At 44.4% G+C, this 57266-nt stretch carries 54 protein-coding genes, 3 tRNA genes and 1 pseudogene (1 of these 58 running past the window's edge); 24 read left to right on the top strand and 34 right to left on the bottom strand.

Features of this window, described 5'->3' with window-relative positions:
- Positions 1-483 precede the first annotated feature (483 nt).
- The 6 genes from LEP1GSC047_RS15735 to LEP1GSC047_RS15760 form a co-directional block, all read right to left on the bottom strand.
- Positions 484-1236 (bottom strand): amidohydrolase family protein, encoded by a 753-nt coding sequence (locus tag LEP1GSC047_RS15735; protein ID WP_010417580.1) that lies wholly within the window; start codon positions 1234-1236, stop codon positions 484-486.
- 168 nt (positions 1237-1404) lie between these two features.
- The gene (locus LEP1GSC047_RS15740; RefSeq protein WP_010417577.1) at positions 1405-1833 is read right to left on the bottom strand and encodes a DUF3995 domain-containing protein; all 429 of its coding nucleotides are present in this window, start codon (positions 1831-1833) and stop codon (positions 1405-1407) included.
- Positions 1834-1933: 100 nt separating this feature from the next.
- Positions 1934-2647 (bottom strand): subclass B1 metallo-beta-lactamase, encoded by a 714-nt coding sequence (bla, locus tag LEP1GSC047_RS15745; protein WP_010417575.1) that lies wholly within the window; start codon positions 2645-2647, stop codon positions 1934-1936.
- A complete protein-coding gene (locus LEP1GSC047_RS15750; RefSeq protein WP_010417571.1) occupies positions 2644-3027 on the bottom strand; it encodes an MORN repeat-containing protein in 384 nt (127 codons plus the stop codon). The genes bla and LEP1GSC047_RS15750 overlap by 4 nt, the downstream gene beginning before the upstream one ends.
- Before the next feature lie 67 nt (positions 3028-3094).
- Positions 3095-3553 (bottom strand): hypothetical protein, encoded by a 459-nt coding sequence (locus LEP1GSC047_RS15755; protein WP_010417568.1) that lies wholly within the window; start codon positions 3551-3553, stop codon positions 3095-3097.
- Positions 3554-3642: 89 nt separating this feature from the next.
- Positions 3643-4827, bottom strand: a complete 1185-nt coding sequence (locus LEP1GSC047_RS15760) for an Acg family FMN-binding oxidoreductase (protein ID WP_039935364.1) — start codon at positions 4825-4827, stop codon at positions 3643-3645.
- A gap of 116 nt (positions 4828-4943) precedes the next feature.
- On the opposite strand from LEP1GSC047_RS15760, the gene sppA reads away from it, so the two are divergent.
- The 7 genes from sppA to LEP1GSC047_RS15795 all read left to right on the top strand — a co-directional run bounded on the left by sppA (position 4944) and on the right by LEP1GSC047_RS15795 (position 8302).
- The gene (sppA, locus tag LEP1GSC047_RS15765) at positions 4944-5909 is read left to right on the top strand and encodes a signal peptide peptidase SppA (protein WP_010417564.1); all 966 of its coding nucleotides are present in this window, start codon (positions 4944-4946) and stop codon (positions 5907-5909) included.
- 6 nt (positions 5910-5915) lie between these two features.
- Positions 5916-6518 (top strand): hypothetical protein, encoded by a 603-nt coding sequence (locus tag LEP1GSC047_RS15770; protein WP_010417561.1) that lies wholly within the window; start codon positions 5916-5918, stop codon positions 6516-6518.
- Between the two features lie 27 nt (positions 6519-6545).
- Positions 6546-7298, top strand: a complete 753-nt coding sequence (surE, locus tag LEP1GSC047_RS15775) for a 5'/3'-nucleotidase SurE (RefSeq protein ID WP_010417557.1) — start codon at positions 6546-6548, stop codon at positions 7296-7298.
- Positions 7299-7306: 8 nt separating this feature from the next.
- On the top strand, positions 7307-8023 hold the full coding sequence (locus LEP1GSC047_RS15780) for a tetratricopeptide repeat protein (RefSeq protein ID WP_010417556.1): 717 nt from the start codon (positions 7307-7309) through the stop codon (positions 8021-8023).
- 35 nt (positions 8024-8058) lie between these two features.
- Positions 8059-8130: transfer RNA gene (locus LEP1GSC047_RS15785), tRNA-Pro, on the top strand.
- Between the two features lie 16 nt (positions 8131-8146).
- Positions 8147-8220: transfer RNA gene (locus LEP1GSC047_RS15790), tRNA-Arg, on the top strand.
- 6 nt (positions 8221-8226) lie between these two features.
- Positions 8227-8302: transfer RNA gene (locus LEP1GSC047_RS15795), tRNA-His, on the top strand.
- Between the two features lie 189 nt (positions 8303-8491).
- Here the strand turns inward: LEP1GSC047_RS15795 and LEP1GSC047_RS15800 are convergent.
- From LEP1GSC047_RS15800 to LEP1GSC047_RS15815, 4 genes are all read right to left on the bottom strand, one after another.
- Complete coding sequence (locus LEP1GSC047_RS15800) at positions 8492-8896, bottom strand: hypothetical protein (RefSeq protein WP_039935369.1); 405 nt, start codon at positions 8894-8896, stop codon at positions 8492-8494.
- 278 nt (positions 8897-9174) lie between these two features.
- Positions 9175-9753, bottom strand: coding sequence for a dihydrofolate reductase family protein (locus tag LEP1GSC047_RS15805; protein ID WP_010417554.1), 579 nt, complete (start codon positions 9751-9753; stop codon positions 9175-9177).
- Positions 9754-10211: 458 nt separating this feature from the next.
- A complete protein-coding gene (locus tag LEP1GSC047_RS15810; RefSeq protein WP_010417553.1) occupies positions 10212-10460 on the bottom strand; it encodes a hypothetical protein in 249 nt (82 codons plus the stop codon).
- A gap of 584 nt (positions 10461-11044) precedes the next feature.
- Positions 11045-11296, bottom strand: coding sequence for a hypothetical protein (locus tag LEP1GSC047_RS15815; RefSeq protein ID WP_238325602.1), 252 nt, complete (start codon positions 11294-11296; stop codon positions 11045-11047).
- Positions 11297-11891: 595 nt separating this feature from the next.
- Here LEP1GSC047_RS15815 and LEP1GSC047_RS15820 point away from each other — a divergent pair.
- On the top strand, positions 11892-12311 hold the full coding sequence (locus tag LEP1GSC047_RS15820; protein ID WP_010417550.1) for a DUF1801 domain-containing protein: 420 nt from the start codon (positions 11892-11894) through the stop codon (positions 12309-12311).
- A 167-nt stretch (positions 12312-12478) separates the two neighbouring features.
- On the opposite strand, the gene LEP1GSC047_RS15825 is transcribed toward LEP1GSC047_RS15820, so the two are convergent.
- Both LEP1GSC047_RS15825 and LEP1GSC047_RS15830 read right to left on the bottom strand, forming a co-directional pair.
- Positions 12479-13720, bottom strand: coding sequence for an LA_0442/LA_0875 N-terminal domain-containing protein (locus tag LEP1GSC047_RS15825; protein WP_010417548.1), 1242 nt, complete (start codon positions 13718-13720; stop codon positions 12479-12481).
- A gap of 179 nt (positions 13721-13899) precedes the next feature.
- Positions 13900-14955, bottom strand: a complete 1056-nt coding sequence (locus LEP1GSC047_RS15830; protein WP_010417546.1) for a hypothetical protein — start codon at positions 14953-14955, stop codon at positions 13900-13902.
- A 522-nt stretch (positions 14956-15477) separates the two neighbouring features.
- Here LEP1GSC047_RS15830 and LEP1GSC047_RS15840 point away from each other — a divergent pair.
- Positions 15478-15738, top strand: a pseudogene (locus tag LEP1GSC047_RS15840) (ethanolamine permease); the annotation flags it as partial.
- 104 nt (positions 15739-15842) lie between these two features.
- On the opposite strand, the gene LEP1GSC047_RS15845 reads toward LEP1GSC047_RS15840, so the two are convergent.
- The gene (locus tag LEP1GSC047_RS15845) at positions 15843-17345 is read right to left on the bottom strand and encodes a transposase (protein WP_010410792.1); all 1503 of its coding nucleotides are present in this window, start codon (positions 17343-17345) and stop codon (positions 15843-15845) included.
- A gap of 70 nt (positions 17346-17415) precedes the next feature.
- On the opposite strand from LEP1GSC047_RS15845, the gene LEP1GSC047_RS15850 reads away from it, so the two are divergent.
- The 6 genes from LEP1GSC047_RS15850 to LEP1GSC047_RS15875 all read left to right on the top strand — a co-directional run bounded on the left by LEP1GSC047_RS15850 (position 17416) and on the right by LEP1GSC047_RS15875 (position 24078).
- Positions 17416-18462 (top strand): amino acid permease, encoded by a 1047-nt coding sequence (locus LEP1GSC047_RS15850; RefSeq protein WP_238325604.1) that lies wholly within the window; start codon positions 17416-17418, stop codon positions 18460-18462.
- 9 nt (positions 18463-18471) lie between these two features.
- On the top strand, positions 18472-19863 hold the full coding sequence (locus LEP1GSC047_RS15855; RefSeq protein ID WP_010417535.1) for an ethanolamine ammonia-lyase subunit EutB: 1392 nt from the start codon (positions 18472-18474) through the stop codon (positions 19861-19863).
- Positions 19864-19866: 3 nt separating this feature from the next.
- Positions 19867-20631, top strand: coding sequence for an ethanolamine ammonia-lyase subunit EutC (gene eutC / locus LEP1GSC047_RS15860; RefSeq protein ID WP_010417533.1), 765 nt, complete (start codon positions 19867-19869; stop codon positions 20629-20631).
- A 243-nt stretch (positions 20632-20874) separates the two neighbouring features.
- On the top strand, positions 20875-21105 hold the full coding sequence (locus LEP1GSC047_RS15865) for a hypothetical protein (protein ID WP_010417530.1): 231 nt from the start codon (positions 20875-20877) through the stop codon (positions 21103-21105).
- 87 nt (positions 21106-21192) lie between these two features.
- Entirely contained in the window at positions 21193-23211 is a 2019-nt protein-coding gene (locus LEP1GSC047_RS15870) for a protein-disulfide reductase DsbD family protein (RefSeq protein ID WP_010417527.1), read from the top strand.
- A gap of 192 nt (positions 23212-23403) precedes the next feature.
- A complete protein-coding gene (locus LEP1GSC047_RS15875; RefSeq protein ID WP_010417524.1) occupies positions 23404-24078 on the top strand; it encodes a hypothetical protein in 675 nt (224 codons plus the stop codon).
- Between the two features lie 112 nt (positions 24079-24190).
- On the opposite strand, the gene LEP1GSC047_RS15880 is transcribed toward LEP1GSC047_RS15875, so the two are convergent.
- The 4 genes from LEP1GSC047_RS15880 to LEP1GSC047_RS15895 all read right to left on the bottom strand — a co-directional run bounded on the left by LEP1GSC047_RS15880 (position 24191) and on the right by LEP1GSC047_RS15895 (position 29311).
- Positions 24191-25447, bottom strand: coding sequence for a hypothetical protein (locus LEP1GSC047_RS15880; protein WP_010417521.1), 1257 nt, complete (start codon positions 25445-25447; stop codon positions 24191-24193).
- 300 nt (positions 25448-25747) lie between these two features.
- Positions 25748-26152 carry a type II toxin-antitoxin system tRNA(fMet)-specific endonuclease VapC gene (gene vapC / locus LEP1GSC047_RS15885; RefSeq protein WP_010417517.1) on the bottom strand — a complete coding sequence of 135 codons (405 nt, stop codon included), beginning with the start codon at positions 26150-26152 and terminating at the stop codon, positions 25748-25750.
- Entirely contained in the window at positions 26152-26382 is a 231-nt protein-coding gene (gene vapB / locus LEP1GSC047_RS15890) for a type II toxin-antitoxin system antitoxin VapB (RefSeq protein ID WP_010417515.1), read from the bottom strand. The genes vapC and vapB overlap by 1 nt, the downstream gene beginning before the upstream one ends.
- Positions 26383-26845: 463 nt before the next feature.
- Positions 26846-29311: a S8 family serine peptidase gene (locus tag LEP1GSC047_RS15895; protein ID WP_010417512.1), complete on the bottom strand. Its 2466-nt coding sequence runs from the start codon at positions 29309-29311 to the stop codon at positions 26846-26848.
- Between the two features lie 370 nt (positions 29312-29681).
- Between LEP1GSC047_RS15895 and LEP1GSC047_RS15900 the strand changes: the two genes are divergently transcribed.
- Entirely contained in the window at positions 29682-30281 is a 600-nt protein-coding gene (locus tag LEP1GSC047_RS15900; protein WP_010417510.1) for a thioredoxin family protein, read from the top strand.
- A gap of 613 nt (positions 30282-30894) precedes the next feature.
- On the opposite strand, the gene LEP1GSC047_RS15910 is transcribed toward LEP1GSC047_RS15900, so the two are convergent.
- Entirely contained in the window at positions 30895-31833 is a 939-nt protein-coding gene (locus tag LEP1GSC047_RS15910; RefSeq protein WP_010417504.1) for a hypothetical protein, read from the bottom strand.
- Positions 31834-31855: 22 nt separating this feature from the next.
- A complete protein-coding gene (locus LEP1GSC047_RS15915; RefSeq protein WP_020988973.1) occupies positions 31856-32365 on the bottom strand; it encodes a tellurite resistance TerB family protein in 510 nt (169 codons plus the stop codon).
- Between the two features lie 115 nt (positions 32366-32480).
- Here LEP1GSC047_RS15915 and metG point away from each other — a divergent pair, with 115 nt between their 5' ends.
- The 4 genes from metG to LEP1GSC047_RS15935 all read left to right on the top strand — a co-directional run bounded on the left by metG (position 32481) and on the right by LEP1GSC047_RS15935 (position 40844).
- Positions 32481-34517, top strand: a complete 2037-nt coding sequence (metG, locus tag LEP1GSC047_RS15920; protein ID WP_010417499.1) for a methionine--tRNA ligase — start codon at positions 32481-32483, stop codon at positions 34515-34517.
- Between the two features lie 5 nt (positions 34518-34522).
- Positions 34523-37162, top strand: coding sequence for a [protein-PII] uridylyltransferase family protein (locus tag LEP1GSC047_RS15925; RefSeq protein ID WP_010417498.1), 2640 nt, complete (start codon positions 34523-34525; stop codon positions 37160-37162).
- 2 nt (positions 37163-37164) lie between these two features.
- Complete coding sequence (locus LEP1GSC047_RS15930; protein WP_010417496.1) at positions 37165-38886, top strand: glycoside hydrolase family 13 protein; 1722 nt, start codon at positions 37165-37167, stop codon at positions 38884-38886.
- A 230-nt stretch (positions 38887-39116) separates the two neighbouring features.
- Positions 39117-40844 carry an acyl-CoA dehydrogenase family protein gene (locus LEP1GSC047_RS15935; RefSeq protein ID WP_010417494.1) on the top strand — a complete coding sequence of 576 codons (1728 nt, stop codon included), beginning with the start codon at positions 39117-39119 and terminating at the stop codon, positions 40842-40844.
- 110 nt (positions 40845-40954) lie between these two features.
- Here the strand turns inward: LEP1GSC047_RS15935 and trxA are convergent, their stop codons facing one another.
- Together trxA and LEP1GSC047_RS15945 are read right to left on the bottom strand one after the other, a co-directional pair.
- Positions 40955-41272, bottom strand: a complete 318-nt coding sequence (gene trxA, locus LEP1GSC047_RS15940; protein WP_039935376.1) for a thioredoxin — start codon at positions 41270-41272, stop codon at positions 40955-40957.
- A gap of 70 nt (positions 41273-41342) precedes the next feature.
- Complete coding sequence (locus tag LEP1GSC047_RS15945) at positions 41343-42254, bottom strand: TIGR01777 family oxidoreductase (protein WP_010417487.1); 912 nt, start codon at positions 42252-42254, stop codon at positions 41343-41345.
- Between the two features lie 162 nt (positions 42255-42416).
- On the opposite strand from LEP1GSC047_RS15945, the gene LEP1GSC047_RS15950 reads away from it, so the two are divergent.
- The 4 genes from LEP1GSC047_RS15950 (at position 42417) to LEP1GSC047_RS15965 (ending at position 46356) form a co-directional block, all read left to right on the top strand.
- A complete protein-coding gene (locus LEP1GSC047_RS15950; RefSeq protein WP_039935643.1) occupies positions 42417-43019 on the top strand; it encodes a hypothetical protein in 603 nt (200 codons plus the stop codon).
- A gap of 400 nt (positions 43020-43419) precedes the next feature.
- Positions 43420-45315: a dihydroxy-acid dehydratase gene (gene ilvD, locus LEP1GSC047_RS15955; protein ID WP_052580732.1), complete on the top strand. Its 1896-nt coding sequence runs from the start codon at positions 43420-43422 to the stop codon at positions 45313-45315.
- Between the two features lie 21 nt (positions 45316-45336).
- Positions 45337-45678, top strand: a complete 342-nt coding sequence (locus LEP1GSC047_RS15960; protein ID WP_010417480.1) for a hypothetical protein — start codon at positions 45337-45339, stop codon at positions 45676-45678.
- A 66-nt stretch (positions 45679-45744) separates the two neighbouring features.
- Complete coding sequence (locus LEP1GSC047_RS15965) at positions 45745-46356, top strand: hypothetical protein (protein WP_010417477.1); 612 nt, start codon at positions 45745-45747, stop codon at positions 46354-46356.
- A 59-nt stretch (positions 46357-46415) separates the two neighbouring features.
- On the opposite strand, the gene LEP1GSC047_RS15970 is transcribed toward LEP1GSC047_RS15965, so the two are convergent.
- The 13 genes from LEP1GSC047_RS15970 to LEP1GSC047_RS16030 form a co-directional block, all read right to left on the bottom strand.
- Entirely contained in the window at positions 46416-48089 is a 1674-nt protein-coding gene (locus LEP1GSC047_RS15970) for an acyl-CoA dehydrogenase family protein (protein ID WP_010417476.1), read from the bottom strand.
- Positions 48090-48264: 175 nt separating this feature from the next.
- The gene (locus LEP1GSC047_RS15975) at positions 48265-48528 is read right to left on the bottom strand and encodes a hypothetical protein (protein WP_010417475.1); all 264 of its coding nucleotides are present in this window, start codon (positions 48526-48528) and stop codon (positions 48265-48267) included.
- A gap of 12 nt (positions 48529-48540) precedes the next feature.
- Entirely contained in the window at positions 48541-49560 is a 1020-nt protein-coding gene (gene mltG / locus LEP1GSC047_RS15980; RefSeq protein WP_020989082.1) for an endolytic transglycosylase MltG, read from the bottom strand.
- 65 nt (positions 49561-49625) lie between these two features.
- Positions 49626-50183, bottom strand: a complete 558-nt coding sequence (locus LEP1GSC047_RS15985) for a phosphoribosyl-AMP cyclohydrolase (protein ID WP_010417472.1) — start codon at positions 50181-50183, stop codon at positions 49626-49628.
- A gap of 121 nt (positions 50184-50304) precedes the next feature.
- Positions 50305-50658, bottom strand: coding sequence for a single-stranded DNA-binding protein (locus tag LEP1GSC047_RS15990; protein ID WP_020989155.1), 354 nt, complete (start codon positions 50656-50658; stop codon positions 50305-50307).
- A gap of 125 nt (positions 50659-50783) precedes the next feature.
- Positions 50784-51104: a hypothetical protein gene (locus LEP1GSC047_RS15995; protein WP_010417466.1), complete on the bottom strand. Its 321-nt coding sequence runs from the start codon at positions 51102-51104 to the stop codon at positions 50784-50786.
- Positions 51092-51643, bottom strand: a complete 552-nt coding sequence (locus LEP1GSC047_RS16000) for an RNA polymerase sigma factor (protein WP_010417464.1) — start codon at positions 51641-51643, stop codon at positions 51092-51094. The genes LEP1GSC047_RS15995 and LEP1GSC047_RS16000 overlap by 13 nt, the downstream gene beginning before the upstream one ends.
- 29 nt (positions 51644-51672) lie before the next feature.
- Positions 51673-52125 carry a Spy/CpxP family protein refolding chaperone gene (locus tag LEP1GSC047_RS16005; RefSeq protein WP_010417463.1) on the bottom strand — a complete coding sequence of 151 codons (453 nt, stop codon included), beginning with the start codon at positions 52123-52125 and terminating at the stop codon, positions 51673-51675.
- A 60-nt stretch (positions 52126-52185) separates the two neighbouring features.
- Entirely contained in the window at positions 52186-52860 is a 675-nt protein-coding gene (locus tag LEP1GSC047_RS16010; RefSeq protein WP_010417462.1) for a response regulator, read from the bottom strand.
- A gap of 193 nt (positions 52861-53053) precedes the next feature.
- Complete coding sequence (locus LEP1GSC047_RS16015) at positions 53054-54334, bottom strand: phosphoinositide-specific phospholipase C-related protein (protein WP_010417461.1); 1281 nt, start codon at positions 54332-54334, stop codon at positions 53054-53056.
- Positions 54335-54462: 128 nt separating this feature from the next.
- Complete coding sequence (locus LEP1GSC047_RS16020) at positions 54463-55728, bottom strand: lipase family protein (RefSeq protein WP_010417459.1); 1266 nt, start codon at positions 55726-55728, stop codon at positions 54463-54465.
- A gap of 64 nt (positions 55729-55792) precedes the next feature.
- On the bottom strand, positions 55793-56929 hold the full coding sequence (gene lvrB, locus LEP1GSC047_RS16025) for a hybrid histidine kinase/response regulator LvrB (protein ID WP_010417457.1): 1137 nt from the start codon (positions 56927-56929) through the stop codon (positions 55793-55795).
- A 1-nt stretch (position 56930) separates the two neighbouring features.
- A protein-coding gene (locus LEP1GSC047_RS16030; protein WP_010417454.1) for a response regulator crosses the window boundary here: on the bottom strand, positions 56931-57266 show its 3' portion. 18 nt of this gene lie beyond the right edge of the window; 336 of the gene's 354 nt are visible here — the last part of the coding sequence; its start codon lies off the right edge, out of view — the gene reads right to left on this strand; the stop codon is at positions 56931-56933.

The raw sequence follows: 57266 nt of genomic DNA on the forward strand, positions 1-57266 counted from the left end.
ATGTTCGCCAAGGATCGACCTTCCTTTAGAGGGATGCTATCCAGGTTTTCGCAACTTTCTTCAGTGTCAATACGGTTTTTTGGGTTTTAGTGATTTCATCGGAATGAGACATTTCGATTATGTTGCAGTTCAGAAGACAGACGCGTTCGCTTTCAGAGGACAGAGTCAAAAAACAGATGCATTCGCTTTGCTCACGCTAGACAGAAGCTGCTCGAGGCTGGAAATCCTGGGGTAGGAGGAAGAATCCAGTATAATGCAAGAATCTTTCCCTAGAACGTGGAAACTCCGCTTATCAATGTTCAGTCTTTCTGTCTTCTGATACCTCGCTCCAACGTAATTCGATTTTAAAAAAATTGTTGTCAGGGAAATAGGAATAATTATCTGTCCTCTGTCCTCTGTCCTCTGTCCTCTGTCCTCTGTCCTCTGTCCTCTGTCCTCTGTCCTCTGTCCTCTGTCCTCTGTCCTCTGTCCTCTGTCCTCTGATTAGGATGAGATTCCGTAAAACTTTCTGGCATTCTTAGAAAGAACTTTAGCTAGCAGATCGCCGTCGAACGTATCTCGAATCAAATTTAAATCTTTTTCGGTAAAAGGAACTGCTGCGCGAGTAGACGGAAGGTCGGTACCGAAAAGTAAACTTTCCGGATTCGCATCGGCGATACTTCTCAATGCGGATTGTACATCGAAATCGACTCGCCCAAAACCGCTGGCTTTAATTCTAACCCCCTTCTTCGCCAATTTCAAAATCGTAGGGAGTCCTTCCTTGGAGAGACCCATATGATCTATCGAAACTTTCGGTAAAGAAAGCAGGACTCCCTCTAAAAAATCGTCGATCTCTTTAGCATCAATATAAAGTTCAACATGCCAACCGGCCAGATCGTATACTCGGGCGGCCATTTCCCTAATTTTCGACAACTCCTCGGAGCCCCCTCTCCTTACATTAAATCGAATCGCCCTCACCCCTGCGTCCGCAAGTAAAAATATTTCCTGATCGGACGTGATTGCCGGTAATTGAGTAACGCCTACGAATTTTTTCCCGAGAACACTTAATGCATGTAACAAATATGTTTGATCGAATGCCTGAAACGATCCCGACACTATCGCTCCGCCGCCGATTCCGAGCGGATAAGCCTTAGCTTTGTAATCGGTGATAGTAAAAGGTTCCGGTAAAAAACCGTGATTCGGAACTAACGGGAATTGCGGATCGATGATATGAAAATGAGCATCAAATAAGGACATGTCTTAGTATAACTCACCTAAGAATAATGGTCAAGAGTTAAGAATAAGATAAGTCGGATATGCGCAATTTAAAGTAAAAGTATAATAGAAATCGATAATCTATTCGATCTGCATTACGACGACTCCGATACGAAATCGGTCGAAACTGCTAGTAATTTCAGAAATCATTTATTGAGTAATCGCCAAATAGAAAGTCAAAATTCCTATTAAAAGGCAAAGCGGCGAATATACGCGTGTATCCCAATAAGCGAATTTCGTTCCTCTAACTTTTTTAAAGAAACCTACATAACGAAAATCACCGAATGCCCTAAGAAAAAAAATCGCGGATACCGCGGCTATGCACCACCGATATATTTTACGTTCGATCGGAGTCTGAAAGAATCCTGAAAAGGCTAGAATAAGGGCAGCAATCGACCAAAAAATCAACACCATTAGAAATGTGATGCCGACTCCGGGTATAAAAGCCGGTCGACCTTCCAATTCTAGCTGAGGTACGACCGAATCCGACCCCCAGTTCCCGCCAAAAACCCAATACAAATGGATGCATCCTAGAAACAGGAAAATTGCAGTCAGAATAAGAGAAATAAAATCCGGCATAGTGAGAGCTTACACCCGAGCTTTAATAATATCGAGAATTTTTCCGTTTAGCTGCCGTTTAGAGTAGGCTTTACCGAAGAAAGAATACCGGAATCCGGCCTTAAAATCGATTGTCGGACAATAATTCTAAAGTTCTTCGAAACGCTTCAGGACCTCCCCATGCTTCGTGTCCCGGTATTACGAATTTCGCGTTTGAAAAAGACCTCTCTAAGGACCGTATAGCTTTTGCCCATTCGACCAGATTTGCATCCCTGCTATTTCCGAGGCTTTTCGCCTGCGGACTCTTGACTAGACAGCCGCCGAAAAGGACCTTCGACACGGGAAACCAAACTACTATATTATCTTCGGTATGACCATGACCGGGATAAAGAACTTTGAATACGAGATCGTCCATTCGAAAGTTCATTTCATCCTTCAACAGTCGATCAGGAACGGGTAAGTTAAGCGATTTCATTTTTTGGATCGTTCTTCGATTTGCATAACTTGGAATATTTCGATTCTTTAATTCTTGAATGCCCCCCGCTCGATCGTCATGAAAATGCGTCAGAATCGCTAAGCGAACGGGCATTTTTAAATTCTCTTTAATCCAAAGCAGAATCTGGACCGTCTGCTCATTTCCCCAAGCGGTATCGATAAGAATCGCTCCGGACTTCGTCGCAATGATTAAACCGTTGGAAGGAAAGGGTAAGTCGTCGATTATATGGTAGGAAGTATGAACGTAAAAATTCTCGGTAAGCGGACTCACGCGGATTTTCAAATCGTCGGATCCTAGTTGCCAAGGAAACAATAAGGCGATCGCGATGGCGATTCTCATTCTAACATATTTCCGGCGTTCCATTGTCCCTTATACAGAACGACTCCTTCCAAATCGTAAAGTATACCTTCCCCTTCCGGCTTATTCGATTTCCAAGAACCGACATATCGGTTCCCGTTCATGTAAACGTAGGTCCCCTTACCTTCTTTATTCCCGCGAACCCATTCGCCTTCATAGGATTCTCCCGATTCTAAAACGAGTTTACCCTTACCGTCCGCCAATCCGTTCTTAAAATTACCCTCGTATCTGTACTGGCCCGATAAGTATTTAATTCCGAAGCCGTCCCTACAGTTTCCTTTTAAACAACTAGGAGAAAGATAATGGTAAGCCCCCGCAGCAGCGATAAAGATTATGAGAAATGAAAAATATCCTTTTTGCATGCGATAAGATCGGTAAATAACGAATACCTAACTAGTGAAAAGAAAAATCATCCATAAACTATTCGAGTCAAAATCGGCTAGCTTTATAAATTTTATACGGAGCCACTGCCAAAGACGAAAAAGGAATCGCTATCAATAAAGCGAAAGAGCGGGAAAACACTCCGTTAAACGCCTCCTTTGCCGGAGTCAAATTCGACTTTCCTATGAATAAGTCCTGCGACAATATATCGCATAGTCCGTAATTTCCGAATGTGGAAAAATAGAGATAAACAGGAACGTACGCGATATAAAAATACGCCCCAAGAAGGGCCGGAATCGAACCCAACCAAAGACTTAGAACTCCGCTCGTCGCCGATCCGAAGGAAACGGCTAACAGACAAAAGACGGAAATCACGCAGGCTATCTCGGTGAAAAATAGATACATCGACTCGTCCCCGTTTACGCAGGCCCCCGCTTCGGCCAACGGCAGGGTCATCGGAATCGAAACCGAAAAAAGCACGCCTATCCAAAATATGATTTTCCTCATTCTCTCCTCGTTAATTTAATTCCGGCAAATGATCGATCCGCTCCTTAGAGTCGAACGCGTCCTTATAAAGTATATACGCGTTTTATAAATTACCCGGCGATCATATTTTTCAAATTTCTTCTGGGACTAAAAAACTCGTAATCGCTTTTTCCGATTCGAACTAACATTTGAATTTTCTCCCCCTCCTTCAATTGCATTTCGTTTTCAAACCGTCCTCGAAGAGCGTTCATTTCCGAATATTCCTGGAGAATCTGACTCAAAGGATGGACCACGAATCCGTATTTGGTCGCCGCCAATTGCAATCGCACGTAATCTCTTCCTACGAGAATCCAATCCAAAATCCTATTCTGAGACGTCTTTAAATAGATAAAGCCTTTCGAGCTATTTACCTGTTCGATAAACATATCAAGACCGGCTTTCCGATTACTCTCCGAATGCCAGCTATCCTTACCGGGCTTCAGAAAGAAATTTCTTACGACGAAATATTTAAGTCCCGAGACCCCCGAGCCTCGTAAAGATAAACCGTCCCGCTCCGAATTGATCTCATCGTCGTTGTAACGGAACCAAATTCTGGATTCTTCGTACGTATTGTAAGTATTCGTTTCGATTTCCATAGCAGAAATCGTCGACTTTCTAAGTTCCGCGGATTCCCTTTCCTTCACGAAATGAGCTTGCGAGAATCGTAATTTAGCGTCGACGATGAGATTTGAAAAATCATTTTCATTCAGAGAATCTCCGAAATAAACGCTCCGATTTGTCGCTCGTTTCGGGATATAATCGGCGAGCGGATCGGCAGGAATGCTCGACGTTTTTTCCAGACGTATTTTCGCGATCGGTTTCTTTCCTATATCCGCGGCGGTATATTTGCCGTTCGGAAAAATAGCGAATTCCGCTTTATATCCGAATCGACTAGCTCCGATCGCTAACGTCTCTAAGAAGGTACCCTGGCCGATATGAATTTGTCTTGATGGCGGGTCGGTATCTTTTAATAGTCTACGTTCATCGACATACAAATTCGCCGTATGATCGTCTAAGATTTCGAATTTCCAAGGTTGAACATTATGCGGATTCGGGGCCGTGATTCCGATATTAAGAGCGTTTAAAATGGGCTTACTAAAACCCATCTCTTCGGAATTTTTGAACGGGTTATTTCCTGCCGGCCCGAAGTTTCGATCCGAAAGAGAGGAGCAATATTCTAGAAATTGGGGGACGGTCAAAACGATTCCCAAACCGATTGATTGACGAAGAAACATCTTACGCGAAAGCCGATTCATTCCCGAAATTTAGGGCTTGAATCGAAATGGTCAAACCAATATCTCCTCGACCGCCGATCCAAGAATACGATAGCTAATTCATTGACAATCCGCAGGTACTAAGTTTCCATCTATTCGTGGATCGAAACCGTCTCGCTTTAGCCGTAACATTTGTCATAACCGTCCTGGCCTTATTTGTAGGTCTAATTAATCTCGTATCGAGTATCACCCTGTCGAAACTCACTCGCATAGATGGCGGCGCCGGCGGATTCGGCACCGAACGAATCGGAGCCGCTTTGATTAAGATAGAGGGCGAAATTCATTCGGGACACTCCGGCTATGACAGCGCCGGAGCTCAAACGATACTCGAACAACTCCGTTCGATAGAAGAAGATCCTAATATCGTCGGTATCTTGGTGGAAATAAATTCTCCCGGAGGAAGCGTGGGAGCTTCGCAGGAAATTTATCGGGAATTAATGTATCTTAGAAAAGAAAAGAATAAGAAGGTCGTCGTCTCCATGAAGGATATTGCGGCTTCCGGCGGTTATTATATAGCTGCCGCTGCGGATAAGATCTTTGCCTTAGGCGGGACTTTAACCGGCTCGATCGGAGTCATCGCGATAGCCCCCAACATTAAAGGATTATTGGATCGATACGGAGTTAAAGTAAGAACCTTTAAGGAAGGGAAATACAAGGATTCATTATCCTTATTCCGGGACAACACTGCGGAAGAAGACGCGATGATCCAGAAAATGCTCGCCGATACGTACGAGGAATTTATCGAAGACGTTTCCAAAGGGAGAAATCAGACCGTTAAGTTCGTTCAATCGTTAGCGGAAGGAAGAATCTATTCCGGACAGGATGCATTTCGAAATAAGCTCATCGACGATATCGGCGGTCGTAGAGAAGCAGTAGTGGAACTTTCTAAATTATGCAATTACGAGGGGACCATTCCTCTTTACGAAGAGGAGCCCAATCCTTTGGATCGTTTTTTCCAATTATTTCAGGCAAAGACCGGAGTTTTTTCCGGAGAAAAAGCCCTCTTAGAAGAATTAAAACGATCTCCGGTTCTGGTTTTATACCCGCAAGCCATGGCGTGGTAAGACTCTATGCTCAAAATATATTATACAAAATTTATAGATTTGCTCGACGCGACCTTATTCGAACCGTTTCGGTTGGAAAATACCGTATCGGGCTGGGATCCTAGATTTTTAAAAATCGTAGCGAGTTTTATACTGATTCTTTCCTCTTTAAGTGCGGCAACCGGATTTGTCTTAGTTTGCCCGCCTTATACGCATCGAAGTGTCGGACTTTTAATTTCGGGCTTTTTTGGCCATTTGACTTTTTTTGCTCTTCTTCCTTATCCGCTGGCCTTCATTCTCGACGGGCTCGCTCAGAGAAAGGATAGAAGAAGTAACTCGAAAGTGATGTTTATATTCGCGCAATTATCCATCTCGATATTCCTCTCCTTAGGAGCTTGGGCGGTTCTCTTCGCCCAGCTCGGACTTTCGGGAGGGATAGGCATCATAATTTTGTATCTGATTCATTACGGTTTATTTATAATCGTTTTAATTCGAGGAACGATGTATCTTTACGAACTTAAATTTCGGGATGCACTTTCATTCAATATAAGCACGTTCCTCGTTTCCTTTTTCTTTCCTTTGACGATGTATTTCGCGATAGGTTCTTCCTTTGGGCCGGCCTTTCAATAGGAGAAAAACGAAAACCCTATCATACGCATGAATATTCTAATAACAAACGATGATGGAATCTCCTCCAACGGAATCTTAGCCTTAGAAAAGATTTTGGGTAAAGATCATACGACATACCTAATCGCGCCTTTAAAAGAGAAATCGGCCAAATCGATGGCTTTGAGTATCTACGACTCTCTTCGTGTGGAGAAGATCAACGACAATCATTATATCGTGGACGGCTACCCCGTCGATTGCGTCAATATCGGTGTCCACGGGAAAATTTTCCCTCCTATCGATGTCGTGATTTCCGGGATCAATCGCGGCGTTAATTTGGGCCACGATATCCATTATTCCGGAACGGTCGGAGCGGCCAGGCACGGGGCGATTCATAAGATTTTGAGCTTAGCGATAAGTTCCGGTAACCTGGACAAATCCCATGACTATATTCGAGAAGCCGAACTGGTCCGCGATATACTTAAAAATTGGAAGGATGCTTTAATCCCGGAAATCGTGTATAATATTAACATTCCCGCCGAATTCGAACACTCTTTGGCCTCGATAGAAGTCGTTCGATTGGGAAAAAGAACGTACGTGGACACATATCATAAAAATATAATTGTTAACGGAATTTCCGAATTCTATTTAGGAGGATCCGAATTAGGTTATATTCGGGAAACCGGAACCGATTTCGATACATTCTATCGAAATAAGGTTTCGCTAACGCCCTTAAGTTTGGATCAAACCGATTTTGAACAATTAAGTGATTTTAAAAATAAAATCCGGCTTCCTTTTCAATAAATCGACACATGGAAAAGAAGAATGCGCCTCGAAAAATTCCGAATAAAAGAAAGATCTTTACGGAGATCTTAAAGGAAAATTATACGTTCGCGTTAACTCTCATTGATCGGGAACTTTCGGAGCACGGAAAAGATCCCGAACTATTGTATAATTTCGCCGTATGTTGCTCCAGAACCGGCAATCACAAGAAATGCGTTTCCGTTTTAGAAAATCTTCTGGAAGAATTCCCGCGATTCGGCGAAAGAGACAATGCATTCCGAATGATCATATTTTCCTTGATTTCCGTCGGAAAGCATAAGGAAGCTTTGGACAAGACCGAAGAAAGATTGAAACTCGCAGTCGATGATATTCTTTTACTTTCGTTAAAAGCTTCCGCTCTGGAAAAGTCCGGCGATATAAAATCCGCGATCGAAACGCATTTAAGAATTCTTCGATTGCGTCCGGATCACAAGAACAGCCTAAATTCGCTTGCATATCTCCTAATCTCGAAAAGAGAACCAAGTCCCGAGGAACTTCGGACTGCGACGGAAAGTATAAAACGGTTAATCCAGTTAGAGCCGGACAATCCCGCCTACTTGGATTCTTTCGGCGTGCTTCTGGATAAAACGGGAAAAACCGAGGAAGCGAGAAAGGCCTTTGAAAAGGCGTTACAAAAGGCCCCCTCCGAAGATATAATTCTCGAACACCTTAAAAAAGTATCTAAAAGCCCTGAACAAGGAGCTTGACACCTCGCTTCCCCGCTAAATCATGGACCACGATCCGGGATGTAGCGCAGTGGTAGCGCATCTGTTTTGGGAACAGAGGGTCGCTGGTTCAAATCCAGTCATCCCGAAGCCTTTTGGGATTTTGACTCGATAGCTCAGCTGGATAGAGCAACTGCCTTCTAAGCAGTCGGTCGGGGGTTCGAATCCCTCTCGGGTCACACATGGTGAGCGTAGCTCAGTTGGTAGAGCTCCAGATTGTGGTTCTGGCTGTCGCGGGTTCGAGCCCCGTCGTTCACCCCAAGATTTATTCCAGTACAAAAAAATCAACATAACAAAAACTGCAAGGGGCTCGAAGCGAGAACTTGAAAGCAACCATAGGGAGCAAAATACCCGAAGGGAGACTGAACGAAGTGAAGTCAAATTTTCAATCAAACAAACTGCATTCGAATTAACTCCCTATCTCCGGGGAATCGCCTGCTCGCACCCCGATCAGAAGACTGAAGACAGAACATCGACAAACGGAGATTCCATGTTCTTCAAGAAAGATTCCTGTGTTACAGGGGATCTTTCCTCGATCTCTACAGCATTTCCAACGTCTAGCAGCTTCTGTCTAGCGTGAGCAACGCGAACGCGTCTGTCTTCTGTCCTCCGTCTTCTGGGAGACAGTACATTGATGAGCAAAGTTTCCATGTTCTGGAGAAAGATTCTTACATTAACAGTGGATTTTTCCTCCATCTCTACAGCATTTCCAACGTCTAGCAGCTTCTGTCTAGCGTGAGCAACGCGAACGCGTCTGTCCTCTGTCCTCCGTCTTCTGGGAGACAGTACATTGATGAGCAAAGTTTCCATGCTCTGGAGAAAGATTCTTACATTAACAGTGGATTTTTCCTCCATCTCTACAGCATTTCCAACGTCTAGCAGCTTCTGTCTAGCGTGAGCAACGCGAACGCGTCTGTCTTCAGTCCTCTGTCCTCTGCTAGCGCCAGGGCTTTAGTCCAACACAGAGAGAGCAAGTGAGATCAAAGCTAAAAAGACAGATCGTGTTGGATGAGCGTGACTACGCGAACCCGAAGCAGCCCGGTCCTGCGAAGCAGGAGGCGCCCACAGACAAACCTGAAATTGACATTCAGTTCCTGTGCAAGGGCCTAACTTAAAAAATTCGATCCTTTATTTTATGCTCCTATCGTCCTTTGACCCAAGTGTAGCCCGACGACTCCGCATTTGAATGTAGTAGAATTTATCAGTTTTAAATCGATCTTATCCTTACTCTCTTTAAATAACGGGATTCCATTGCCCAAGATGACAGGATTGATATTGATCACAAACTCGTCAATCAGTCCCATCTGCATAAAGGAATGAGTCAGTCTGGGGCTGCCGAATATCATCATATTTTTCCCGGGTTGTTTTTTGAGTTTCGAAATTTCTTCCGCAACATTACTTTTTACTAATCTTGTGTTATTCCATTCCGCTTTTTCGAGAGTCGTAGAAAAAACAATTTTCTGAATATTCTCCACCCAATCGGCATGATGGAGTTCCATTTTTGTCGCTGCCGGATTTTTCGACACGGTCGGCCAATAGCTTTCCATCATTTGATAAACGACGCGACCGTACAGACAGGTATCAACCGATTTAAAATGCTCGGTGACATATCGGAAAATTTCATCATCATGCGAAATCCAATCCATTTCCCCGTTCGGCCCTCCGACAAAGCCATCTAATGACGCATGAGCTAGTAAGCTTACTTTTCTCATTTAATTTCCCCTTGCTTCAGTTTAAGTAAATAGAATACTGTGATAACCTGCCCGCCAGAAAATCGTTCCGGAGGCCTTATTTTCAACCGGAAATTCTATCGGTAATTACCTATATGAACCGGAAACAGAGGCGTGGCTACCAATTTTATCTTCGCATGTTTCGGCCACGGTACGGGCTAGCGCGGATTTCAACTTCAGTTCGTCCCTTCGGATATTATAATTACGCTTCGCAAGCCATGGAACTAACGAAAGATAATTGTCGGTGTTCCGCGTCCTAAACCTCAGCAAAAACCTATATCGATATACGAGTGAAAGTCGAATTTGACGGAACACGAAGGTAAGGTCGAGTACGGGCTTAGAGCAGTTGGAAACGGACAAATTTCAAATACGGTCGAGATTGCTTGGAAGAGTCTCTACAAAATATCTTTAAAAAGAATTGAAGATCGTTTTCAGGATTTTTATTCAATATCTCCGATTTGCAAAAATCGAAAATAATCCCCGTTTAGATCGCAAAGATCTATGAAATCCCGGAGTGAAAACAATTCGGAAGCAAGTTTATCTCTTTCCTTATAAACTCTATCGATTTCACGAAAAATCAAATCGATCATAATTTTATCGATGTTCTTTTCATAAATCGCGTCTTCGATTAAATTCCGAAATTCTTTAACTCCGGAATGAAATTTAAAATCTTCTAATTCATCGTTCATACTGAATTCATAGGTCTTTTATTGAAATTATTGCAAGCTTAGATAAGAAAAAAGGGCATTGCGCCCTATAAGTGGAGAAGTTGAAGAGTTTAAAATGAAACACAAGGTTCACTTTTTATTTCCCGGATAGTTCCGAAGTGTGAATAATCGGTTAAAACTAACAAAATGTACCGAAAATTGTGAGTCATGTTTTCGCAATCTATCTAAAAGAAGTAATAACCGGCACCCGCGATCGACGTAAATCTTGCTCTTTTCGCATTCTCTCATAGAAGCATAAAGACAATCAGCCTCTTCCCGATCGAAAAACCCGGAGAATTTTAAGGAAAATTAGCCAAAATCCGTTCCGCGAAGGGCCTCCATCATAACAAACAATAGCAAATCAGACCCGCGAGCGTTTGATCGGGATTGAGCAAGGAAATTCAACTCTCGAATCCACTCAAAAATTTATCTAAATCGGCAATGCCATAAAAAATCCGAGATAGAATCTACCATTGCAGTACATTCTCGACTTAGCTATAGTACATTAGTGTTATTTAAAGGAAAATGTAAACTCGCATCCGGAAAATTCGACGGGAGCTTGCATATTAACGGATACTTTCTTCGTAATCCATTAATTGTTTTAAAAAACACGCATCTTCGAGTCCGGTCCAACGACTTCTAACGATTTGGTCGACGATGATGGAATATTTTCCGCTCGTTTTCTTCGCTGCGGAGAGCGCTAAGCGAAAGACGCCGTCTAAATCTTCCTCGCCCTGGTATATGTATTCCGCCTTCGGAAGTTCAAAAACTTTTCCGGGCAATCCCGAGATCGTCGTTTTGAATTTTCTTTTTTTCATCTCTTTATCCAGAGCTCGATAAGGGTCATTGTCCGAGGCATGTCTTTGCTCGCTCTTGAGTTCAATTCTAACGGTGAAAAAGGTCATTGGCGCCCTACAGTGAAAAATCGAAGAGTCTTAAATTGTAAAACACAAGGTTCACTTTTTATTTTTGCCCAGGCTCATTCCGAAGCTTGAATAATCGGTTACTAATGACGAAGTGTACCGAAAATTAAGAGTTACGTTTTTACCTAATTTATATAAAAGAGAACAGATTAACATTTTCCCGAATTGAATGCCCACGTAATGTGTTAAAATTCCCCTTCGATTTCGGAAACGGATTTTATGTATGTCCGAAATTAATCAGAGGACAGAGGACTGAACATAGATAAGCGGGGCTTCCATGTTATAGAGTAAGATTCTTGTGTTATATTAGACCTTTCCTCTGCCTCTATTACTTTTCCAACGTCTAGCAGCTTCTGTCTTCAGTCCTCTGACCTCTGTCTTCTGCATAAACGAAAGATCGGCAAACTGCAGTTAATTAATTCTTGATTCATTTTAAGATGGGTCGATCTTTAGATGCTTCAGCAAATTGAAATTCGCGCGAGGTTTTGACATGGCCGAATCGAAAACGAAGCCTGGGAATGAAAGTGTTTCGGATTTTCTTAAAAATGTAGGGGATGAAAGTGTCCGTACAAGTTGCAAAAAGATTTATGAAATTATGAAACGAGTGAGCAAGGAAAAACCGGTCTTATGGGGAGGTACGATGATCGGTTTCGGTAAATACCATTATGTATATGAAAGCGGTCGGCAAGGAGACATGTTTCTTGTAGGGTTTTCCCCCAGGAAAAGTAATATCACCATCTATATTATGCCTGGATTTAAGGAGTACGAGGATCTACTAGGCAAACTTGGAAAATACAAAACGGGAAAGGGTTGCTTATACCTAAGGACGATCCGTGACGTGAATGTTCCCGTTTTGGAGGAGCTCATCAAAAAATCCTTCCAGCAAATGAGAAAAAAATACCCGAAATAAAGAGCCGACAGCTTTTGATGGCTTGCCGCGAGCCGATCTAGAGAATGTCTGAAAGGAAGAATACTTACCTTTTCGCCCGTTCTTTTTATGATTTTCATAAATAGGTTAACGGTTTTTTAAAATTCTATTTTATAATAACATAATTTAATCCGAATACTCGATGCAAATCAATTGGTACGTACCGTGATTCCGGTATAATACCCTCGAATTTCATCGTTATGGCCGGATCCGAATTGCATATTATTTAAATTATTTTGAAACATTACGCTGTATGGAATCGCTATTGAATAGCTATGAACTCTAGTAAAGGTGGAAAACGTTCGATTATAGCCGAAGGACAGATAAATATCGCCGAATATTCGGACTGAAAGCCCGATATCATACTCGTAACCTACGAACCGCGCTCGGACTCCGTCCGGGCCGTAGGCCTTTACATAGGACGGGGGAAAAAGTGTGATCGCCTCCGCTTCAAAGATCTGCTTACCTTCCGAATGAAAATATTTTCCTTTCACGTCGATCCGAAGCCTATCCCAGATATCGAAACGGGTTAGAATTTCGGCTTGAGGACCGTAGGTCCGATTTTCGACGTTTGTATAAGAAAGCCCGGCTTGAGTGGATTGCTTAGTATCTATCGCTCGAAGCCCTCCGCCTGCTCCTACTGTCCACCAGGCAGTCGGATTCCAAAATTTAAAAACATCCGCTTGATAATCCGTTCTTGTCAAAGGAGGAAAATTCAAATGTGTAGGAATAATAAGCGATGAAATCGGAAAAAGATAGGTGTATGCATTGAAAGTGGAGTCTGTGAGAACAATTTGATAATAGGACAGATCGAAACCGATTTTATAATTTTTGTTCCAATACATAAAACCGAAAACGGGAAAAATTTTCTCTCTGGAACTTAGATCCGAAAAACCTACGTTATAGTTGGCTGTATTCTTTATGTAGTCGTATTCTTCCGGATTGTACGTATAATCCGCTCTTCTAACCGTGAATTCCAGAGTATGATTCGATTTTTCCTGAAACGGTTTTTGGTTTGCCTCCCCTTTCTTCCGCTCCGCGTCCAGTTTTTGCTTTAAATCCGCAATTTCGCGATCCTTTAGAGCTATTTCGTCAATCGTATTCGGTTCGATCGAATTTGTCTGATTGGCGGAAAGTTTTCTTTCTTCTTCTATAATTTTATCGGCCTCCTTTCTGCTTATCTTATTATATAAAACTTTTAGAATCGAGATTTTCTCGATTATCCTCTCACCTTGCCTCGTCTTCAGGGTCAGACTTTTAGCATCCTGACCCTTTACGTCCCCGATAAGCATAGTGCCGTCTCTCAAAAGGATGGTCTCGGCTGACAAAGAATAGGTAGTAAGGTTCAGAACTAAAAACAGGAAAAGAGAAATGTTTAATTTTATATTCATAACGTTTTAGTAAAGTTGCATAAAAAAATACGCCGACCGACTTCCTCATTACCGCTATCGAAGAATATTCAGGATACCGGAAATCGGAGTTTAAAATCGGCGAATCGATGTATGATATTTGTACGGCCGAGCCCGCTAACTCACGAACTCGACCGTCTCGATCGGGAGAAAAGGAAGGCTTAGTTCATGCTACAACCTTGAAGAGTGATTGTTCCGGATTCGTTTTTGTCGGAACCGTTAGGAGTCGTTGCCGTATAGGTATACGTCGCCGTTCCCCCGCTAAACGTTACCGTTCCGGAACCGGAGCGAGCTCCACTCACCGTGATCGCAATCGATCCGCTTGTAGGTAGGCAATTTTTGTACGAGAACACAACACTACTGTAAGTTAACGTAGCAGTAAAATTCGCGAGGTTATGCTTGATACTTTGTACTCCGGAATTAATCGTCCGAGTTCCTCCTCCCTGGCTAAAAGTAATACTAAGAGGTGTCGGGGTAGTGACCGTATGTGAAAAGATCTGCTTTCCGAACACGGTTGCGAGACGAGTAATATTGGTATTGATCGTATATGCGGTGGCGCTAGTAAAATTAAGCGTGTGCGCGACGTTTACATTGGTATTCACGACTCCCGTTCCCAGAGTATTGGTCACGGCGGATTGAGTCATGGATGCGCCTATACTCGGATCGGAGATCGTCAAAGACGAGGCCACATTCAAAACGGTTCCGTTTTGCGTGGGAGGACTTGCCACGGCCAAACTGCTCCAGTCGTTTTCCAAAGTTCCGTTGAGTTGTAGCCCCGGACCGAAGGCGCAATTCGTATACGTCCAAATCACGTTTACGGTCGCAGCAGTCGTAAGATCGGATCCTTGCGGCGCCCTAACTGCCGTTCCACCCTTGGGGCAATTTAAAGTGTATGTGGTCGCCTCTAACGGGCTGGAAATAAATTTAGTCGCATCGAATTCTTGAAGAGAAATCAAGGCATTTTCAAAATAGGAACGATGCGGAACCGGATAATAAAAAGCCACACCCGATCCCGAACTATCCGTGGTACCGGAATTGGCGTTCGAAATCGCATTCATTCCCGAACCAACCGAGTTTCCTATCTGATTCTGATCCGCGATAGCGGCCAAGAGAAGTCCGGCTCCGTTACTATTGTTACTGTTAGATTTGTGGCACGCCACAAAACCCAACCCAAGCGCGATCGGAACCAAAACTAAGCCCATCAAAGTTCGTTTCATTTTATTAATTCCTCGATTCATTAATTTAGATAACACGCAATATTAAGCGACTTTACTGAAAGAGAGACGCATAAATTTTATAAAATAAAAAAAATTTTCGATCGGACATAAATTGGTGACTCCGAAATCGGCAAGATCAGGAATTTTAAATCAAATATTTATTTCCTGGAAGTGCTTTCTTCGAGCTCTTGAGCCGATCCTTCCCGAAATCTCCGGTATAATCGTTCAAAAGAGTCCATTTTATGAATTTTGCAAGAATTCGGACTCTTTTCGATCGATCGAACCGCAAACAACCGATCGAAGTTCGGCGCTGTGGGTTTCAGAAGACGGAGGTCAGAGAACTGAGGACAGATGCGCTCGCTTCGCTCACGCTAGACAGAAGCTGCTAGATATCGAAAAGGTAATAGAAGACATGGAAAAATCCCCTGTAACACAAGAATCTTTCTTTAGAGAATGGAATTTCCACTCATCGATGTTCTGTCTTCTGTCCCCTGGTACGGTTCTTGCTAATGTTACTTTAGAATGGAAGAGAAGAATCATTTAGAAAAAGGGTTAGGTCCCTGGTTACTTTGGGGACTCGGAGTAGGCTACGTCATTTCAGGGATGTACTTCGGTTGGAATCTAGGACTGCCCATCGGAGGAACTTTCGGGTTAGGAATCGCGACATGCATTGCGGTTATTCTTTATGTGACATTCACGTTTAGCTATGCCGAGTTGGCCTGCATGATTCCTAAGGCCGGCGGCGCATTCGACTATGCAAGGGAAGCGTCCGGAAATCGTTGGGAGTCTGTTGAAAAAGTTAGCGAGGTTAGTCGGTATTTTTCTCGTAATTGGGATCATTATGTTTAATTGTTATAAAGGCTTTCAGTTAACTTTTGGCGGATCGTTTAAACATACCGAAATCCGCAAAGTTTTGCTATATTATGAGCGGAGCATCTCTCGGACCATTCCAAAGATACTTTTTCTATTCCCTTCGTCATAAATCTATATCCGCGACGAGATCCTTTTATTGCACCAAAGACACCTTCGATCGAGGGGAATCTCTTAGAGTAAATTTTCCGCGATTGCGGATGTCTTAACTTTTTACGCATTTCCATCGTGTAGAAATTGTCCATCTCGTTTGGTTGGTAATTCTTACTTGGACTCAAATGAACATAGTTGTTTTTTAAATTATTAGAATTCACCAAAATGGCTTTAGAGCGATCTTTTGTGCAGAAGTGCTTTAACTTACAACCATTGCAATTCGTTGATCTGTAATCTAAATAACGATTGTCTCCACGAAGAAATCTTTCAGCTTTAAATTTAAGTTCTCTACCTGATGGACAGGTGAATCGGTTGGATTTTCTTTCGTAAGCGAACTTTATAAACTGAGGTCTTCGTTTAGCAGAATCGGGAACCTTCGGTATCCGTCCAGCTTGGAATGGCCTTGTGACTTTTTGATCGGGGCAATAAATATCGAAATCCTTTAAACTCCGAAAGTTGGCTTCACTCGCGTAACCCGCATCCAAGATATATTGAATTTTTCTGAAATCATTGTCTCTTGATTTCAGGGAAAGGTGACAATATTCGACTTTTCGAATCATCTTTTCCGTAAACTTCGTATCTGCTTGCCCCGTTTCCACAGATTGGGAAACAATCATGTTAGATTTGCTATCGACCGCCGCCTGAGCATTGTAACCTACGATAAAGGCGTTTCCCTTTTTCTGTAGATCGCAATTTCTCTCATAGAGATGGATCCTGCGGCGGTCTTTGTGCTTTTTTAAGAATTCTACAGCCTCTTTTAACTTGCCTGCTTTTCGTTCCAAATCTTTCGTTTTTTTCGAAAGTTTAGTCTGTTCTAAATCTGCCGACCGTTCCCACTCCCTTAGTTTTATCTTACTGACTTTTTCTATTTGCTTCAACCGAGTCTCGAATTTCTCTAAATCCCCCATATCATCGGAATTCGCATTGGCCTTTATCTTTGTTCCATCGATTGAAACCGTTTCAAAATCTATATAACCGCTTTCATAACCGAGAAATACCGTTTGAGAGAATAAGTCCTCAATTTCATTTTTGTGGGTCTTTCTAAACTTTGAAATAAACGTATGATCTAACTCTTCTCCATCCAATAGATAAATCAATTCGGCTCTCAGTTTTGAAAGTCTACAAAGTTCTCTCATCGAGAGGTTGCCTATTAGTATCGAATAAAAAAGGGCCGAAATTACTTTCTTGGGCGAGATCGCGGGTCGCCCTGTTTCATCATTCTGGTAATTCTTCTCGAAATCCTCAAAATCTAAGCGATCGATGACTTTCTTAAAGCTATGAATAGGATGTCCTTCTCCAAATAACTCCTGAAAGTTTAAAACATACATCCGCAGCTGTTTAGGGTCCGTATTCTTGAACTTTGCCATTCGGCAAATCTAGTACATTCGTAAAATTTGCACCTCTTTTTCAACAGACTCTTGGGGCTACATCGTGGGAATGGGGCAGTGGATTGAATTTTTGTTTGCGCCGCCGGCTATTGCGGCGGCCATAGGGGCTTATTTTTCATTCTTTTTACCGGGAGTTTCTCCTACTCCGATTGCGATCGGGATCTATATTATTTTTACGATATTAAATATTTGCGGAGTGAAAGCCGCAGCTAGTTTCGAACTGGGGATCACGATTTTCGCAGTGGGGGAACTCCTGCTTTTTTCGGCCCTCACCTTGCCTCATTTTTCCTGGGAGAAATTCGCCCTGAATCCTTTGCCGAACGGTTGGGTGGGAGTTCCCGCTTCCCTGCCCTTTGCCATATGGTTTTTTCTTGCAATCGAAGGCTTAGCGAACGTCGCCGAAGAATCGAAAAACCCCCAGCGTAATATTTTACTCGGTTTCGGATCGACGTTAGGAACATTAGTTTTTCTTTGTATACTCGTTTTCGTCTCTTCCGTAGGAATCGGGGGATGGGAAGCGATCGTTTACCCTATGGCGGGAGGGAACACGTCGGATTCTCCTTTGCCACTGGCATTAAGAAAAGTTTATGCGGAAGAAAGCTGGGCCTTTCATCTATTGGTAACGATCGGCCTCTTCGGTTTAATCGCTTCCTTCCACGGAATTCTTTTAGCGGGAGGAAGGGCAACGCTTGAATTCGGGAGGGCCGGGTTTTTACCCAAGGCGGTTTCGCAAGTTCATTCGCGATTTCATACTCCGGCAAACTCCCTGATTTTGAATTCTTGTTTAGGAGTGATCTCCCTAATAACCGGAAAAACCTCGGAACTCATCGTCCTATCCGCGTTCGGAGCGGTAACGTTATATTCGGGATCGATGATTAGTTTTTTTCTTTTACGAAAATCTCAACCTCATAGAAAGCGTCCATTCGTCGTCCCGGGCGCTCCTTATGTGCCCGCGATCGCATTGCTCTTATCGTTTCTAGTGCTGCTAGTAATGGTTTGGCAACATCCGGGGGTTTTTGTCGCCTTTGTATTAATTCTCGCTAGCGGAATATTCTGGGCTAGAAAAGTTCTATTCCTTTCTAAGGATGCGGGTTAGGATCGGTTCATGGGTTACAAAACCGTCTTAGGAACAAAGACATATCTTTTTCCGGATCTTAAAGACCTTCTCGCAAAGGCGAGCCCCTACCGCTCAGGGGACGAACTCGCGGGCTTGGCCGCGAATACGCAGGAGGAAAGGGTCGCCGCACAAATGGCCTTGGCGGATGTTTATTTATCAGATTTTTTGAATATAGAAATTATTCCTAGCGATATCGACGAGGTTACTCGACTGATTTTTGCCCGCCACGACGGAAAATCTTTTTCCAAAATATCGCATTTAACGGTGGGAGAATTCAGGAATTTTCTCCTGAAAGAAACGACGGATCCCCCATTGCTCGAGAGCCTCCGTTATGCGATTACTCCCGAAATGGCGGCGGCGGTGTCGAAGCTAATGTCCAATCAGGATTTGATTCTTGCGGCAAAGAAATGTAGAGTGGTCACGAAATTTCGAAATACGATAGGACTTCCCGGAAGATTATCCGTGCGTCTGCAACCGAATCATCCGACCGATGATCCAAAAGGAGTCGCAGCCAGTATTTTAGACGGACTGCTCCTCGGAAGCGGGGATGCCGTGATCGGAATCAATCCTGCGACGGATAATGTTCCGACGACGATTGCGTTACTGGAAATGTTGGATTCGATCATTCAAAAGTATGGCATTCCGACTCAGTCCTGCGTTTTGGCTCATTTGACCACGTCGATGGAAGCGATGAGACGAAACGCTCCTTTGGATCTCGTGTTTCAATCCATCGGCGGGAGCGAAACTTTAAATCGAAGCTTCGGGGTAAATTTGGAACTCATTCGCGAAGCTCAGGAAATGGCCTTGTTCTTAAAACGGGGAACGTTAGGCGACAATGTGATGTACTTCGAGACGGGTCAAGGGAGCGGCTTATCCGCCGGAGCTCATCACGGAGTCGATCAGCAGACTTTGGAAACGAGAGCGTATGCGGTCGCCAGGGAATTTTCTCCGTTATTAGTGAATACCGTCGTGGGGTTTATCGGTCCGGAATATTTATATAATGGAAAGCAGATTCTGAGGGCGGGGCTGGAAGATCACTTTTGCGGCAAACTATTGGGATTACCAATGGGGGTCGATGTCTGTTATACCAATCACGCGGATGCGGATCAGGACGATATGGATTCGCTATTAACGCTGTTGGGAGTCGCGGGATGCAATTATATCATGGGCGTTCCGGGTGCCGACGACGTTATGCTATCCTATCAAAGCACATCGTTTCACGACGCGCTTTATCTGCGACAGGTGCTCGGGTTGAAACCGTCGCCTGAATTCGAGTCATGGCTTTTGGGCAACGGAATTTTTTCTTCGGAAACCGGGCTACTTCCGCTGGAAGAAAGTGGGTTCAAATTATTAGACGAGCTATTAACCGGGAAGAATTGACTTATGCCTGCTTTGGAAGACTGGAAGAAAATGACCTCCGCAAGAATCGGCTTATCAAGATCGGGAGGATCGCTTTCCACGAAAGAGCTTCTTCGATTTAGATTGGATCATGCAAGGGCAAGGGACGCCGTTTTACTCGAGCCCAAGTTCGGAGAATTATTAATCGAACTCGATCGTATCGGAAAGAAATACGAAATCGAGGCGGTCCCGGCGGACAGTCGCGCAAAAGATCGAGGAGAATATTTGCTACGTCCTGATTTAGGCAGAAGCTTATCGGAGCCCTCGCAGGGTGAACTCCAAGGTAGAAAAGGATCGTACGACCTGGTTCTTGTTTGTGCGGACGGATTATCGGCTAAAGCTATCGATTCAAATCTTCTACCATTTTTGGATTCTCTATTACCTAAACTGAAAGATTGGAAACTCGGCCCCCTGGTGCTCACTCGCCTGGCTAGGGTCGCAATCGGAGATGAAATCGGACAATGTCTCGGTGCAAAAGCGGTAGTCGTTATCATCGGCGAAAGGCCGGGACTCTCTTCGGCGGATAGCCTTGGCGTATATTTAACCTACGACCCGAAAGTGGGTAAAACGGATGAGAGTCGTAATTGTATCTCTAATATACGTCCGGGAGGTTTAGACTTCGAAGCCGCCTCGGTTAAAACCTCTTATTTGTTGGAAGAAGCATTAAAAAGAAAGCTTTCCGGAGTGGAGTTAAAGGATGAAATGTCACCTTCCTTTTTTGTCAAGGGAGAGACGAAGCAACTTGACTAAAATGAAAAATTCGGCTTTTGTTAGCGAATCTCCTCCAAATCGGCATCGTATCAAGAAAGCGAGTTCCTCCGGATTAGTTTCGAACCGAAGATTTCACGTTAGGAACCACCGGTTTTCAATCCTAAATTCGATTTCCGCTTGATGGAGATCCCAGTTTAGGATATAATCGGCCTGTCGCTTTTCGGCCCTATCCGTCAGGTGGCGAACGTGGAATCTAAGCGAACTCAAGAAAGGATGCGAACAATGTATAAATCGAATATAGAATATATCATCTCTTTAACGAACCGAAACGAGCCTATTCCGGGAATACTATCCTTGATTTGCGACACTGTGGACTCCATGAAAACGGACGTTACGAATCTCGATGTGGACGATGAGCAAAGAAAAATCTTTAAATCCGCGATAAAGGATCTGGTTTCCGGCCTAATTAAGTTGGATGGATTCGCCGCTAATTTAAAGGAAACGGTTCACTAAATCGAACTAGCTCGGCGTGCCCGGTTCGAAAGTTTAAAGTAAAATAAACTTTCGGTTTTCTCCGTTTCCGGTTCGGTCTAATAGCAAATGTCCGGATATAGAATCGGTTTAACGGTTTCCGTTTTTACTTATATCGTTTGCATATTTTTTTCTGCGGAAGTTCTTGCGGAAAGTTCCGAATATCGAGGAGCTCATTCCTATCTAGAAGTAAGGGCAGTATCAAAATCCGACGACTTTCTGCGCTTGGCACTTTACATAAAAGCGGAGCCAGGTTGGCACGTTTATTGGAAAAATCCCGGCGATTCGGGAACCTCCCTACGAACGGATTGGAAATCGAGTCCGCCGGGCGTCGCCGCAGATTGGGAATGGCCGCTTCCGGAGCGAATCGAGTTGGGGGACTCGGTTAATTTCGGGTATGAGAAGCCGACAGTTCTTTTTTCGGACTATAAAATTCAAAAGCCTCTCGGATCGGATGAATCGTTTCACATCGAAGCGAAATTGCATTGGCTCGTATGTAAAGAAGAATGCGTTCCCGAATCGACAACTTTAATCATTCATAAAATAGAAAAATTTCCTCCCGGATCCGAAAAATATTCCGCCTACGAAAGAAGCCTGAAAGAATTACCGCAAACTCCGGAGACAGGATTGACGATCTCTTTCAGAAAAAAGAAAGATAGTTTCCTGTTTCGGATAAAAGGGAACGATCTCCCGGAGAAATTCGATTTTTTCCCGGAGGATCCCGAGATAGTTTCGAATCAAAAAATACGAACTTTAGAATATTCAAAAAATTTGATCGAATTCGAAATTCCGAGATCCGAATATATTTCGGGAGATCCGGATTCTATCCGCGGGGTTTTGACCCTTGGCTCTAAAATTTATTCGATCCGGGTAAATGAATCTAAAGTAGGTTATTTACTCGAAGCGATATTTTTTGCATTCCTTGGCGGAATTCTCTTAAATTTAATGCCTTGCGTTTTTCCGGTTTTGTTTTTGAAGGCTTTCTCGATTTCCCAAGCTTCGAATAAACGAACTCAGCGAATCGAGTCCATATTCTACTTCGGCGGTGTGCTTTCCTTTTTTTGGATTTTGTTTTTCGGATTCGAAATCCTTCGATCCGGAGGAGAAAGTTTGGGCTGGGGATACCAACTCCAGAATCCATTCTTCGTTTTTTTTCTTATCCTCGTCTTCGTGTTTCTAGGATTACAAATGTTAGGCGCTTTCGATTTTGCCGTCGGTTTAAGCGGTCCTCTCGTAAGATTAGCGGATCAAAAGGGGAAGGTTGGTGCATTTTTTTCGGGAGCTTTAACCGTCCTTGTCGCCACTCCGTGTACGGCTCCTCTCATGGGCTCGGCATTGGTATACGCTTTCTCCGAGAATATTTTAAACGGCCTATTCGTGTTTACGTCCATGGCTGTCGGTATGTCCTTGCCGCTACTCGTATTTCAGAACAGTAGCAGGCTAACGAAACTTTTACCCAAGCCGGGAGCGTGGATGCGGACATTTAAGGAGTTTCTCGCATTCCCGTTATTGATGACTGCAATTTGGTTGTTCTGGGTTTTTAACGGCATCACGAATCGAAACGATGCAAGTTTAGCGCTTCTTATAATTTTATTATTATTTTTTTTCGTATGGATAAATAAAATTGCCGCTTCTAAAATAATTAAGAAAGCCGTCCTGGGGTTGACGATCCTAACCGTTTTATCAAGCGTGTACGTTTTTCGGAACAGGGCTATAACGATTCCTACTTTAGAATCCGGGCACCGCGAAATTTCGAGGGAGGAATATTCCAAGGAAAGATTAGCATTTCATTTAAAGGAAGGGCATAGTGTCTTTCTATATTTTACGGCTGATTGGTGCATCACCTGTAAGTTTAATGAAAGAACGGTCTTGTCCACCGACACGGTCTTAAACGAGTTCCTGACTAAGGAGATCGTAGTTTTAAAGGGAGACTGGACAAGCGAAGATCCGAAAATCTCGGCAGCTTTGGAATCGTATGGAAGAAATAGCGTTCCTTTTTACGTTTATTATCCGAAGGGCAAAAAGGAGAACCCCCGTTTCCTACCTACGATGTTGACGACCGGACTGTTGCTCGAGGCCCTTCGATAAGGAGTTAGCCGGCGTAAGTCTCTACGCTATTCATGAATCATCTCCGATAAATCGGTTTGATTCGATAAGCGACTCTTAGCTTCGGCGTTTCTTTTTTTTTAAATTCGAAATTCAAGTAGTTGTCTTTTTTGGCGGAGAATCTTTCTTCTTATAAATCCTGAGAAACTTTTTAAGATAATTAAGAGGAATTGAATGCAAAATAAATTTGCGAATAAAACGGTCGCTATCGCTTCGATCAGCGGGGCTTTATTTTTGTTTATCGGAACCTATTTGCATCCGATGGACGCGGACCCGAATGATGCTCTAGCCGCATTTACCGAATATGCGGACGATCACCATTGGGTGGCTAGCCATTTAGTCCAACTTTTAGGCGTGATATTTATGGTATCTTCTTTGCTAGTTTTAGGCACTTTGTTTTCCAACCCTTCCGCAATCGTTTTAGGAAAGATCGGAACGGGCTGGGCAATATCCGTACTGGCTCTTGCCGGCGCCTTACAAGCAGTGGACGGAATCGCACTGAAGGCAATGGTAAACGTTTGGGCGTCGGCACAGCCGCCGGCGCAGAGTAGCTTATTTCATGCAACGTTAGGCGTAAGGCAAATCGAGATCGGACTTGCAAGTATTACGAGCTTACTAACAGGCTTAACGATACTTGTATTCGGCGTAGCGCTATTATTAGATTCAATCTTTCCGAAGTGGGTGGGTGCCCTTGCAATTCTTAGCGGAATTCCTACCGGGATAGCGGGAATCATTATCGGATACACCGGTTTTTCTGAACTTTCCATGATCGTAAACATGCCCGCAAGTTTCTTATTGCTGATTTGGATGTTTTGTATAGGAATCTTAAGCTGGAGACGCTCGGCATAAATTTTTTCCATTTCGTGAAACGAACCTTCGGATGACCCTTTTCATCCGAGGCGGTGGCATTCGTCCTTCGATTCCTGGCCTCGGACGGTTCCGTTCTGATCCGCATCAGTCTTTAAGGTGTTCCGGGTTTTCGTTCTTGGTTTGCCGTTTTTGTCTTCAGGAAGTCTTCTATCCCTGATAATCTTTGCGTTATTCCTCCGACTTCTTTATCGACCGTGGCTCTACAGTTGCGTAGATCGATACCTCTTTGATTTGCGAGTGAAACGGAATCCGATAATGATTTGTTTTTTTCGGAAATTTGCGCCTTTAACTCGGCAAGTTGGGAAGCGCAGGTATTCCAATCGTTTATTTTGGAATTCAGAGAGAGGTTCACGTCGTTCATATTTTTCTTTAGTTCGGTTATCATCTTTGACGATTCCGAAAGTTTTCCATTGCAAGTGTTAATGTCTCCGATCTTAGTTTGAATTTGGCCGTTTAAATCGGTTACGTTTTTCCTGGAAGCGACGAGATCGACGTTGCATGCGTTTCCCCTTTCCGTTAAGGAAGCGATCTCGATCGTTTTGGATTGTAGGTCGGAGTTAAGTTGTGTGATCGTCTTTTGTCGATCCTCCACTTTTTGGGATGCATCGGAAAATTTAGACGCAAATACGGCGGCATCCTGGGTTTTAGAGGTAAGTTGGACATTGACAGTTTCGAGCTCTTTTACTCTTTCTTGATTTTCCTGTAAAGACTGAGCGAGTCTTCCTTGCGTTTCTTTCAATACCTGGGCAGTATTTTGCGACTCCGTTCTTAATCTTTCGATTTCCGCTTCCAACTCCCCGACTTTCCGATGCGACAATTCGATATACTGCTGATAATTGCTAAGCAAGAGAGATGTATCACCTTTAATTTCTCCGGTTTGCGTTATGTATTCCTGTTCGAGAATTTTAATTTTAGAATCCAAATGATCCTTATCGATATTTGCAAGAGCCTGGTTGACGTAATCCGTACTCATCGACAATAGGATGTTGACAGTAAGGACCATGACTCCGATTTTTCCGACGTTCGTGACGACCCTTTTACCGGTTTCATTATCCTTCTCGTGAAAGTCGTGAATCGTCGCAAAAACGCCGTAGATAAAGGCGAATAAAGTAGTGAGTTCACGGAAGATCGTTAATATGTCGTCGATCGAAAGATAAGAGGAGAGAACGATCAAAACGAACCCGCATGCTATAAAAATGTACGAGACGATGGATTGCCAAGCGATAAAGAACTTTAGTTCTTTCCGTTCCTTATATCCCGTATATAAATAGAATAAGATCGGTATTGAAAATAGAATAAAGAATATATGGGGAAGTCTTCTTACAAAAAGTTCAATATTATCCTGCATGCTAATATCCTTAGTTAATTAAAGCGGTCTTCGCATAATCCGGATTTTTCTCCGAAATATTCGGGTGCATTTGGTATGTGTTATCCGATTCTTAAAACGGATCAATAATTAATATGTGATACGGAAAGATCGAACGCTAAAAAAGTCGAAAGTATCGAATAAAAATCGGCGTAAACGGATCTTCACTTAAACCTGGAAAGGTCGAATCGATGCTTCATGTAAGAATTTTGGACTTTCAAATTCGGCGTGTTCCGAAACAAATTCGAATGTAGGATACGAAGTTTGGCGTGGAGGCTTAAACTACAACGACCAATCTTCTAAATTTAAATTTAAATTTCTAACCCTTTTGAATTCTTTCGTATTATTCGTTACAAAAATAAAGTCTCTGGAAAGAGCCTGCGCTGTTAACAAAGCATCAATCGAGCCGATCAAATTGCCTGATTTTTTCAGGTCGGCTTTAATTATTCCGAATGCCTGCGCGTCAGATTGTTCAAAAGGAAGAATTTCAAAAATAGATAGAAATTCAATTAAAGAGATTCTGTTCTTCTCTTTATGCACACTATTTTCAATCCCAAATTCTAACTCTGCTAGAGTAAGAGCAGAAATGTACAACCCTTTACTCAAATTCTTTTTCAGTTTATCTAGCAGCTTTGGATTTTTCTTCTTTATAATAAAAATGCAAATATTAGTATCAAGAAGGTACATTAAAAGTTTTCTCTTTCCGCCTCGGAAAGTTCCACTCTACCTTCTTTTAGAAAGTCTTCGGTAAAACCGTTCAAACCATCGAGAAAAACGTTCCATGCTCTATTCTTAGGAACTAAAATAACGGCATCCCCGACTTTTTGAATAAATACATCCTCTCCTTTAAATTGGAATTCTTTCGGAAGTCGAACCGCTTGACTTCTTCCATTTACAAATAATTTCGCAGTTTGCATATTTCTAATACCAAAAAATAGTATATACCATGGTATATCACATGTCAATCTTGAATTCTAATTTCCATGAAAATTTATATCCGTTAAGAATAAAGACGGAAAGGTCGAATCGATGTCTTCGTAAGATCTAAAACACAAGACAAGATCTGGCATACCCTTGTCGTCGGATGATTTTTTTAATCTTTTCATTCCGACAGCGATTCGTTGATAATCCACCGTTTCAACATACGTTTACTTATCTAGTTACGTTCAATATTAGCTTACACATCCACATTTTCGTGTTCACTAAACAGGGGGAACCACTACATTGAGTAATCGAAGAGAAGGTTCTCCTTTCTAACCTAAGATTGTGACCGACAATTTTTAAGAAAAGGAGAACCTCTTTCCCAAACATCTCCTCACCTGCCTCCGACGGAAAGTATAGGACCCATCTCCAGCGCGGAAGGAAAGCGGGTAAACTGGATCAAAGTTCCTCCCTTCCCGCACAAAAGACGCTGATCGCCTTAACGGAATTTAGGACACGTCCTTCGGTTACCTTATCTCTCAGAGAGTCTATCTTATCCGCATTCCCTAACAAAGCTGCTTTCAGTTGCTGAGCCGTAGCATTCGGTTGGCATTTCTTCATTTGGACTAATGTGGCGGCTACCAAAGGAGCGGAATAAGAAGTTCCCTGTACCCGTTCAAAATCCCAGAGAGTCGGACGGGTTGCGAATCCAAGCCTCACAAGGTTCATATTAGGACTATTCACTAATATATCTTCGCCTGGAGCTGCGATGTCGATCTTACCCGCACCGAAATTGCTAAAGTGCGCTAATTGAGGAGTCTGTCCGGTTCCCAGAGAACCTTGAGATAGAGCTGCAACTCTAATCACAGGATCATACGTTCTATCCAGATCGGTCGGTGCATCATAGCATTGAGCGGAAAGTTTCCTTTCACAAAACTCATTCATGGGCTTACTTAGATTTCCGGCGGCAGCGACGAGGATACTCTTGTTTTTCCGTCCAATGAGACGGATCATTTCGTAGTACTGATTTAGGAGTTCGCGACTTGCCTGCGACATCGTATCCGGGAGGTCGTTTATTATAGAAATAGAAATATTTACGATCGGATCTTCCTCACTACGAATATCATTCCAGAGATTAAGCCAATTCAAGATTTCTTGATAATTAGAAGAAGCTTCTAAGCCCAATTGACGTATGATCATCGGGGTTCCGGGGGCAGCTCCTACCACTCTATCCGATATCACGGATGCAACCCTGCTTCCATGAGTAAAACCTAAATAACTTGGCGGTGAACCTCCATCGTTATTGTAGCTCACTCTTCTATACTCTAAAGATTGGTCTTGTAAATAAACGAAGTCGTCCACTACTGTTACGGTAATTTCCGGATCATGTTTTTTAGAATAATACGCGGATAAATAATTCCAAACCTGTTTGGCAAGAGTCTTAAACAGTAATGCCTTGGCACCGCTAGTAAACTTGCAATCCGCTTTTTGATACCCGTCATTCTCGGTTCCTCTCTTTTGTCGTGAACCGGTTTGATCCGAAGGATCACATTCTTCCGCGTCGTCCGCAAGCGGGCTTCCTTCCTTTCGGACCAATTGGCAGACGGTTGGCTCCAGAAGTCCTTGTATTGCGCAGTGCATCGGATATCCGGTCTCTTCCGCTGCTTGGATCCATTTTTCGTTTTTAAAGACGCCTTCTCCCAGCAACATTTCCGGATCGGTGTGGAGGTCGCTTTTGTAGGAGCCTGGCTCGTTTACTCCTCCAAAGGAAGATCCCTGGGAGAGAGTGCAGGTATAATAATAACTGCTATTACCGGACATGACTCTTCTGCAAAAGTCGGCTTTGCCGTCATTATTCGCATCGATCCAGCCTCGTGATGTGCCCGCTCCCAATTCCATGCTTCCCGATTTGACCGCGGATGCAAAACCGTTCCCCGTCGAAGAGAGGCATTGGATGGTGTTCGAATCTGAAGCATAACAAAAATCTAATTTTCCATCCCCGTTCCAATCCGTCCACCAGCGCACAGTGCTCGGATCATCCGCCTTTAGTCCGGCAGCAATGGGATCGCTCGCCACCTGGGAGCCGAACTTGCCTCCTTCGTTTTTCATGAATAGGATCCTGATCCTTCCGTTGGCTTCTTCGATCCAAGTAAAGTCCTTGTCAGCATCTCCGTCGATATCCACCCAGCTAGGAAAGGTGATCTTTGCAGTTTCGCTTGTAAAATTCAGTTTTGCAGTGTTTGTAGAAACGAATTTGTTTCCTTCGGAAATTTGACAAATCATCTCGTAGCCTAGGCCAAAGTTCCCGGCATAACAATAATCCGATCGTTTGTCTCCGTTGATATCTACCCAATATAAGCTGGATTTAATGGAATCAAATCCGCGAGGGAGAGTTCCTTCGATTGCGGATCCCCCGATATACTCTCCCTTTTTGTTTTCTACTATACTAATGCAGCGAACACTGTAGGAGGCATTTCCCCCGGATACGCGAACGTCGAGTCCGCAATAATCCGGAATTCCATCTCCGGTAATGTCGGTAAATTTAGGTTGTAATAAGCCAAGAACGGCACCGGAAGAAACGGATATTTTGAATAACTTACTGAATTTGCCATAATGATTTATGCTACAGCTAAGAAAGGAGGACAGATCCAAATTTGTGGTTTTGTAGCAAAGGTCCTCGATTCCATCACTATTTGCGTCCGCCCAATAGTGCGTATTGAGTCCTAGGATGCTATTCGTTTCCAATCGATCGTTTTTCGTTTCGGGAGAAAAAAGGATGCGTATCGCCTTTGCGGATCCGGTATTATCTTTGGAAGGGCAATCGCCGCCTAAAACGAAAAGGATTAGTAGGCAGGATAAAAAAGCGGAATGTAACTTAAGTCTTTTGCCTGCATTGAAAAATGAAAATAAGGAGACGTTTCTCATACTCATTCATTGGTTTTTAAAAAGAAAATGTATCTGATAATATTCGGAGATTTACATTGCAGAGAACAGAAGGCAGAAAATTATTCCGATTCCCTTGACAACAATTTTTTTAAAAATGAATCAAAGTATGATCCGACAAAAAAACTTCCATGATAACGCGCCAGATGGGAGTTCCCTTTCAACGATAAAAAGAGAATTTATGTACCACGGAAAATTTATATCCGTTACGGATAAAGACGGAAAGGTCAAATCGATGCTTCCTGTAAGCATTTTCGACTTTCAAGTTCGGCGCGATCCGAATAAATGACGAACCCGCCTAACGAGGTCCGGGTCTAAAAATAATCATCCTGTTTGATCGGTAGGCTATAAAATGAAACGAGCGTTTTTTCTATTCTCGATACTTTCGATATTTGTTTATTCACTTTCCGCGATGAAGCCGGGAGATATGGCTCCGGATTTTTCGGAAAAGGATATCTCCGGAAAATTACGTAATTTATCCGAGTTTAAGGGTAAGTTTTTGGTTCTCGAGTGGCATAACCAAGGATGTCCTTTTGTTAAGAAACATTACGGATCCGGAAACATGCAAAAATTGCAGAAGGAAGTAACCGCAAAGGGAATAGTTTGGTTAAGTGTGATATCATCCGCACCGGGAAAACAGGGTTACGTCACCCCGGAGGAAGAAAAAGAGTATCTGAAAAAGTCCCAAGCCTCTCCTTCCGCAGTATTATTCGATTCGGATGGAACTATGGGAAAGGCATACGGAGCGAAAACGACTCCTCAGATGGTGCTTATTTCTCCTCAAGGAAAAATACTGTATAACGGCGCGATCGATGATAAACCTTCCACCGATCAGTCCGACATCCCGTCGGCGAAAAATTATATTTCGGCTGCGATAGATGAGGCATTGGCAGGTAAACTGATCAGCGTTTCGACGTCACAACCTTACGGTTGCTCCGTTAAGTACGAGTAATAATCATCGTTAAGCGCTCTATTTTTTCAGGGGAGCAACTACGAGTCGGTCCGAATTATCATGGAATCCCGGATTCGGACGAGTCAGTCGTCCGAATGCCCTGCGGATCATCTTCCCAAAGGGAAAAATTCCGGTACGACTCCGAAGACTTCGATTAACATACTAATATATATGGATTCGTTTCCCGGAGCGTCGAGAACCTATCGTATCAATCTCCCGAAGAGAGGATCTTTCCTGCCCGAAAACCGGCAAATTAATGAATGGCAAAGAATAAAATTGCGATAAAGAACGCGAAACCGATCGATATTTTATACTTTTTAATCGAGAAGTCCCCGTCGGAAATCGTTTTTATAATCAAGTAGGCGGGGTGCCAAAAAAAGAAAAATGAATATTAGTGAAAGGAAATGGATTGCCGCAACGATCCGCCTCGGTTTCGAATCGACCGCGCTTAATAATTGCATACAAGCGAAAGAGAACATATTGGAGGAAAAGAAAAATTAATGTATCTTGGAACGCTAAATCATTTCGCCTACGGGCAATAGAACGGCTAAAAATCCTCCGAACAAAACGAATCCGTTCCCGAGTCGGAAGAGCGGAGTCATTCGCAAAATCTTTATTCCTTTCCTAAAAACAAACGTATCCCTTTTGCAATCGTTTGCAACGTACGAGCCATCAGGCTCTCCAGCTTGGTTTGCAGGAATAATTCCATAATTAACTTTCTTAATGCGATATCGAACGGCAAGTTGAATTCCTTCCAATCTATTCCGAATCGAAACGGATAACTTTCGGAATGTTCTTCGGGAGAAACGCTCGAATGTACGAGTGTTCCTTCGAAGTCGGTATGATTCTCGTCAATATGTCTAAATTCGACGGATAAATGAACCTGCTTTTTAAAAAGAGGCAGCGGGATGATTTCTAACCCTGCCAGTTCCCCCCATGTAATACCGGAAAGGTTTAAGTATCCTCTATCGCCGTTACGTAACGTTCCAATTCTCAGCATTCCTTCCCGCCCTAAACGACAACTTCCCATTTTACTCCGAAAAAGGATTTCTAACGGAGAGCCGACATCCAAAAGCCCGTTTTCGATTTTTATATCGCGGATCTGGATATTGAAAATCGGCGTTAAAGTGCGATCTTCTATATCGATACTTGAATGAGTTACTTTTTCGAACTTAATTTGAATACGACCGCGACCGGGGAGATAAGGCGTTTTTTTGCGAGAATCGACTCGATTGGTGTAATCCATATGAAAGGAGCGGATGTTTACACCCAGAAATATTAATTTTCCTTTAAGTATTTTTGCGATAGAGATTCGGAATTTGAGAAAACTGCCTTTGGCATGTACGATATCCGTTCCTAGTTCCCCGGGAAAATATATCGTAAAGCTTCTCGCCCAGACCCAGAGACCGGGCATTATGATGCCGGGCGTAAGCCATCCGAATTTAAAGAGCCGGAAAGAAATAATATTTACGATTAATTGAAGGACGGGACCGGAAAGAAGAACTTGAATACCGAAATAAACGAAGAGTAGAACGATAAAATATGAGGACATTAAAGTCGAGCGAGACTTTTACTTAGTCTTTATCGCTCGCATCCGAGTATTTATTATCGATATTTTTTTTATCCATCTGCGATATCTCTAATTCCTTAGCAAGATCGCTTAAGAATTCTTTTTCCCTATCCGTAAAGGATCCGTCGGTCGCGATGATACAAACGGCATCCTCGTAAAAGTTCGCGGCTAAGACGGGATTCCCTTCCGAAAAATCCTTAATCATTTTGATCGGGAGAGGAGATTCAAAAACTTCGGACAATTCTTCCACGATTTCGTCCTTGCTATCCTGATGAGAGTCGAAAATGCAATCTTTGTCAAACATCGCTTTGACCATTTGTCCGACTAAATTTCCTTCTCTCTTATGAAAGTTTCCATCGGCATGACAAGCGTAGGACCAAAGACTTACCAATACCTTGGCATAGTTCATCTTTAACTGGAAAATTTCCGATTCCGGATCCAGGCCTTTCTGAAATTTTTCGTAAAATTCGTGGCCAGGCAGAACCTTACTCGCTAAGGATGAAACCCTCTCCATTTTTTGCCTTCCTTCTCCAAACACTTTGCGTATTTCCGAAGTATTTTACCCTACGCGGACGATTTGCAATGAAAATCCATGTTGCTTTTGCGGGAATTTTTCGCATCTTGACTACGTGAGAATCGATCGGAAACGTCGGATACTTGTTACTTCCGCCCTACCTTATGCTAACGGGCCTATTCACTTGGGCCATGTTTTGGAAGCCGTCCAAACGGACATTTACGTCCGCTTTCAGAAAGCGAGCGGGAACGAATGCTATTTCTTTTGCGCGGACGACACGCATGGAACTCCGATCATGCTCGCCGCGAGAAAAGAAGGCATTGCTCCCGAACAACTCATCGATCGTGTTCGCAAGGAACACTATCGAGACCTAAGCGGCTTTTTAGTCGAATACGACAATTATTATACGACAAATTCCGAAGAAAATCGCGCTCTTTCGGAAGAAATTTACCTTTCTTTAAAGGAAAAGGGCCATATTGCGGAACGGGAAATCGAGCAGGCATATTGTGATCATGATAAGATGTTTCTTCCGGATCGTTTTATTAAGGGAACTTGTCCGAATTGCGGGTCGACGGATCAGTACGGAGATAGTTGCGAAGTCTGCGGGGCTACGTATTCTCCCAAAGATTTAAAGGATTCTCGTTGTTCCCTTTGTGGAACTCCTCCAGTTACCCGAAATTCGAAACATATATTCTTCAAGCTCGGGGATTTTTCGGAATATCTATCGGATTGGGTGGAAAAGGGGACGCGTGTAGCGGAAGGCGTTCGAAAAAAATTGAAGGAATGGTTCCAAACCGGCCTGCAGGATTGGGATATTTCCCGCGATGGTCCTTATTTCGGATTTCAAATCCCGGGAGAAACCGAAAAGTATTTCTATGTCTGGCTGGACGCTCCGATCGGATACATGGCAGCTAGTTTAAATTTTTTTAAAGGAGACCGGGGCAGGTTCGATTCTTTTTGGAAGGACGAAGAATCGGAAATAGCCCATTTTATCGGCAAGGATATACTCTACTTTCATACTCTTTTTTGGCCCGCCACGTTAGAGGGCGGAGGATATAGATCCCCTTCCCTCGTTCATGTTCACGGCTTTATCACCGTCAACGGAGAAAAAATGTCCAAGTCTAGAGGGACCTTCATTCGAGCCGAGGATTATTTAAAACATTTAGACCCTGAGCATCTTCGCTTTTATTTGGCGGGAAAGCTAGGGCCGGGAATGGACGATCTCGATCTTTCTTTCGACGATTATACGGCTAAGGTTAATTCCGATCTGGTCGGAAACTTCGTAAACCTAGTATCGCGGGTTTCGACTTCTATATTAGATAAATTAGATAGAAGATTGGGCAAACTTTCTCCGGATGGTAAAATGTTACTGGAAGAACTGCGCTCATCGAGCGAAAAAATCCGGGAATGGTACGAGACTAGAAATTACGGCAGAGTAATGAGGGAATGTTCCAGATTGGGAGACATCGCGAATAAATACGTCAATGATCTCGCGCCTTGGACCCAAATCAAAGAAGATCCGGAAAAAGCCAGAGAGACTGTGACTGTCGGGTTGAACGCGGCTCGAATTCTCGCCGTTTATCTGTTTCCGGTGGTTCCTAAGATCTCCTCCAAAGTATATAAACTTTTGGGAATAAACGATCCACCTTCCTTTTCGGATTTGTATTCGGATCGGGAAGAAATCACGATAGCTCCCTATGAAATGATAACAAAGCGAGTGGAAGAAAAGGCAATTCAGGTTATGATAGAAGAAAATAAAACTCCCGTCGTCGAAACGACGTCGCCTCCGACTACGAATTTTAAGACGGACGGTATCGCGAATTTCTCCGAAATTTCGATCGAAGAGTTGGGAAAAATCGATCTTAGAGTCGGATTAATCATGGAAGCAGGACCCGTAGAAGGTGCGGACAAGCTGGTTCAGGTTAAATTGGATCTGGGGCCGATCGGGCATAAGAACGTTTTTGCGGGAATTAAAGCTTCGTACCAACCGGAGACTTTAAAAGGTCTAAAGGTTGTGGCCGTCGCGAATCTAAAACCGAGAAAAATGAAGTTCGGTCTTTCGGAAGCTATGTTACTTGCAGCCGGCGAAGGGGACAGTTTGACGCTCTTTGTCCCGCATAGAGATGCGAAGCCGGGTGACCGACTTAAATAGGGATTATGCCCTTAGAATTAGACATTACATACAGTTTCCAGAGACTCTTGGAAAAAAGCAGATCCGTTTCGGGTAAGCTGGTTTCCAGGCAACTGACCTTCATAATCGACTCGTTTTTACGAAGTAAATTCGAAAAGGCGGTCAGCATTCTTGGCCGCGGGGAAAAAATCGCCTTAGTCGCGTTAGGCGGCTACGGAAGAATGGAGATATCCCCGCATTCCGACGTAGATATATTATATCTTCATAATGGGATTTCGGAAGCTAAACTTTCCCAAATCATCTCGGCGATAAATACGTATCTTTATAACTCCGGTAAGGAAGTCGGACATATTTGCCGGACTATCAAAGAATCGTTTCGATATCTGGATGATATGTCCAGTTTTCACGCCATTTTAGACAGCCGCTTTTTGATCGGCTCCCGGGACATCTTTCAAAAATACAGGTTGGAGTTTTTAGAAAAGCTTCCTTCGAAATATATCGAAGCATATAACGAGACCAAAGAGCTTCAGCTTTCGGACAGATTCTTACGCGAGGACAAACCCATCCTTCTATCCGAACCGCATTTGAAATCGGATATTTGCGGTTTGCGGGATATTCAATGCGTTTATTGGCATGAGAAGGCTCTGAATCCGATTCCTTCCTTAGGAGCTCTCGCTTTGCTTCCGGTTTTTCAAAGAGGAGAGGCGCAACTTTTAGAGGAAGCCTACGATTTTTTACTCCGAGCTCGGATCGCATTGCATGTCGTAACGGGTCGTAAGCACGATAGACTGGATTTGAATCTCCAGCCCGAAGTGGCCGAATATTTAGGTTTTGGAAAGAAAGAAAATTTGCAAACCGTGGAAAAGTTCATGAACGAACTGTACGGACACCAAAAGAACGTCTTTTTCGTAATGCGTAGTTATCTTGATTTCGTAATCGAACGAAGAAAACCGGGTAGGGCCGAGTCGATCACGTATGAAGGACTTACGTTTTCCAAGGTACGCAATGCCGTATTTCCTCCGACGGAAGGGGAAGGGAATCTATTCGCCGATCCGCATACTTTATACGAGGACGTCATACTTACGTTTCGAATGATCCAGGAAACGGGGTTACTCGTATCCGGAACTTTGTTAAACGAAATTAGGTTCGCCTCTCCTTTTTTGGACGACGATTTTAGATATTCGGCGGAAGTGAATGCGGAATTTTTGAAGATCCTTAGGCTTCCCAAGGACAGAGGCAGGGTGCTCAAGTTGATGCACGAATGCCAAGTTCTCGGCGCGTTAGTTCCCGAGTTCGGGGCCTGTACTAACTTCGCCTTATTCAGTTATCATCACGAGTATACGGTGGATGAGCATACTCTATTGATTCTTCATGAACTGGATCGCCTTGATCGCGGAGAGTTCGAAGATTCCGAAATTCTTCAAGTATATAAGGAATGTGTAAAGACCGAAATTTTATCCATCGCCATTCTCCTTCACGACGCCGGTAAGGTCAAGGAAGGGGATCATTCCGAATACGGAGCGGAATTGGCGGTGTCCGTGGGAGACCGGCTGGGTCTTTCGGAGGAAGATACCGATCTTTGCAGATTCTTAGTCGAAAAACATATCTCTATGTCGGAACTTTCTTCCAAGCGCGATATTTCCGATCCCGCGTTAATCCGAAGCTTCGCAAGAACCGTAGGTACGCCGGAAAGACTCAGGCTACTTTATATTCTCACTCTGATCGACACTAAATCGGTAGGGAGTAACGTTCTTACAAATTGGAAAAAGGCGATTCTCAGCGACCTTTTTCGAAATACGATGTCTTACTTAAAAGAGAAGGGAATGCCTCAGGAAGAAATTCAAGGAGATGCCGAAAGGATCGCGCTCTCAAAGGATTTAGTGGCGTACCTGATTGAAAAGGAAGGGCAGGATCCCGGAATTTCGAGAAGCATAGCCTCCTTCGCTTATTCGGTTATTCCGCACAGTTATCTGAAGACGGTTTCAAATCGTAAGATATTGAAACATTTTAAGACGATCGCAACCTTGAGTCAGGAATCGACGGAAAAACTTTTATTCGAATCCGAAAGGGATCCCGCTTTCGTTTCCGTAGAGGTGGTAAGTCGCGGACTACCGGCGATTCTATTGGATTTATGTTGTTCCGTGTCTTCGGAAGGATTAAGTTTGGTCGGAATGCAAAGTTATACTTCAAGCGAATTTCAAATTCATATTTTACAGATAACCGATTCCCAGGGTAGCGGTAATATTTCGCCGGAAAAAATCTCAAGAATGGAAGGCAAGCTTCGCTTAATGGCGACTGGAAAATTACAGCGCGACAGTATCGCCTTCGAACCGACCGAATGGAATCCTCGCAAAGCCATACCGGAAAGCATCGTCAATCGGTCGGTACGCTTTTCCAACGAGGATTTATCGGACGTTACGATTATGGAAGTGCGGATGCCGGATATGGTCGGCTTAGTATATAGAATATTACGAAAAGTGTTTGAATTCGGATTGAAAGTGTCATATTTACGGGTTTCCACCTCGGCAGACTATGCATACGACTCGTTTTATCTTCAGACTCAAAACGGGGGGCAGGTAAAGGATGCGGAATTTCTTTCCTCATTAGAGGCTCGGATCCTGGGAATTCAGGCGACGGAAAGAGTGACAGGGGAACTCGTGTTTTAAAAATGGTCCGTATGGATTCGGCCCGCAGTTCTTCTACGATTTCTATTAGAAAAATGGAAAACCCGAGTACGCCAAAAAAAGGCAAGAAAACACCCCGCACAAAGAAAACGGATCCGGATTGGTGGAAGAACGCGGTCATTTATCAGATATATCCTAGAAGTTTCCGCGATGCGAACGGAGACGGCATCGGAGACTTGGAAGGAATCATCCAAAAGTTAGATTATTTAAACGACGGGACTCCAAATTCGTTGGGAATCGATGCCATTTGGTTGTCTCCGATTTATCCGTCTCCGATGTACGATTTCGGATATGATATCTCGGACTACGATAATATAGATCCGATTTTTGGGGACCTGGAAACATTCAAACGTCTTTTAAAGGAAGCGCATAAGAGAAAGATCCGAATCATCATGGATCTTGTCGCGAATCACACTTCGCATCTTCATCCTTGGTTTATCGAATCTAGATCATCCAAAAATAATCCGAAACGAGATTGGTATATATGGAAAGACCCGGATAAAGGAGGTCCACCCAATAATTGGATGGGAACTTTCGGCGGTAAGGCATGGGCTTTCGACCCGGAGACCGAGCAATATTACTATCATTCCTTTTTAACCGAACAACCCGATTTGAATTGGCGAAATCCGGAAGTGAAAAAAGCGATTTTTGGAATGGTTAAGAATTGGTTGGATCTCGGGGTCGACGGTTTTCGACTGGATGTGGTAAATCTCTTCGTCAAAGATTCCGAGTTTCGGAGTAATCCTCGTAAGAGATGGATTGCAAGACCGTTCGATCAGCAGGATCATCTTTACGATCGGGACAGACCCGAAATGCACGGCATCCTAAAGGATCTTCGCAAGTTGTTGGATTCTTACGGAGATAGAATGTCCGTAGGTGAAGTGATGATGGAGCCTCCCGGGACAAGCGTACTGCCCGCTTCATATTACGGAGACAAGGGCGATGAGCTGCACATGGCTTTCAACTTCGCGTTCTTTCATACTCCTTGGAAAGCGGAAAGATTTAGGGACGTGATTAAGGAATGGGAGAGGTGTTTGCGCGATAGAGGTTGGCCTAATTATACTTTAAGCAATCATGATTTTCGTCGACACATCACAAGATATTCCAAGGGATCCGAAACGATCTCTCGAGCGAAAATCGCGGCGTTAATGCTATTAACGTTACGCGGAACTCCGTTTTTATATTACGGAGAAGAGCTCGGGATGAAGGATGAAAGAGTTCCCAAAGATAGAATCCAAGATCCGGTCGGGAAGCGTTATTGGCCTTTTTATCCGAGCCGGGACAATTGCAGACTACCGATGTGTTGGTCTTCCGATAAAAACGGGGGATTCGGCATTGCGGATCCGTGGTTGCCGGTTTTTTCCCAGTACGAAACGATTAACGTGGAAACTCAATCTAGAAACGTTGATAGCCTTTTGAACTTTTATAGAAAATTAATATGGCTTCGTAAAGGCAACGAAGTGTTACGAAAAGGAAGTCTTTCCTTGGATTACGATTCTCCTCCCGGCGTTTTACAATATACTCGGGAACACGAAAAGAAGAAATGTTTGGTGATCCTAAATTTCGAGAACGAACCTAAAAAGATCGTCGCCAATGCGAATCGTACGGCACATGTACTTATCTCCACGCATCGCAAACCTGAAAAAATGGAGATACCGGTGGTTTTTGCCGTAGCTCCTTACGAAGGCTTAGTGCTGGAGTATTAAACGAAGTTTCCGTCGAAATTATTTAGATTTATCCTAACTCGATTTTTTAAATTAGATTCTTTCAAAAGACGATTTTGTTTCGGATCGGGATCCTCGATCCGTTGATTCCTTATCTAACGTCGTTCATGATCGCGTAATGTCATGAACCTAATCCTTAAAAAAAGAGTGCATATACCGGTTCTCGTCGTAAGATAGGAGTCAGAAATATTTCGATTGTTTGGAAATCAACTATGGACTATCCACTTCGTCTTGCGGAAAACCCCGGACTCGCACCTTATGATGTGTCTTCTTACAAAGGAAATCGAGGTAAAAACTTTTACGATCTTGATAAAGTATTACAACGAGTCATCGAACGCTACTCCGTAGGCTACGATCCCGCTCATAAAAAGGCCATGGTCGACCATTTGCGCGGCTACGGCGAACTTGTGGGCGGAACTTTAGACGAACTTACGGAAGCTTCTCATAAAGAAGGTAAATACGGGGAGATCGTAAAATTCGACCGAGCCGGAAATCGCATCGATTTGGTCGTTTATTCTCCCGAACAAAAACTTTCCCGGAAAATATCCTATGATTACGGAATTGTAAATTTAGATTTTCATGATGAATGGAAGTTCCCGTTTACGGATTTACATCGTGTCTCCTTGGCATATTTAGCGAATCAAAACGGAGAAGGAGGGATGACCTGTCCGCTCGCAATGACGGACGGTATGATCAATGTCTTGAAAGCGATAGGAACCGAAGAGCAAAAGAAAAAATACCTTCCTCTAGTGGCGGGCAAGGGATCGTCCTCCCATTTTATGGCAGGGCAATATGTCACCGAGCGAGTCGGTGGAAGTAATGTGGCTGCCAACAGAACGATCGCCCGCAAGGGAGAAAACGGAAAGTGGATTTTAAACGGCGAAAAATGGTTCTGCTCCAATCCGGGAGATCTTTGGGTAACGACGGCCAAGCTGGAAGGGACGGAAACCATCGGCCTATTTTTGGTTCCTAGAATTAAAGACAACGGAGAGTTAAACGGCCATCATATTCTGCGGAAAAAGGATATCATCGGATCCAAGGGTAAGTTGACCGTCGAGATCGTCTACGAAGACGTCGAGGCGGAAACTCTAGGTCGTCCGGCTCACGGGATAGCAAACTTAATCCGCTACGTTATCCGAACTTCTAGAGTCCATGTTTCCATCGCGGCCGCGGGGATGTCTAGACGAGCCTTCATGGAAGCTTTGGAATATTCCAGATTCAGAACCGCTTACGGAAAAAAGATCAAGGAATTTTCGGCTTACTCGAGGGAGCTTGCCGAGCTTCGGACCTTATATGCAGCCCTGGTTTTTCTGATTTATCGAGGGATCGATTGGAGCTCCAAAGGGATTCTCGCCGAACAACTTTCCACCCCCTTGATGAAATACAAATCCTCCTCTCTCTCTTCTCAAATCACCCACAGAGCTATCATGGCCTTGGGAGGTTCGGGAATTATCGGCGATTATACTTGTCTTCCGAGGCTTCATAACGATTGCATTATCAACGAAACTTGGGAAGGAACTCATCTAATCATTACCGATCACGCGTTAGGAGCGATGAATCGAGCCAAAATTCGGGATTCCTTCGTGGCGGAAGTCGGAAAGAATTTTACTGCGGCAAAAGCGATTTCCGAATTGCAAGAGCTGGCGGAATTCGGTGAGGATTTGTTGTCCAAGTGGGCTAAGAATCTAGAGGAGAGACCGAGGGAATGGAAGGAAACTTACAGACTCGACCTCTCCGATCTTGCATTCGGAGCTCTCGCACTTTCCGAATTTTTGGAACAAGCCCTTCACGATCGAGCCGTAGGAATTAAGAATTCATTATTCGATTCGTTTGCGAAAGGATTTGCAGGTTATCTATTTAGAACTCTTCCCGAGGCTAAAGGAGATTTCGAAAAATTCCGTTTAGGATCGGAGGAGATCGCTAGGATCGTCGAGTGGTGAATTATAATATTAGAAAGTTTAGAGGTTCCGTTCCTTTCTTCAATCGGAACAGCGCCTCTAAAACATAAAATCTTCGGTAAGTTCTCCGTCCGCAATCGAGCGAAACGGACTTACGCAAGCTTTGGCCCGAAGACTTTTTCCATCTGAGCCTGAGGAATCGCGCCGACTACTTTTTCCGAGATTTGACCGGCTTTGAAAAGCATCAAGGTCGGAACGGATAAGATTCCGTATTTTTGCGCGATATCGGGTTGTTCGTCGATATCGACTTTTACTACGGTAACTTTCCCTTTATGGGACTGGGCAAATTTCTCCAATTCCGGCGCGACCATCTTACACGGACCGCACCAGGTAGCCCAAAAGTCTACCAATATGGGCTTATCATGGGTTTTGAGAAGTTCTTCGAATGAGCCTGGTAAAGTGTTTTCCATATTTATTAGACTTAGAAGGGTTCTAAGTGGAAATCGATTTTCCGATTTTCTCCCGGACTAAAAGCGGAATTCAACCCAATAGGCTTCGTAAAGCTCCTTCTAAATTCGGGTATCGAAACTTATAGCCTAGCTCCAGCAAACGCTTGGGAATCACTCTTTGTCCGTGGGTTGCCACTTGCGCTCCGTCTCCGAAAGCAAGTTTGAGAGCGAAGGAAGGGATTCGGGTAAAGGAAGGACGATTGAGTGTTCTGCCTAACGCCTTGCTGAATTGTTCGTTCGATATGGGTTCGGGAGAAACCAAATTGAAGGGCCCGATCGCTTCCGGTCTTTTTAACAGAAATAGCACGATGGAGAGCAGATCTTCGATATGAATCCAGGAAAGAATTTGGTTTCCGGATCCGATGGGACCTCCTGCAAAAAGACGGAATGCCGGAAGCAGAGAAGCCAAGGCTCCGCCTTCCGTCGAAAGAACGACTCCGATTCTTAAAAGTACCGTTCGAATCCCGGATTTTTCCGCTTCCAAGGCTTCTTTTTCCCAGGCTTGGCAGAGATCGCTGAGTTCGTCTTGAGCGGCAGGAGTGGATTCGTCGAAAGGAGGCGTAGACGATTCGAAGGAACCGTAAAAGCCGATTGCGGACGCATTCAATAAAGTTTTCGGTCCGACTTCGCCTAACGAAGATAAAACGGAAACTAGATCTCTAGTGTAATCGATTCGGGAGGTTCGAATTTTTTTCTTGTATTCTTCGGTCCAGCGATTTCCCGCAATCGGTTCGCCCGCTAAATTGATGAGGACGTCGACTCCCTCCAAATCGATTCGGGTCGGGAGGGGACCGATACGAACGTCCCATTCGGAAGTTCTTTGTAATCGATAGGGAAGTTTTCCGCTACGACTAAAAAGGCGCACCTGGTATCCTTCTGCCCGAAGTCGAAGTGCAAGCAAAGATCCGATGAGTCCGGTCCCGCCGGAAATACCGATAAGCATAGATTTGTTCCGCCCTTAGATCCTATTTTTGGAAAAACTAAAAAACTTTTTTCCTGAGACGTTGAGGAGCATAATCCGGCATAGGTTCCTATCCGACAAGAACAAAGGAAATCCTTCTTGCTCTTAACGGAATCTTCGCATACCTTGAACTGGAGATCCGGAATGAGACCTAAATCTTTGCCAAAATTAATCGCGTTTGCCTTTCCTTCCGCCATACTTCTCGCAAACTTCTATCTATTTTCGACGACCGAACATAAAATCGAAGAGTATAAAAACGAACCCCCTTTTTTACGTTTTGATTTCACCGACTCTTACTTGGAGGATCGATCCTCTCAAGCGTTTCATTTAGCGGACGGCAAGGATTCGACGGAGTGGAAAAAATTACGGCCTTCTTCCCGCTCTATGGACTTCGACGTGGAACTGAGACTTTCTCATAGGTTACGGAACGGGGTTTATATTCCTTCGCATTGGAAGGAAATTATCGTAAAGGCATGCTCCAAGAAAGCTCCGAAGTTAGAGTTCAAAATATTTTTGCGGGAAGCGATCAACGTGGACAAGGAGTCCCGCCTACCGAACGATAGTATCTATGTATCGCAAACTCTCGATTTCGGCAAATCGGAAGAAATTCGTTTTCCTCTGACGAAAAAATTCGACCCGGTGCCTGCAAAAGATTATCCGAAGGGGATTATTATCTGGTCCGTCGAAGGTACGTTTCAAGGAATGGGACCTGAAGCCTGCCTAAAGGAAATTCAAATTTTAGAGTAGAGGGTTGGGCCGAGCAGAAGACAGAGGACTGAAGACAGACGCGTTCGCTTTCAGAGGACAGAGGTCAGACGACAGATGCGTTCGCTTTGCTCACGCTAGACAGTAGCTGCTACTAGTTGGAAATGCTACAGAGGACGGGGGACAATCCACTGATTCCTCACTCCAACATAATTCGTTTTTAAAAAAATTGTTGTCAGGGTAATAGGAATAATTTTCAGTCCTCAGTCCTCAGTCCTCAGTCCTCAGTCCTCAGTCCTCAGTCCTCAGTCCTCAGTCCTCAGTCCTCAGTCCTCAGTCCTCTGGAACACGGAATCTCCGCTCATCAATATTCTGTCCTCCGAAAGATTCTTCCGTCGATTTAAAACTCGACGTCTAAAGTAATATCAGGTAGCCGTTACTTATGCCCCAGTATAGATCCCGTACTTCCACTCACGGACGCAATATGGCAGGAGCCAGAGCCCTTTGGCGAGCCACAGGTATGAAAGAAACCGATTTCGGTAAACCGATCATTGCGATCGCAAATTCCTTCACTCAGTTTGTTCCAGGGCATGTTCACTTGAAAGATTTGGGACAGATGGTCGCGAGAGAAATCGAAAAAGCGGGCGGAGTCGCTAAGGAATTCAATACGATCGCAGTGGACGACGGTATCGCGATGGGCCATAGTGGAATGCTCTACTCATTGCCTAGCCGAGACCTAATTGCGGATTCGGTAGAATATATGGTCAACGCTCATACTGCCGACGCGCTTATCTGCATTTCCAACTGCGATAAAATCACTCCCGGAATGTTAATGGCTGCACTTCGTTTAAACATTCCGACCGTATTCGTATCCGGCGGTCCGATGGAGGCAGGGAAAGTGAATTGGGGCGGCGAAATTCGAAAATTAGACCTAGTCGATGCTATGGTGGAAGCCGCCAATCCGAACGTAAGCGATGAAGACGTCGCCATGATAGAACGTTCCGCCTGTCCTACCTGTGGTTCTTGTTCGGGAATGTTCACCGCAAATTCGATGAATTGTCTAACGGAAGCTCTTGGCCTTTCCCTCCCAGGAAACGGATCGACTCTAGCCACTCACTCGGATCGTAGGGAGTTGTTTCTGAACGCCGGACGGATTGTAGTAAGTTTAGCGAAGAGATTCTATGAACAAGGAGACGAATCCGTTCTTCCTAGAAATATCGCGAACTATAAAGCCTTCCAAAATGCGATGAGCCTGGATGTCGCGATGGGCGGATCCACGAATACGGTTCTTCATATCCTTGCCGCAGCCAACGAAGCGGAACTCGATTTTACGATGAAGGATATCGACCAAATTTCTCGAAGAGTTCCTTGTGTTTGCAAAGTCGCGCCGGCCACTCAAAAATATCATATGGAAGACGTTCATCGTGCCGGCGGCGTGATGGGGATTCTCGCAGAGCTAGACCGAGTCGGTTTAATCAACAGAGATGTGGCTACGATTCACAGCCCTACATTAGGTACCGCTTTAGAAGAATGGGATATTACACGGCAAAAGTCCGGATCCAAGTCCCACGACTTATTTAGCGCCGCTCCCGGTGGAGTTCCTACTACGGAAGCGTTTTCCCAGTCAAGACGTTGGCCCAGTCTGGATTTGGATCGAGCTAACGGTTGTATTAGAGATGTGGAGCACGCGTATTCCAAAGACGGGGGACTTGCGGTGCTCTACGGCAATCTCGCGCCCGAAGGATGCATCGTTAAGACCGCCGGAGTGGACGAGTCAATCTGGAAATTTACCGGTCGTGCCAGAGTCATGGAAAGTCAGGAAGAAGCAGTCGCCAAGATTCTAGGAAACGAAGTGGTGGAAGGCGACGTCGTCGTGATTCGATACGAAGGTCCTAAAGGCGGACCGGGAATGCAGGAAATGTTATACCCGACTTCTTATTTAAAATCCAAAGGTTTGGGAAAGGCTTGTGCGCTTTTAACGGACGGTCGCTTTTCGGGAGGAACTTCCGGACTTTCCATCGGGCATGTTTCTCCGGAAGCCGCGGAGGGCGGAGTGATCGGATTAGTTGAAGAAGGTGATGCGATCCAAATCGATATCCCGAACCGGATCATCCGCTTGGTGGTCGATGAGGAAGAATTATCGAATCGTAGAAACACAATGGACGAAAAGGGTCAGGACGCATGGAAACCTAAATCGAGGAAGCGGCAGGTTTCTCCTGCGTTAAGAGCGTATGCTGCGATGACGACTTCGGCACATACGGGAGCCGTCCGCGACGTAAGCCAGGTGGAGCGAAAGTTCTCCAAGAGAGAACCCCAACCTGCCGATGCAATCCGCTAGGAAGATACGCTAAAGTATTGGTTGATCGATCATGGAGCGGCCCTGGGCTTTCAATACGATTTTTCCCGCCTAACCGAGGATTTACCCAAACGTTTTTGGAGTCGTTCAAAGGATCATATCTTTTACGAAAGAGTTCAAATGAATTCTTTCGAAAGGGCTTGTCGCCAAAATTCCAAGATTCTCACTTTGGGCGAATTGGAAATCGTAACCGGGGAAGTGCCGGCGGAATTTTTCCAGGAACGGAAGTCTCCGAAATCCCTAAACGAGATCAATCGGACACGGGAAATTTTTGCCGTCTACCTATGGAAACGGGTCAAAAGTCTGGAATCCAAAAGAACTTTGACCCAGTTCTTTACGGGATAAAAACCCGTTCAATCCTACCAAAAAAGGCTGGCAATCGGCCGAAATTCCGCGTTTGATTTTAGTACTATGTCGAAAAAGATATCCCTCCCCTCGGCAAGTTCTTCGAACGAGTACCTCGAGTTTCTAAAGAAAGAAATAGAAAATCCGAACTTCGAAAACTGGCTGGATGAAATTGCGGAGAAGGCCATAGCGGGAGACAAAACGATCTGGAGTTTTTTATACCAGGCCGTTAGGGATGCGGATTCGGGAAGACTGTCTTGGGGATTTCATAAGAAATTGCTTTCTGGAATTTTCCATATCTTAGCGCGAATCGGAGATAGCCAGGCCTATCGTCTCTTAGTAAATTACGTTAAGTCGCTTGATCGAACGATTCCGATCGGAGCTCTCGAATTGATAAGCGATTTGGTTCCTACGTTTCGAGAGATCGACGTGGATGAAATCCTAAGTATAGCCGCCCTTCCGGATTCTTTGAAATCCGCGTTCGGAGTTCTCGCCTTGTCGCAACTAGTGATAGAAAATCGGCTTCCTACGGAAAAGAAAGAAGAAGCCAAAAAATTCCTGGAGTCGTATCGGAACGATAATTATTTTCTGGCCGATACGATCGAACGAACTCTCGAATTCATGGAAACTCCCGATTCCAATCTGCTTTCCTTTGTGGAAGAGTTAGCGGCAGGTTGAAATAAGAAAGGCGGAACGTGATTCCGCCTTTTCGCCTTCGAAAAAATTCGAATTTCCTTTTAGGAAGCGTATTGGTCCATTAGGGATTTTGCAATAACTCTAAGAGCCATTACTTCTTCGGCGCCTTCAAAGATCGAGAAGACTCGAGCATCCACGAAGTATCGGGAAACCGCATATTCTTCCGCATATCCCATTCCGCCGTGGATCTGCATCGCTTCTCTCGTTACCCATTCCGCCACTTTGGAAGCGTAAAACTTAATTAAAGTCGCTTCCATTTGCCCCTGATGCTGATCCAAAAGCTTTGCGACCGTGTTGGTATATTGACGGGACGCTTGAACGATCATGGCCATGCGAGCGATCTTATATTTGGTCAGATTGTATTCGAAAATGGGTTTCTGAAATACGTGACGTTCCTGAGCATAACGTAATCCCGCTTCCAACGCCGCCTGCATGACTCCGTTAGCTCTCGCAGCCGTTTGGATGCGACCGCCCGCAAATCCTTCCATTTGGAAGTAAAAACCTTTTCCCCGTCCTGCCTCGCCTCCGATCAGGTTTTCTTCGGGGACGAAATAATCCTCGAAGGAAACTTCGAAGGAATGCATTCCGCGATAACCGATCGTTCCGATCGCTTTGCCACTAATGCGCCCGCCGCCGTCTTGTTTATAATCGAATTCGTGACCGTTAAAGCTGGGTTTTTCCGCGAGAAGTATGGAAAGACCTTTATGCTTTAATTCCGGATCGGTTTCGGTTCTTACGAGGATCAATAAAAGATTGGCATAGCCTGCGAACGTGCACCAGGTTTTCACTCCGTTAACCGACCAGCCGCCGTCCACTTTCTTAGCGACAACGGAAACACCGGCTACGTCGGAGCCGTAATTCGGCTCGGTTACCATGATCCCGCCCATTTTTTCGCCCGCGGCGATCAACGGTAACCACTTCTCTTTTTGAGCGTCGGTTCCGCCTTTTAAAAGCGCCTTAGATAGAATTTCAGGACGAGTGATTAGGGAACCCGCGATACCGAGAGATCCTCGGGACAATTCCTCGGTTACGACCAGCATGGAAATATTATCCGGATGATCGTTAGGCTGTAGTCCGCCGTAATTTTCGGGAATACAAAGACCGAAACATCCCATGTCTCTAAGTCCCTGAATGATTTCTTCCGGAACGATATCGTCGTGGCGATGAACGTGTTCGGCCTTTGGAGCGACTACTTCTTCCGCGAATTGTTTGAAGGTTTGTCTGAATAATTCATGATCCTCGCTCAGGCCGTAAGCACCGAAATGCCCGAGGGAAACGATTAGATCGGTGATATGATTATAATTCTCGATTGCGGTGGATTCTTCCAAGAATTTGTTCGTGCTATCGTCGAAAAGTTTTGCAATCAGTTCCTGGACGCTGATTCCATATTCGTTCGGACGAGCGCTAAGTTCGGAACGTATATGCGTTACGGTCTCTGCGGCAAACACGTATGCCATCAACCTTTCTAAATCCCCGGTGCCGAGGGATTCGTTCCACGCGTAATCGATGAAATTTTCCGCGATTCTTTGCTCGGAAGTCAACCAGGCGATTTGGTATTGAACGAGCTGGTTTTGATCCATTTTGGAAACGGAAACCTTCCCGTTGGAACTGCACTTAGCTGCGAGTGCTTTAGTAACCTGCTCGATGACGGCCGCGGAGCGTGCGAGAGCTTGTTTAGCCGTTGATGAATCCGTCGGAGATTTCGTAGCGATCATCTTTTCAACCTGCCAAAATATAGTAATTAGAGCTTGTATTTACTATAAAATGGAAAAGTTACGCTGTGTCATTTAAGTTTTTCCGACCTAGGCCCAAGGATAGGCTTAGACCCTATAATGGGACAGAATCCTGGATACTCAGATACCGACAATTCGCTATTTCAGAGCGAAAAATTCATCGACCCTCTTCTTGATTTTTTACAAGGGAGGCTCGGATTTTCAAGAGATTGTTTTTGATCTTCCGTCTCTGGTCCTCGGAAAGGCTGATCTCCGATCGCTCCGCGCGATCTAAAACAAGCGAGGCCTTCTCCACGAATTCAACGGCGGCTTCGCTTACCGATTCCCGCTTCAGTTGCTTTTCTTTAAAATAGTTCAGCGCTTGTTGAACGGATTTTAATTGTTCGGTAACGGTATCTATCTCTTTTAAGTTCGAATTCATTCTAGTTTCCCGCTATTCGTAAAGTACGTCGATGTATTTCTTTTTAGCTTCGGCATGCTCTTTAAAATTCTTGGAGAAGAAATGGTAGCCGTCCGGCTTTAACAGAAAAAATAAATATTCCGTCTCGGCAGGAACTAACGCAGCCTCTAAAGCCGGGAGACCGGGATTCGAGATCGGACCGGGAGGGTATCCCTTATTCAGATACGTATTATAAGGAGAAACGATTTTGAGATCCTTTTCAAAAATTCTCGGATGCGGTTTATCGAATAGATACTGAATCGTCGCGCAAGATTCCAGGGGAATATCCTTTTTCATGCGATTCAAAAATACGCCGGCCATCAGCGGTCTTTCCTCGTTCTTCTTCGCTTCACGCTCCACGACGGAAGCAAGCACCACGATTTCATGAAGTTTTTTAGGATCGAGTTCCTTTGCCTTGGGAAGTTTATCCAATTTCGCAAAGAAACGTTTCAACATCATTCTTGCAATCTTCTCGACGGGATAATTTACCGGAACGCTATAGGTTTCGGGAAAGAGATAGCCTTCCGCAGTACTTGCAGGAATTTTAAATTCTCTTAACAACTCCGTTCTTGATGTCGCGTTCAGGAAATCCGCCCGAGTCTTGATTAAATTCTTTTTAACCAACAAGTCTCCGATTTGTCGGTTATTATATCCCTCCGGAACGGTAAAAGTGATCAGCTTGACCTTTCCTTCGGTAATGACCTGGAGGATTTTACGGGAATCCATCCCGTCGTTGATTTCATAAAGACCGGCTTTTATTTTATTCGCCGAGCGAGTGACCTTTATTAGAAATAGGAAATATTTCGAGGACTTTAACAGGCCGTTTTTGGCTAGTGTTGCGGTTACTTCGGTCGGAGAATCCCCGGGCTCTATACTTAGATCGATCTTTACCTGTCCGGATCCGGTGGCCCCACCCTTAATTTCGTCTGCGATAAAGAAAGCCGAAACCGAGAGTAGAATCAGACCGAAGACGATGGCTCCGAGTTTTAGGAGAATTTTATTCATGAAATTCATATAGTACGGTCTCCGAAATTTCTATCGGCAAGTATTCGGTTTTTCGGAACCCTTCCTGTGCCGGTCTAAGCATTTTCCTTTCCCAAAAAAGGAACAGGCAATCTTGACAACTGCTGCCGGACCCGTTCCCTAAAAAAGCAGGAATAATAACCTTCGTGACAGGCGGCACCAACCTGATCCACTCGATATACGATAAAATCGCCATCTTCGGGTAGCAACACCTGTCTTACTTTTTGGATATGACCGGATGTATCGCCTTTCTTCCAAAGGTTTTTTCTAGACCGACTATAATACGTTCCGAAACCGTCCGATCGTGTCAGGGCCAGACTTTCCGGACTCGAAAACGCCTGCATGAGAATATTACCGGCTTCATCCTGAGTTACGACTGGAATTAAACCGTTTACAAATATCGGGCGGGTCGAATCGTCCAGCGGGATGAGTTTTAGCTCGGAGAAAGTCGAGTGTAAAAAAAGAAGAGTATCCTCGTCGCAATCCACTAACTCCCGAGTCCCTTTCGGTAACCTCAAGCGAAGTTCGTTCAGATCTTCTTCCGCAATCCGTTCTAATCCGGACAGGACCCCGGGCTGAGCGGTAGCATAAAGTACGGTAACCATCGGATTCATCTTACATAAACTTGGACCGGATTCGAGTTGTCAAGGTAGGAATGATTTTGATTCGAATCTCGAATCAGGTGATTTGTCCGAAAAAAGTTTGCCCCGAAGTACTCGGGGCAAACCGCAGTCCTTACGCCGCGTCTCGCTCCTTTCTATCTCCGAAGCTATCGAAACGAACTTCGTCCGCAATAATCTTAAGCCGAGACCGAGCTTGTCCTTCCTGGTTTTTCCAACGGTCTTGTTTCAAATGACCGACGACCGTTACCTTTTTCCCTTTTTTTAAATATTCTGAACAGTTCTCCGCCGTTCTTTCCCAAGCTTCCACGTCCAGATACGAAACTTCAGGCTCCTCACCTTCGATTTTCCTGAAATTGTGATTCACAGCCAAAGTGAAATGAACGACGGATTTACCGCTAGCGACTTTTTTTAACTCAGGGTCGGCGGTTAAGAAGCCGTCGACTACCGTGATGGATAGATTTTTCATAATTTTTTCCCTCTAAGATTCGTGATTCACGGGTAAAAAAAGGGAAAGGCTGCGCGATTTTTTTTGCACTCAATCTAACGGAACGACATCCCGTAGGCGAAAACGGATTCACCTACGGGAAAATTTCAGAAATTGGATTCCAAGATGGAGATATAAGAACCCGGAATAAAATCTCCTTCCCAGATCCAAGAAGTTTCCCTAATAAATTCCTCTTCTTGCGGAAGAAAACTATTCACGGAGAACCACCCGATCGAGATTCCTAGGAGAAGAATCGCCGCAGCAGCAAGCAAGCGCCTCCCGGAAAATACCCTCAGTTTGTCGGATTGGGATTCTTCCTGGTATCTCAGGATCACGCAAGACGCAATACTCTTAGGCCAATTGGGATCGGATTTTCTCTTGAGAACTTCTTCCTTCATACTTAAATCATTTTTTATTATTCGCCCCATATCGTTCCTCCTTCCCTCCTTTCTGAATTTTGCATCCTTCGCAACATTTCCTTACCACGGGCGGCTCTGGACTTAACGGTTCCTGCGGGAACTCCTAGAGCCTCGGCAATCTGTTTTTCGGAATATCCGGAGAGATAATATTGGAGAACGCTTCGATACGATTCGGGAAGTTGCAGGACCCAAATCTTAGCTTTCTCCCAAGTCGGCAAATCCGCGACCTCGTCGGAATTGTCGGATACGGTTTCTAATCTCCTATCTTCTACCGAGCGCTTACCTGCTTTTTCAGCTTTGGTTTCCTCTCGCCCTAAAATCTCATTCATTCGAATGGATTCGTTTCTAGCGATCGTATAGAGCCAGGTCGTAAGTTTGGAATCGCCACGAAACTGACCTTTCTGAAGCGCCTTGTAGGCTCTCAGATACGTTTCCTGAGCGACGTCATCTATCGCGTATGCGAATCGTTCGTACAAGTAGCGGGAGATCGCCGCTAAGACGATCTCCCGGGTATCTTCTACGAAGCGGGAAAATTCCTGTTCTCCCATTGAACCCTCCGAAAGAATCAGGTGTTCCCTTATTCTTTCTCTTTTTCGAATTTACTTTGGAACTTAATAATTAGATCCGCCAGCTTATTTCTCTGCTCCGGAGTCAGAATCGCATGAAATTCGACCGCTTTCTTGAGAAAAAATGCGCGAAATTCGCCCATTTTCTTTTCATTTTCTTGGCCGTACTTATTCCATTTGTCGACGTTCAGCTTATCTCCGCGTAATTCTTCGACGGCTTCCTTAGGTAGAAACGGACCTTCCTGAAGTTTTAATTCTTTGCGTTTAGCAAGCACATCTGCTTTGATTTTATCTAACGTTTCGGCTTGGGATTCGTTAAGATCCAATTCCGATTTCAATTTCTTTACGACGAATTCGGCCCTTTTTTCGGGCGAACGCCATTTATGGTGACAACCCTGGGTCAAGACCGTAGCCAAGCCTAAGACCAGCAGAATCGTAGTTATTTTTGCAACTTTGCGAAACATCAGTTCATCTCCTCGTTACGACTCTCTGACCGAAATCGGAAAGTCGGGTTCCCAAAAAAATTAAACCGTGTCGATGATAAGAATATCCTCGGGCGAGATTTCATATTTCGCGACGAGTTTTGCCACGATGTTGCTCAGCAGTTCGGAAGCATTTTTCTGATACTGAAACGCTTCCTCAAGTTCCAAAAAGAATTTTCGCGGCGTAGGCAGTTCTTTTAATACGAAACTTATCTCTTGTACGATTCTTTCCGCGGTCTTACCGTATGGGCATCCGATTAAACGAACTCCGATCCCGTATCCTTCCCGAGAAATCTTTTGGATAGAAAACGGAAATTCCTTCTTATCGACTAAAGAGGTAGAGTTAATTCGAAGAGCGTTTAAAATTTTTTCGAGTAGCGAGCTCGGGTCGATCGGTTTTAAAAGATAGGCCGCCAATTGTCCACTCGAAGCCGCGCTCAACACGTTTTCTTTCTCGTTACTGGAAGTGAGAAAAATCACCGGCTTATTTCCGTTTTTTTCGGGCATGGTAGCGACGAGATTTACGCCCGACATGCGAGGCATCTGGTTATCAAGAAGAATCAGATCATAATCCTCTTTCCTAAGCTTCAATTCACCCGCAGCGCCGTCTACGACGTGGTCGACTTCGAAATTAAATCGCTCGAGATAATGAATCAGCAAGTCCGCAGAAGTTTCGTCGTCTTCCGCGAGCAGAACTTTATATGATCGATACGTCATAAAAAAGAATTCTCCCCTGCTTCTTATTTCGGCTACAAATCGAGAGCGGTACAGGTTTCGTATCCCCGCACCAAGGATTTTGAACGGTTTATATCGGGATGTCGATAAAAAAAGGCCGGTCAGGGGGAAGCGGCTTAATGGTCCCCCGACCGGTTTTTAATGAGGATGGATTCCGTTTGAGAATAAATCGGTCTTATCGACCTCTTTCCCAGTAACCTTCGCGATATTGGTCCGTTAGATCGACCCAAACATCGGAGACTCCTTTGGAGCTTTTAGCTTCCTGCAGCTTTGTACTTTCATAAGGAGTCAGCGGCGCGGAGAACTGCCAGCCCCGGGAAGAGCAGGCGTTACGACCATTGCTCCAAATTCCGCTATCATCGGTGATCGTCCAGTTGCCGCTACCGTCCTTACAAGCGAAGCGGAAACCTGCGCTGCAATTATTATCGTTCCAACGACCGTCGCTCCGAATTTGCGCGCAGTGTTCGTTATTATTATAGTTATTCGGTTCTCCTACGCCCCAGGACCAAAGTCCTAACTTCGCAAAATCCGGATTAAACTGATCGATACCGAATACGCTGACGCCGCAGGAAAGCATCTGAGGAATATTCGTATTTGTGAATGTACCGGTCTCCTTAGCGCCGTCGAAAATCCCGAAATAATTCGTACTATCGTTATAGATTCTGGTCATGGAAGAATCGTAGGTGCTACGGCTCCAATTGCAGTCCGGATATCCCCGGAAATCCTTAGGATGGATACTGAAATCGCCGAAGAAAATTCTCTTAAAGTAGTTATTCCAAGCTCCGGAATAACAGCCGTTGCTCATTAGCAGAATCCTCCGGTTGGAAGCTACCAAGTCTTTCAATTTAGGCATATTGTCGGGAGAAGGTATTTCTCCGCAGGATCCGCTGCTATATTGGTGCAGGTACGGATCCAAATAACTTCTTACAATTCCTAAAAATTGATCGGCACGATTATCCAGATAATCCTCGAAATATAAAACCAAAACTTCGTTTCTATTTTGAGGTTGACTGATCCAGTTTTGGATTTCCGCCAAGCCGTTTCCGACGGGCCGATCGAATACGTTACATCCGATTCCGTTGGCCTGGGCATGACAAAGCAGAAAGTCCTTCGCAAAATGAGCACCCAGTACGTAGTGCACGTCCAACTCGATGAACCTTGCTCCTAGGCGGAGTTGATCGCCGATCGAATATTGTTGATTCGGAAAAGAATAGGAAAAGAAAGGGCCTGCATAGGCTTTACTATTATAAGAATTATGCGTTCCGTAAAAGAGGGCTTTATGAGCCGGTAGATTCGTTTCGATTTGGATCTGTCTTTGGATCGAAATCGCCTTCGCTTCCGGCGATTTTTCAAACAAGTCGATCGGATTCGGCAGAACGGCGCCTCTGCTTGCAAATAAGCTATTCCCGGCAGCCAGAAGTAGCGCTAGGGCCCAAAATATGGAAATTCTCTTCATCTAATTTCACCTAAATTTTTGGCCTATTCTATGGATCTACCCGAGTTTCCTCCCAATTGTTACTTATATCAGACTTATATTCCGGAGTTTTTTATTTATAACGATCGCTATAAATTTAAGACCTTCTCTCATTGCAAGACTTGAATTAGGATCTCTTTTAAAGCTGGGGAAGTCATAATTTGGTAATGAGATAAACCGGTTAGTTTCCAAACTCTAGTCTCAGGGTTGGGCTTCTTCCGATAGACTCTCTCCGACAAATAAACCAAGCTAGGCTTCTCGACGATACCGTCTCCGATCCAGTCGGACCAATTGCCTTCTTCCCCGGTAACTAAGCTATATACCTGAGTTGCATTCACGTCATCCAGTTCGTTAAAGTACAGTTCCTGTTTGTATCTTGAAATCTGATTCGGTTCTTTCCAGTCCTGCTCCCGGATAATTCCATGCGATAAATCTTTCATGGCATCGCTTCTTTGGTTTCCGATAAATCCGATCAGATTTACCGGAAATATCGGCAAGGATTCCGCCCCTAGACCCAGCCAAAAGCCGATCTTTTCAATATAAGATCCGCCATCCGGAGAGCTGATCAATAAGGCGTGTCGAATCCGATTCGATAAGAGAAAACCCTTCTGCCCGGCCAAGAATAATGCGCTTCTGAAAACGAGCCCCCCCTGACTGAAGGAAATAAAATCGAGCTTTCGATCCGCGAATTCCGGAAACGATAGTAGCTCTTCGACTAACGCCAGCAAGGCGGTTCCATTTTCGGAAATATGAGCGCCGGGATTAAAACGTACGTAAATAGGATAATATCCTTCCCGAACCATAACCGCAGATGGAGTGACCTCCCCTTTCGCATTCCACAATCCTTCGTCGCAGAATAACCCCGGAACACAGATTATGACGTTCTGCAATCCCGACTTTTTCCAATCTTGAACCACTTCGTGAGCGCCGACATCCAAACCATTTAGCCGAAACGAAGGGCGGATCAAAGAGGTTGCCAGAAAATCGGCAAACGAATCTCCCACGATACTGGAGATCGGAATATTTTCGAACAAGGTCTTCTTAACGACGGAATCGGCCGCATCCAAGGATTCCAAGGCCTTTTGCATCGCAGTCGCGGTGGATTCCAGCGCTCTCGTAAGACCCTCTTCGGTCTTTTCGGCAGCTTGCTGCAGCGATGTCCCGGTCCTTTTCAAAAACGAAGCGAGCTCGGAATTTTCGATCAAAGGCGCGCCGGAAATCTCAGCCAAACGACCGGAAGTCCATTCGAAAGATCTAGCTAGAATGGAACGCACTCCTTCTAACGTTCCGACGGAAACGTCTTTGGCTATGTGAACGGCCTTTTTACTGAGCTGGAAACTGGGACTTGTTGGTTTGTATAAATCGTCTGCCGGCATACTTTTTCCGTCCGGTAATTAGATACAGAATCCAAGCAAAGATCCATTATAATTTTGCGAGAATTTAGGAGGATACGGGCAAATCCAAAAAGAATCTCGTGTATTCGCCGGGAACGCTTTCAAACGAAAGATACCCTCCATGTTCTTTTACGATGCTTAAACTAACGGATAATCCCAGGCCCGTTCCTTTGTCGGCGTCCTTGGTCGTAAAAAAAGTATTAAAAACGGACCTGCCGAGTTCGGGGGGAATACCTAAACCGGTATCTTCGACAGTGATCCTAACCAAGGGCTTATTCCCGAGATCGACCATTTTGACCGACAAAGTCACTCTCTTATCTTCATAGTATTCTTCCTTACGCTGATTCAAGGAATCCACCGAATTATTCACAAGGTTCAGAAGCACTTGTAGAATCTGACCCTCTTTGCATACGACGGGAAAAACCTCCTCGGAGATATCCAAGTTCAAGGTGATGCTGCTCATTTTAATTCGCTGCTCGACGATGGATTGCATTTTAATCAGAGTATTCCTTATGTCGATTTTTTCGTACTGGCTTTTTTCCTTGCGGGCAAATCGAAGCAAGTCCTTGACCATCACCGAAATCCGTTCCGCTTCATTATGAATCTTCGAAGCGATTCGTTTGACTTTTTCCGGGTCGTTTTCTCCGGATTCCAGAAGTTTAGAATATTCTATAATTGTCATAATTGGATTATTTATTTCATGGGCCATTGCCCCGGCGAGAAAGCCCATGGCTTCGAGTTTCTGGCTTTGACGCAGCTGCTCTTCTATATCGTATTTATCCTTCTCCGCCTGAAGCCGAGCTTTGCATTCGTCCCGTTCTCTCAGAGCCCTACGAAACGCAGGCACTAGTTTTACGAGACGATCTTTCAATACGTAATCCGTCGCTCCCCTTGTAAGGGTTTGGATAGCTGCCTCCTCGCCGTATGTCCCCGAAACGAATATAAAAGGCGTCGTAGGACAGGATTCCTTGGCGAGAGACAAGGCGGATAGACCGTCAAAATCAGGAAGAGAAAAATCCGAAAAAATAAAATCGGGTTTCTCTTCGAAGATCGCCCTTAAATACGTCTCTCTATCCTGAACGTGCACCGAAACATATTCTATTCCGCCTTTTTTCAGCTCTCGTTGAATGAGCTCTAAGTCCGTGGGAGAGTCTTCTAAAAATAAAAATTTCAATGGCTTCATGTTAAGGGACCGATTTATTTAATATGCACCAATATTGTCCTATTTCCGCAACGGTGATCGCAAGCTTTTCGAATTCAACCGGCTTAACCATATAACTATTTACGTCTAATTTATAACTTTCTACTATATCCCGTTCTTCGGACGAGGATGTAAGCATTACCACGGGAATCATTTTTAAACTATCGTCGCCCTTCACGGTTCGGAGCACTTCCAGTCCTTCGACTTTAGGCATTTTCAAATCTAATAATACGAACAACGGGAATTCGGTTGCGATTCGCGCGCCGAACGCAACGATCAGCAAGGCAGCTAAAGAAAAACCGATGATTAACTTTCTCGA

This window comes from Leptospira inadai serovar Lyme str. 10 (genome assembly GCF_000243675.2).
In the GTDB taxonomy this organism is placed as follows: domain Bacteria; phylum Spirochaetota; class Leptospiria; order Leptospirales; family Leptospiraceae; genus Leptospira_B; species Leptospira_B inadai.

Excerpts from the sequence above, each read along its gene's own strand:
- LEP1GSC047_RS15910 (WP_010417504.1), bottom strand. The coding sequence starts at position 31,833 with ATGTCCTCATATTTTATCGTTCTACTCTTCGTTTATTTCGGTATTCAA.
- LEP1GSC047_RS15820 (WP_010417550.1), top strand. The coding sequence starts at position 11,892 with ATGGCCGAATCGAAAACGAAGCCTGGGAATGAAAGTGTTTCGGATTTT.
- LEP1GSC047_RS15900 (WP_010417510.1), top strand. The coding sequence starts at position 29,682 with ATGAAACGAGCGTTTTTTCTATTCTCGATACTTTCGATATTTGTTTAT.
- trxA (WP_039935376.1), bottom strand. The coding sequence starts at position 41,272 with ATGGAAAACACTTTACCAGGCTCATTCGAAGAACTTCTCAAAACCCAT.
- LEP1GSC047_RS16005 (WP_010417463.1), bottom strand. The coding sequence starts at position 52,125 with ATGTTTCGCAAAGTTGCAAAAATAACTACGATTCTGCTGGTCTTAGGC.
- LEP1GSC047_RS15935 (WP_010417494.1), top strand. The coding sequence starts at position 39,117 with ATGGACTATCCACTTCGTCTTGCGGAAAACCCCGGACTCGCACCTTAT.
- LEP1GSC047_RS16015 (WP_010417461.1), bottom strand. The coding sequence starts at position 54,334 with ATGAAGAGAATTTCCATATTTTGGGCCCTAGCGCTACTTCTGGCTGCC.
- LEP1GSC047_RS15750 (WP_010417571.1), bottom strand. The coding sequence starts at position 3,027 with ATGCAAAAAGGATATTTTTCATTTCTCATAATCTTTATCGCTGCTGCG.
- LEP1GSC047_RS15755 (WP_010417568.1), bottom strand. The coding sequence starts at position 3,553 with ATGAGGAAAATCATATTTTGGATAGGCGTGCTTTTTTCGGTTTCGATT.
- LEP1GSC047_RS15870 (WP_010417527.1), top strand. The coding sequence starts at position 21,193 with ATGTCCGGATATAGAATCGGTTTAACGGTTTCCGTTTTTACTTATATC.
- LEP1GSC047_RS15830 (WP_010417546.1), bottom strand. The coding sequence starts at position 14,955 with ATGAAACGAACTTTGATGGGCTTAGTTTTGGTTCCGATCGCGCTTGGG.
- LEP1GSC047_RS15770 (WP_010417561.1), top strand. The coding sequence starts at position 5,916 with ATGCTCAAAATATATTATACAAAATTTATAGATTTGCTCGACGCGACC.
- LEP1GSC047_RS15945 (WP_010417487.1), bottom strand. The coding sequence starts at position 42,254 with ATGCTTATCGGTATTTCCGGCGGGACCGGACTCATCGGATCTTTGCTT.
- LEP1GSC047_RS15815 (WP_238325602.1), bottom strand. The coding sequence starts at position 11,296 with ATGAAAAAAAGAAAATTCAAAACGACGATCTCGGGATTGCCCGGAAAA.
- LEP1GSC047_RS15975 (WP_010417475.1), bottom strand. The coding sequence starts at position 48,528 with ATGAATTCGAACTTAAAAGAGATAGATACCGTTACCGAACAATTAAAA.
- surE (WP_010417557.1), top strand. The coding sequence starts at position 6,546 with ATGAATATTCTAATAACAAACGATGATGGAATCTCCTCCAACGGAATC.
- LEP1GSC047_RS15865 (WP_010417530.1), top strand. The coding sequence starts at position 20,875 with ATGTATAAATCGAATATAGAATATATCATCTCTTTAACGAACCGAAAC.
- LEP1GSC047_RS15970 (WP_010417476.1), bottom strand. The coding sequence starts at position 48,089 with ATGATCGCTACGAAATCTCCGACGGATTCATCAACGGCTAAACAAGCT.
- LEP1GSC047_RS15965 (WP_010417477.1), top strand. The coding sequence starts at position 45,745 with ATGTCGAAAAAGATATCCCTCCCCTCGGCAAGTTCTTCGAACGAGTAC.
- LEP1GSC047_RS15740 (WP_010417577.1), bottom strand. The coding sequence starts at position 1,833 with ATGCCGGATTTTATTTCTCTTATTCTGACTGCAATTTTCCTGTTTCTA.
- LEP1GSC047_RS15800 (WP_039935369.1), bottom strand. The coding sequence starts at position 8,896 with ATGGAGGAAAAATCCACTGTTAATGTAAGAATCTTTCTCCAGAGCATG.
- vapC (WP_010417517.1), bottom strand. The coding sequence starts at position 26,152 with ATGTACCTTCTTGATACTAATATTTGCATTTTTATTATAAAGAAGAAA.
- LEP1GSC047_RS16010 (WP_010417462.1), bottom strand. The coding sequence starts at position 52,860 with ATGACGTATCGATCATATAAAGTTCTGCTCGCGGAAGACGACGAAACT.
- LEP1GSC047_RS15875 (WP_010417524.1), top strand. The coding sequence starts at position 23,404 with ATGCAAAATAAATTTGCGAATAAAACGGTCGCTATCGCTTCGATCAGC.
- lvrB (WP_010417457.1), bottom strand. The coding sequence starts at position 56,929 with ATGAAGCCATTGAAATTTTTATTTTTAGAAGACTCTCCCACGGACTTA.
- LEP1GSC047_RS15805 (WP_010417554.1), bottom strand. The coding sequence starts at position 9,753 with ATGAGAAAAGTAAGCTTACTAGCTCATGCGTCATTAGATGGCTTTGTC.
- LEP1GSC047_RS15845 (WP_010410792.1), bottom strand. The coding sequence starts at position 17,345 with ATGGCAAAGTTCAAGAATACGGACCCTAAACAGCTGCGGATGTATGTT.
- LEP1GSC047_RS15810 (WP_010417553.1), bottom strand. The coding sequence starts at position 10,460 with ATGAACGATGAATTAGAAGATTTTAAATTTCATTCCGGAGTTAAAGAA.
- LEP1GSC047_RS15880 (WP_010417521.1), bottom strand. The coding sequence starts at position 25,447 with ATGCAGGATAATATTGAACTTTTTGTAAGAAGACTTCCCCATATATTC.
- LEP1GSC047_RS15760 (WP_039935364.1), bottom strand. The coding sequence starts at position 4,827 with ATGAATCGGCTTTCGCGTAAGATGTTTCTTCGTCAATCAATCGGTTTG.
- mltG (WP_020989082.1), bottom strand. The coding sequence starts at position 49,560 with ATGAATTTCATGAATAAAATTCTCCTAAAACTCGGAGCCATCGTCTTC.
- LEP1GSC047_RS15780 (WP_010417556.1), top strand. The coding sequence starts at position 7,307 with ATGGAAAAGAAGAATGCGCCTCGAAAAATTCCGAATAAAAGAAAGATC.
- LEP1GSC047_RS15855 (WP_010417535.1), top strand. The coding sequence starts at position 18,472 with ATGGGTTACAAAACCGTCTTAGGAACAAAGACATATCTTTTTCCGGAT.
- LEP1GSC047_RS15925 (WP_010417498.1), top strand. The coding sequence starts at position 34,523 with ATGCCCTTAGAATTAGACATTACATACAGTTTCCAGAGACTCTTGGAA.
- LEP1GSC047_RS15895 (WP_010417512.1), bottom strand. The coding sequence starts at position 29,311 with ATGAGAAACGTCTCCTTATTTTCATTTTTCAATGCAGGCAAAAGACTT.
- ilvD (WP_052580732.1), top strand. The coding sequence starts at position 43,420 with ATGCCCCAGTATAGATCCCGTACTTCCACTCACGGACGCAATATGGCA.
- eutC (WP_010417533.1), top strand. The coding sequence starts at position 19,867 with ATGCCTGCTTTGGAAGACTGGAAGAAAATGACCTCCGCAAGAATCGGC.
- LEP1GSC047_RS16000 (WP_010417464.1), bottom strand. The coding sequence starts at position 51,643 with ATGGGAGAACAGGAATTTTCCCGCTTCGTAGAAGATACCCGGGAGATC.
- LEP1GSC047_RS15985 (WP_010417472.1), bottom strand. The coding sequence starts at position 50,183 with ATGAATCCGATGGTTACCGTACTTTATGCTACCGCTCAGCCCGGGGTC.
- bla (WP_010417575.1), bottom strand. The coding sequence starts at position 2,647 with ATGAGAATCGCCATCGCGATCGCCTTATTGTTTCCTTGGCAACTAGGA.
- LEP1GSC047_RS15735 (WP_010417580.1), bottom strand. The coding sequence starts at position 1,236 with ATGTCCTTATTTGATGCTCATTTTCATATCATCGATCCGCAATTCCCG.
- LEP1GSC047_RS15990 (WP_020989155.1), bottom strand. The coding sequence starts at position 50,658 with ATGAAAAATCTATCCATCACGGTAGTCGACGGCTTCTTAACCGCCGAC.
- LEP1GSC047_RS16020 (WP_010417459.1), bottom strand. The coding sequence starts at position 55,728 with ATGCCGGCAGACGATTTATACAAACCAACAAGTCCCAGTTTCCAGCTC.
- LEP1GSC047_RS15950 (WP_039935643.1), top strand. The coding sequence starts at position 42,417 with ATGAGACCTAAATCTTTGCCAAAATTAATCGCGTTTGCCTTTCCTTCC.
- LEP1GSC047_RS15915 (WP_020988973.1), bottom strand. The coding sequence starts at position 32,365 with ATGGAGAGGGTTTCATCCTTAGCGAGTAAGGTTCTGCCTGGCCACGAA.
- LEP1GSC047_RS15995 (WP_010417466.1), bottom strand. The coding sequence starts at position 51,104 with ATGGGGCGAATAATAAAAAATGATTTAAGTATGAAGGAAGAAGTTCTC.
- LEP1GSC047_RS15850 (WP_238325604.1), top strand. The coding sequence starts at position 17,416 with ATGGGGCAGTGGATTGAATTTTTGTTTGCGCCGCCGGCTATTGCGGCG.
- vapB (WP_010417515.1), bottom strand. The coding sequence starts at position 26,382 with ATGCAAACTGCGAAATTATTTGTAAATGGAAGAAGTCAAGCGGTTCGA.
- LEP1GSC047_RS15825 (WP_010417548.1), bottom strand. The coding sequence starts at position 13,720 with ATGAATATAAAATTAAACATTTCTCTTTTCCTGTTTTTAGTTCTGAAC.
- LEP1GSC047_RS15930 (WP_010417496.1), top strand. The coding sequence starts at position 37,165 with ATGGTCCGTATGGATTCGGCCCGCAGTTCTTCTACGATTTCTATTAGA.